At 69.3% G+C, this 55990-nt stretch carries 58 protein-coding genes, 1 tRNA gene and 2 pseudogenes (1 of these 61 cut by a window edge); 20 read left to right on the top strand and 41 right to left on the bottom strand.

What is annotated here, in order from left to right; all coding sequences use genetic code 11:
* Nucleotides 1-481, top strand: partial view of a LysR family transcriptional regulator gene (locus tag ON21_RS09730; RefSeq protein WP_039797287.1) — the 3' portion only. The gene continues 419 nt to the left of window position 1, outside the view; the window shows 481 of its 900 coding nt (coding positions 420-900); its start codon lies beyond the left edge, outside the window; it ends in the stop codon at nucleotides 479-481.
* A 15-nt stretch (nucleotides 482-496) separates the two neighbouring features.
* Here the strand turns inward: ON21_RS09730 and ON21_RS09725 are convergent, their stop codons facing one another.
* Genes ON21_RS09725 through ON21_RS09715 form a run of 3 tightly spaced genes read right to left on the bottom strand, consistent with a single transcriptional unit; the run spans nucleotide 497 to nucleotide 3168 of the window.
* On the bottom strand, nucleotides 497-1249 hold the full coding sequence (locus ON21_RS09725; RefSeq protein WP_039797382.1) for an amino acid ABC transporter ATP-binding protein: 753 nt from the start codon (nucleotides 1247-1249) through the stop codon (nucleotides 497-499).
* Between the two features lie 32 nt (nucleotides 1250-1281).
* Nucleotides 1282-2241: an amino acid ABC transporter permease gene (locus ON21_RS09720; RefSeq protein WP_039797285.1), complete on the bottom strand. Its 960-nt coding sequence runs from the start codon at nucleotides 2239-2241 to the stop codon at nucleotides 1282-1284.
* 3 nt (nucleotides 2242-2244) lie between these two features.
* Nucleotides 2245-3168 (bottom strand): ABC transporter substrate-binding protein, encoded by a 924-nt coding sequence (locus ON21_RS09715; RefSeq protein WP_051020592.1) that lies wholly within the window; start codon nucleotides 3166-3168, stop codon nucleotides 2245-2247.
* Nucleotides 3169-3842: 674 nt separating this feature from the next.
* On the opposite strand from ON21_RS09715, the pseudogene ON21_RS09710 reads away from it, so the two are divergent.
* A pseudogene (locus ON21_RS09710) lies at nucleotides 3843-4226 on the top strand (SHOCT domain-containing protein); the annotation flags it as partial.
* Between the two features lie 129 nt (nucleotides 4227-4355).
* Here ON21_RS09710 and ON21_RS09705 read toward each other — a convergent pair.
* Both ON21_RS09705 and ON21_RS09700 read right to left on the bottom strand, forming a co-directional pair.
* Nucleotides 4356-4664: an SHOCT domain-containing protein gene (locus tag ON21_RS09705; RefSeq protein WP_039797281.1), complete on the bottom strand. Its 309-nt coding sequence runs from the start codon at nucleotides 4662-4664 to the stop codon at nucleotides 4356-4358.
* Between the two features lie 9 nt (nucleotides 4665-4673).
* Nucleotides 4674-5126, bottom strand: coding sequence for a DUF6325 family protein (locus ON21_RS09700; protein WP_039797279.1), 453 nt, complete (start codon nucleotides 5124-5126; stop codon nucleotides 4674-4676).
* A 286-nt stretch (nucleotides 5127-5412) separates the two neighbouring features.
* On the opposite strand from ON21_RS09700, the gene ON21_RS09695 reads away from it, so the two are divergent.
* Genes ON21_RS09695 through ON21_RS35700 form a run of 3 tightly spaced genes read left to right on the top strand, consistent with a single transcriptional unit; the run spans nucleotide 5413 to nucleotide 7533 of the window.
* Nucleotides 5413-5886 carry a DUF7144 family membrane protein gene (locus ON21_RS09695; protein WP_086006392.1) on the top strand — a complete coding sequence of 158 codons (474 nt, stop codon included), beginning with the start codon at nucleotides 5413-5415 and terminating at the stop codon, nucleotides 5884-5886.
* Between the two features lie 55 nt (nucleotides 5887-5941).
* Nucleotides 5942-7342 (top strand): hypothetical protein, encoded by a 1401-nt coding sequence (locus ON21_RS09690; protein ID WP_051020588.1) that lies wholly within the window; start codon nucleotides 5942-5944, stop codon nucleotides 7340-7342.
* Entirely contained in the window at nucleotides 7342-7533 is a 192-nt protein-coding gene (locus ON21_RS35700) for a hypothetical protein (protein WP_051020586.1), read from the top strand. The genes ON21_RS09690 and ON21_RS35700 overlap by 1 nt, the downstream gene beginning before the upstream one ends.
* Here the strand turns inward: ON21_RS35700 and ON21_RS35695 are convergent.
* Both ON21_RS35695 and ON21_RS09680 read right to left on the bottom strand, forming a co-directional pair.
* Nucleotides 7521-7865, bottom strand: coding sequence for a hypothetical protein (locus ON21_RS35695; protein ID WP_157170771.1), 345 nt, complete (start codon nucleotides 7863-7865; stop codon nucleotides 7521-7523). The genes ON21_RS35700 and ON21_RS35695 overlap by 13 nt on opposite strands.
* Nucleotides 7866-7909: 44 nt before the next feature.
* Entirely contained in the window at nucleotides 7910-9004 is a 1095-nt protein-coding gene (locus tag ON21_RS09680; RefSeq protein ID WP_051020579.1) for an isocitrate/isopropylmalate dehydrogenase family protein, read from the bottom strand.
* A gap of 79 nt (nucleotides 9005-9083) precedes the next feature.
* On the opposite strand from ON21_RS09680, the gene ON21_RS09675 reads away from it, so the two are divergent.
* Both ON21_RS09675 and trxA read left to right on the top strand, forming a co-directional pair.
* Nucleotides 9084-9614, top strand: coding sequence for a 2'-5' RNA ligase family protein (locus ON21_RS09675; RefSeq protein ID WP_039797277.1), 531 nt, complete (start codon nucleotides 9084-9086; stop codon nucleotides 9612-9614).
* Nucleotides 9615-9661: 47 nt separating this feature from the next.
* Entirely contained in the window at nucleotides 9662-10033 is a 372-nt protein-coding gene (trxA, locus tag ON21_RS09670) for a thioredoxin (protein ID WP_039797275.1), read from the top strand.
* Between the two features lie 148 nt (nucleotides 10034-10181).
* Here trxA and ON21_RS09665 read toward each other — a convergent pair whose 3' ends face one another.
* On the bottom strand, nucleotides 10182-10619 hold the full coding sequence (locus ON21_RS09665; protein WP_039797273.1) for a 2-isopropylmalate synthase: 438 nt from the start codon (nucleotides 10617-10619) through the stop codon (nucleotides 10182-10184).
* Between the two features lie 426 nt (nucleotides 10620-11045).
* Here ON21_RS09665 and ON21_RS09660 point away from each other — a divergent pair, with 426 nt between their 5' ends.
* Nucleotides 11046-11360, top strand: coding sequence for a DUF6191 domain-containing protein (locus ON21_RS09660; RefSeq protein ID WP_039797272.1), 315 nt, complete (start codon nucleotides 11046-11048; stop codon nucleotides 11358-11360).
* Between the two features lie 70 nt (nucleotides 11361-11430).
* Here ON21_RS09660 and ON21_RS09655 read toward each other — a convergent pair whose 3' ends face one another.
* From ON21_RS09655 to ON21_RS09620, 9 genes and pseudogenes are all read right to left on the bottom strand, one after another.
* Nucleotides 11431-11925: a beta-class carbonic anhydrase gene (locus ON21_RS09655; protein WP_039797271.1), complete on the bottom strand. Its 495-nt coding sequence runs from the start codon at nucleotides 11923-11925 to the stop codon at nucleotides 11431-11433.
* A 198-nt stretch (nucleotides 11926-12123) separates the two neighbouring features.
* Nucleotides 12124-14868 (bottom strand): DNA polymerase I, encoded by a 2745-nt coding sequence (gene polA, locus ON21_RS09650; protein ID WP_083880508.1) that lies wholly within the window; start codon nucleotides 14866-14868, stop codon nucleotides 12124-12126.
* Between the two features lie 114 nt (nucleotides 14869-14982).
* On the bottom strand, nucleotides 14983-16659 hold the full coding sequence (locus ON21_RS09645; protein WP_245562524.1) for a DUF885 domain-containing protein: 1677 nt from the start codon (nucleotides 16657-16659) through the stop codon (nucleotides 14983-14985).
* Between the two features lie 159 nt (nucleotides 16660-16818).
* Complete coding sequence (locus ON21_RS41235) at nucleotides 16819-17514, bottom strand: ABC transporter ATP-binding protein (RefSeq protein WP_245562527.1); 696 nt, start codon at nucleotides 17512-17514, stop codon at nucleotides 16819-16821.
* Nucleotides 17515-17676: 162 nt separating this feature from the next.
* Nucleotides 17677-18633 (bottom strand): annotated as a pseudogene (locus ON21_RS41230) (ABC transporter ATP-binding protein); the annotation flags it as partial.
* Nucleotides 18630-20048: a branched-chain amino acid ABC transporter permease gene (locus tag ON21_RS09635; protein ID WP_039797269.1), complete on the bottom strand. Its 1419-nt coding sequence runs from the start codon at nucleotides 20046-20048 to the stop codon at nucleotides 18630-18632. The gene ON21_RS09635 and the pseudogene ON21_RS41230, both read right to left, overlap by 4 nt.
* Nucleotides 20045-21082, bottom strand: coding sequence for a branched-chain amino acid ABC transporter permease (locus ON21_RS09630; RefSeq protein WP_039797268.1), 1038 nt, complete (start codon nucleotides 21080-21082; stop codon nucleotides 20045-20047). Before ON21_RS09630 ends, ON21_RS09635 begins: the two co-directional genes overlap by 4 nt.
* Before the next feature lie 94 nt (nucleotides 21083-21176).
* The gene (locus tag ON21_RS09625) at nucleotides 21177-22418 is read right to left on the bottom strand and encodes a branched-chain amino acid ABC transporter substrate-binding protein (protein ID WP_373281120.1); all 1242 of its coding nucleotides are present in this window, start codon (nucleotides 22416-22418) and stop codon (nucleotides 21177-21179) included.
* Between the two features lie 186 nt (nucleotides 22419-22604).
* On the bottom strand, nucleotides 22605-23222 hold the full coding sequence (locus ON21_RS09620; protein WP_039797267.1) for an ANTAR domain-containing response regulator: 618 nt from the start codon (nucleotides 23220-23222) through the stop codon (nucleotides 22605-22607).
* Nucleotides 23223-23447: 225 nt separating this feature from the next.
* On the opposite strand from ON21_RS09620, the gene ON21_RS09615 reads away from it, so the two are divergent.
* The 4 genes from ON21_RS09615 to ON21_RS09600 all read left to right on the top strand — a co-directional run bounded on the left by ON21_RS09615 (nucleotide 23448) and on the right by ON21_RS09600 (nucleotide 26145).
* Nucleotides 23448-23531, top strand: a tRNA-Leu gene (locus ON21_RS09615).
* A 658-nt stretch (nucleotides 23532-24189) separates the two neighbouring features.
* Nucleotides 24190-24702 (top strand): monooxygenase family protein, encoded by a 513-nt coding sequence (locus ON21_RS09610; protein ID WP_039797366.1) that lies wholly within the window; start codon nucleotides 24190-24192, stop codon nucleotides 24700-24702.
* Between the two features lie 242 nt (nucleotides 24703-24944).
* Nucleotides 24945-25565 carry an arsenate reductase/protein-tyrosine-phosphatase family protein gene (locus ON21_RS09605; RefSeq protein ID WP_039797266.1) on the top strand — a complete coding sequence of 207 codons (621 nt, stop codon included), beginning with the start codon at nucleotides 24945-24947 and terminating at the stop codon, nucleotides 25563-25565.
* A gap of 193 nt (nucleotides 25566-25758) precedes the next feature.
* The gene (locus tag ON21_RS09600) at nucleotides 25759-26145 is read left to right on the top strand and encodes a hypothetical protein (RefSeq protein ID WP_245562523.1); all 387 of its coding nucleotides are present in this window, start codon (nucleotides 25759-25761) and stop codon (nucleotides 26143-26145) included.
* Nucleotides 26146-26148: 3 nt separating this feature from the next.
* On the opposite strand, the gene ON21_RS09595 is transcribed toward ON21_RS09600, so the two are convergent.
* From ON21_RS09595 to ON21_RS09545, 11 genes are all read right to left on the bottom strand, one after another.
* Nucleotides 26149-26961: an acyl-CoA thioesterase gene (locus ON21_RS09595; protein ID WP_228830105.1), complete on the bottom strand. Its 813-nt coding sequence runs from the start codon at nucleotides 26959-26961 to the stop codon at nucleotides 26149-26151.
* A gap of 95 nt (nucleotides 26962-27056) precedes the next feature.
* Nucleotides 27057-28475, bottom strand: coding sequence for a pyruvate kinase (pyk, locus tag ON21_RS09590; protein ID WP_174372154.1), 1419 nt, complete (start codon nucleotides 28473-28475; stop codon nucleotides 27057-27059).
* A 103-nt stretch (nucleotides 28476-28578) separates the two neighbouring features.
* On the bottom strand, nucleotides 28579-29247 hold the full coding sequence (locus tag ON21_RS09585; RefSeq protein ID WP_039797264.1) for an amino acid ABC transporter permease: 669 nt from the start codon (nucleotides 29245-29247) through the stop codon (nucleotides 28579-28581).
* A 12-nt stretch (nucleotides 29248-29259) separates the two neighbouring features.
* Complete coding sequence (locus ON21_RS09580; protein ID WP_039797363.1) at nucleotides 29260-29985, bottom strand: amino acid ABC transporter substrate-binding protein; 726 nt, start codon at nucleotides 29983-29985, stop codon at nucleotides 29260-29262.
* 212 nt (nucleotides 29986-30197) lie between these two features.
* Nucleotides 30198-30695 (bottom strand): TM2 domain-containing protein, encoded by a 498-nt coding sequence (locus tag ON21_RS09575; protein ID WP_039797263.1) that lies wholly within the window; start codon nucleotides 30693-30695, stop codon nucleotides 30198-30200.
* Nucleotides 30696-30937: 242 nt separating this feature from the next.
* A complete protein-coding gene (gene lgt / locus ON21_RS09570; protein WP_245562522.1) occupies nucleotides 30938-32041 on the bottom strand; it encodes a prolipoprotein diacylglyceryl transferase in 1104 nt (367 codons plus the stop codon).
* A gap of 266 nt (nucleotides 32042-32307) precedes the next feature.
* Nucleotides 32308-33108 carry a tryptophan synthase subunit alpha gene (trpA, locus tag ON21_RS09565; RefSeq protein ID WP_039797262.1) on the bottom strand — a complete coding sequence of 267 codons (801 nt, stop codon included), beginning with the start codon at nucleotides 33106-33108 and terminating at the stop codon, nucleotides 32308-32310.
* Nucleotides 33105-34361 carry a tryptophan synthase subunit beta gene (gene trpB / locus ON21_RS09560; protein ID WP_039797360.1) on the bottom strand — a complete coding sequence of 419 codons (1257 nt, stop codon included), beginning with the start codon at nucleotides 34359-34361 and terminating at the stop codon, nucleotides 33105-33107. Before trpB ends, trpA begins: the two co-directional genes overlap by 4 nt.
* Nucleotides 34362-34366: 5 nt before the next feature.
* Complete coding sequence (trpC, locus tag ON21_RS09555) at nucleotides 34367-35185, bottom strand: indole-3-glycerol phosphate synthase TrpC (RefSeq protein WP_039797261.1); 819 nt, start codon at nucleotides 35183-35185, stop codon at nucleotides 34367-34369.
* Between the two features lie 183 nt (nucleotides 35186-35368).
* Nucleotides 35369-36190 (bottom strand): TIGR02234 family membrane protein, encoded by an 822-nt coding sequence (locus ON21_RS09550; protein ID WP_083880504.1) that lies wholly within the window; start codon nucleotides 36188-36190, stop codon nucleotides 35369-35371.
* Nucleotides 36187-37746, bottom strand: coding sequence for an anthranilate synthase component I (locus ON21_RS09545; protein ID WP_039797260.1), 1560 nt, complete (start codon nucleotides 37744-37746; stop codon nucleotides 36187-36189). The genes ON21_RS09550 and ON21_RS09545 overlap by 4 nt, the downstream gene beginning before the upstream one ends.
* Nucleotides 37747-37934: 188 nt before the next feature.
* On the opposite strand from ON21_RS09545, the gene ON21_RS09540 reads away from it, so the two are divergent.
* From ON21_RS09540 to ON21_RS09525, 4 genes are all read left to right on the top strand, one after another.
* The gene (locus ON21_RS09540; protein ID WP_039797358.1) at nucleotides 37935-38246 is read left to right on the top strand and encodes a hypothetical protein; all 312 of its coding nucleotides are present in this window, start codon (nucleotides 37935-37937) and stop codon (nucleotides 38244-38246) included.
* A gap of 124 nt (nucleotides 38247-38370) precedes the next feature.
* Nucleotides 38371-38826, top strand: a complete 456-nt coding sequence (locus ON21_RS09535; protein ID WP_039797259.1) for a peroxiredoxin — start codon at nucleotides 38371-38373, stop codon at nucleotides 38824-38826.
* Between the two features lie 50 nt (nucleotides 38827-38876).
* Nucleotides 38877-39431, top strand: coding sequence for a hypothetical protein (locus ON21_RS09530; RefSeq protein WP_039797258.1), 555 nt, complete (start codon nucleotides 38877-38879; stop codon nucleotides 39429-39431).
* A gap of 201 nt (nucleotides 39432-39632) precedes the next feature.
* Nucleotides 39633-40085, top strand: a complete 453-nt coding sequence (locus ON21_RS09525; RefSeq protein WP_083880515.1) for a MarR family winged helix-turn-helix transcriptional regulator — start codon at nucleotides 39633-39635, stop codon at nucleotides 40083-40085.
* A gap of 187 nt (nucleotides 40086-40272) precedes the next feature.
* Here ON21_RS09525 and hisI read toward each other — a convergent pair whose 3' ends face one another.
* Genes hisI through priA form a run of 5 tightly spaced genes read right to left on the bottom strand, consistent with a single transcriptional unit; the run spans nucleotide 40273 to nucleotide 43996 of the window.
* Entirely contained in the window at nucleotides 40273-40620 is a 348-nt protein-coding gene (hisI, locus tag ON21_RS09520; RefSeq protein ID WP_039797256.1) for a phosphoribosyl-AMP cyclohydrolase, read from the bottom strand.
* A 51-nt stretch (nucleotides 40621-40671) separates the two neighbouring features.
* Nucleotides 40672-41616, bottom strand: a complete 945-nt coding sequence (locus tag ON21_RS09515) for a TIGR03564 family F420-dependent LLM class oxidoreductase (protein ID WP_039797255.1) — start codon at nucleotides 41614-41616, stop codon at nucleotides 40672-40674.
* Between the two features lie 58 nt (nucleotides 41617-41674).
* Complete coding sequence (hisF, locus tag ON21_RS09510; RefSeq protein ID WP_039797254.1) at nucleotides 41675-42448, bottom strand: imidazole glycerol phosphate synthase subunit HisF; 774 nt, start codon at nucleotides 42446-42448, stop codon at nucleotides 41675-41677.
* 4 nt (nucleotides 42449-42452) lie between these two features.
* Nucleotides 42453-43268: an inositol monophosphatase family protein gene (locus ON21_RS09505; RefSeq protein ID WP_039797253.1), complete on the bottom strand. Its 816-nt coding sequence runs from the start codon at nucleotides 43266-43268 to the stop codon at nucleotides 42453-42455.
* Nucleotides 43265-43996: a bifunctional 1-(5-phosphoribosyl)-5-((5-phosphoribosylamino)methylideneamino)imidazole-4-carboxamide isomerase/phosphoribosylanthranilate isomerase PriA gene (priA, locus tag ON21_RS09500; RefSeq protein WP_039797252.1), complete on the bottom strand. Its 732-nt coding sequence runs from the start codon at nucleotides 43994-43996 to the stop codon at nucleotides 43265-43267. Before priA ends, ON21_RS09505 begins: the two co-directional genes overlap by 4 nt.
* 131 nt (nucleotides 43997-44127) lie before the next feature.
* On the opposite strand from priA, the gene ON21_RS38300 reads away from it, so the two are divergent.
* On the top strand, nucleotides 44128-44550 hold the full coding sequence (locus tag ON21_RS38300; protein ID WP_051020573.1) for a nuclear transport factor 2 family protein: 423 nt from the start codon (nucleotides 44128-44130) through the stop codon (nucleotides 44548-44550).
* A 100-nt stretch (nucleotides 44551-44650) separates the two neighbouring features.
* On the top strand, nucleotides 44651-45112 hold the full coding sequence (locus ON21_RS09490; protein ID WP_039797251.1) for an Rv1363c family protein: 462 nt from the start codon (nucleotides 44651-44653) through the stop codon (nucleotides 45110-45112).
* A 38-nt stretch (nucleotides 45113-45150) separates the two neighbouring features.
* Here ON21_RS09490 and hisH read toward each other — a convergent pair whose 3' ends face one another.
* From hisH to ON21_RS09450, 8 genes are all read right to left on the bottom strand, one after another.
* Complete coding sequence (hisH, locus tag ON21_RS09485) at nucleotides 45151-45786, bottom strand: imidazole glycerol phosphate synthase subunit HisH (RefSeq protein ID WP_039797250.1); 636 nt, start codon at nucleotides 45784-45786, stop codon at nucleotides 45151-45153.
* Nucleotides 45783-46397 carry an imidazoleglycerol-phosphate dehydratase HisB gene (gene hisB / locus ON21_RS09480; protein ID WP_039797249.1) on the bottom strand — a complete coding sequence of 205 codons (615 nt, stop codon included), beginning with the start codon at nucleotides 46395-46397 and terminating at the stop codon, nucleotides 45783-45785. The genes hisH and hisB overlap by 4 nt, the downstream gene beginning before the upstream one ends.
* 45 nt (nucleotides 46398-46442) lie before the next feature.
* Nucleotides 46443-47576 (bottom strand): histidinol-phosphate transaminase, encoded by a 1134-nt coding sequence (locus ON21_RS09475; protein WP_039797248.1) that lies wholly within the window; start codon nucleotides 47574-47576, stop codon nucleotides 46443-46445.
* Complete coding sequence (gene hisD, locus ON21_RS09470) at nucleotides 47573-48910, bottom strand: histidinol dehydrogenase (RefSeq protein ID WP_039797246.1); 1338 nt, start codon at nucleotides 48908-48910, stop codon at nucleotides 47573-47575. The genes ON21_RS09475 and hisD overlap by 4 nt, the downstream gene beginning before the upstream one ends.
* A 252-nt stretch (nucleotides 48911-49162) precedes the next feature.
* Nucleotides 49163-50737 carry a serine/threonine-protein kinase gene (locus tag ON21_RS09465; RefSeq protein WP_039797245.1) on the bottom strand — a complete coding sequence of 525 codons (1575 nt, stop codon included), beginning with the start codon at nucleotides 50735-50737 and terminating at the stop codon, nucleotides 49163-49165.
* A 156-nt stretch (nucleotides 50738-50893) separates the two neighbouring features.
* Nucleotides 50894-52645, bottom strand: coding sequence for a penicillin-binding transpeptidase domain-containing protein (locus ON21_RS09460; protein ID WP_051020571.1), 1752 nt, complete (start codon nucleotides 52643-52645; stop codon nucleotides 50894-50896).
* 66 nt (nucleotides 52646-52711) lie between these two features.
* A complete protein-coding gene (locus ON21_RS09455) occupies nucleotides 52712-53572 on the bottom strand; it encodes an arylamine N-acetyltransferase family protein (protein WP_039797243.1) in 861 nt (286 codons plus the stop codon).
* Between the two features lie 167 nt (nucleotides 53573-53739).
* Entirely contained in the window at nucleotides 53740-54945 is a 1206-nt protein-coding gene (locus tag ON21_RS09450) for an MFS transporter (protein ID WP_245562521.1), read from the bottom strand.
* A 118-nt stretch (nucleotides 54946-55063) separates the two neighbouring features.
* Between ON21_RS09450 and ON21_RS09445 the strand changes: the two genes are divergently transcribed.
* Nucleotides 55064-55402 (top strand): ArsR/SmtB family transcription factor, encoded by a 339-nt coding sequence (locus ON21_RS09445; protein WP_039797240.1) that lies wholly within the window; start codon nucleotides 55064-55066, stop codon nucleotides 55400-55402.
* Between the two features lie 93 nt (nucleotides 55403-55495).
* A partial coding sequence (locus tag ON21_RS09440; RefSeq protein ID WP_039797354.1) for a DNA glycosylase AlkZ-like family protein occupies nucleotides 55496-55990 on the top strand: 495 nt, incomplete at its 3' end.

Genomic DNA, 55990 nt, shown 5'->3' with positions numbered 1-55990 from the left:
AGGCGAGCTGGACATGGCCCTGATCGGGATGACCGGCGCGGAAATCGATCCGGCCATCGGCATCGAAGTGGTGTTGGAGACCGCGCTGGTGGCAGCGGTCGCGGCGGCGGACCACGGCTACGGCGCGGAGCTGCCGCTCACCGCACTGCGGGATCGTCCGCTGATCTGCCTCACCCCGGGCACGGGTATCCGCGGCGTCTTCGAGCGCGCCTGTGTGGCGGCGGGGTTCGAGCCCGCGATCGCCTACGAGGCGGCGGCGCCCGCGTTGCTGCTCCGCTTGGCCGCACGCGGCCTGGGCATCGCCGTCGTGCCCGAGCTCACCGCCGCGGAGGCCGCGGCCTTCGGTGTGCGGACCGTCCGCATCATCGAGCCGGAACCGCGCGGTCGCCTCGCACTGGCCTGGCGCACCGCCCATCCCGTGAGCCCGGCGGCCAAAGTACTGCTCGGGCAGCTGCGCATCGCCTTGCGCGCCGATGCGTGAGACGGGTGGCCCCTGTCAGAGCAGCCGCGAAAGGAACGCCTTGGTGCGCTCGTGCCGCGGATCGGCCAGCAGTTGCCGCGGCGGCCCGGCCTCCACGACCACGCCGCCATCCATGAACGCCAGCTGGTCGGCGACCTCGCGGGCGAATCCCATCTCGTGGGTCACCACGACCATCGTCATACCCGACCGAGCCAGTTCCCGCATGACCGTGAGGACCTCGCCGACCAGCTCCGGATCCAGTGCGGAGGTCGGCTCGTCGAACAGCATGAGTTTGGGATCCATGGCCAGGGCGCGCGCGATCGCCACGCGCTGCTGCTGCCCGCCGGACAGCTGCGCCGGGTAGGCGTTCGCCTTGTCCGCCAGCCCGACCCGGTCCAGCAGCTCGCGCGCCCTGGTCACCGCCTCCGCCTTGCGCACGTTCTTGACCTGGGTGGGCGCCTCGATGATGTTGTCCAGCGCGGTGCGGTGCGGAAACAGATTGAAATGCTGGAACACCATGCCGATTTCGCGGCGCTGCTTGGCCGCGTCGCGCGGGTGCATCTCGTAGAGCTTGCCGTTCTTCTCCCGATAGCCCACGATCTCGCCGTCGACGTAGAGCCTGCCCGCGTTCACCTGCTCCAGATGATTGATGCAGCGCAGGAAGGTGGACTTGCCCGAGCCGGACGGCCCGATCAGGCACAGCACTTCGCCACGGCCCACCTCGAGGGAAACGCCCTTGAGCACCTGCAGGGCGCCGAAGTTCTTGCAGACCCGGTCGGCAAGGACCATCGGAGGGGCGGCGGTCTTCTCGACGTCCACGCTCATTTCGCCTTCTCCCCCTGCTGGGCGTCGGCGAGCTCCTGCAGCTGCTTGGTGGTCAGCGTGCGGGAGACGCCGCGCGAGTAGTAGCGCTCCAAGTAGTACTGCCCGACCATGAGCACACTCGTGATCGCCAGGTACCAGGTGGCGGCGACCAGCAGCAGTGGGATGGGCTGGAAGTTCACGCCGTAGATGTCGCGCGCCCGGCCGAACAGATCGGTGCTCAGCGGGATGCCGGTGACCAGCGAGGTGGTCTTCAGCATGCCGATGAGCTCGTTGCCGGTCGGCGGGATGATCACGCGCATGGCCTGCGGCAGCACCGTGCGGCGCATGGTCTGGCTCCAGGACATGCCGAGCGCGAACGACGCCTCCCGCTGCCCCTCACCGACGGAATTGATTCCGGCCCGGACGATCTCGGCCATGTAGGCCGCCTCGTTGAGCGCGAGGCCGAGCACGGCGAAGGCGAACGCGGCCTGCAACTGCTGCACGTCGAGGTGGAAGAACTGCGGCCCGAACGGAACGCCGAGTTGGATCCGGCTGTACAGCGAGGGCACCAGCCCCCAGAACACCAGCTGCACGAACACCGGGGTGCCGCGGAAGATCCACAGGTACACCCACGCCGAGCTGCGCAACACCGGGTTCGGCGACAGCCGCATCACGGCCAGCACCGTTCCAAGCACGACCGCGATCGCCATCGCGCACACGGTCAGCTCCAGCGTCACGATCGCGCCGGCGGTGATCCTCGTGTCGAACAGGTATTTCCGATAGGTGTCCCAGCGATAGGCCGGGTTCGTCGCGGCGCCGTAGACGAACAGCGCCACCAGGGCGAGGATGGCCGCCGCCGCAATCCAGCGACCCGGCCTGCGCAGCGGAACCGCTTTGATCGGTTCCGGCTCCCGCGTCGAATCCGCTCCGCCGGGCCCGGGATCGCCGGGCGCAGGCCGAGTGTCGTTGTCCGCCATCGATCAGCTCACGGCGCCGTTCACGACGGACTTGGTGATCGCGCCTTCCTGCACGCCCCAGTTCTTCGTGATCTCGGCGTATTTGCCCGTGTCGATCAGGTGCTGGACCGCCTGCTGCAGCACGGCGGCCAGCGGCGCGCCCTTCGGCACCGCCCAGCCGTAGGGCGCGGAGTCGAACACCGGGCCCGCGGTCTCGATCTTGCCGCCGCTCTGCTTGATCGCGTACGCGGTCACCGGGGAATCGGCCGACATGGCATCGACCTGGCCGAGCACCAGCGCGTTGGTCGCGGCGCTCTGCTCGTCGAACGACTTGATGTCGATGGCGGGTTTGCCCGCGGCGACGCACTTGGCGCTCTTGGCGGGCACCTCGTCGGTGTGCTCCACGGTGGTGGCCTGCACGGCGACCTTCTTGCCGCAGGCGTTCTCCGGATCGACCGGCTTACCCTTCTGCTGGGCCCACTGGATACCCGCGTTGAAGTAGGTGGTGAAGTCGACCTGCTGCTCACGTTCCTTGGAGTCGGTGATCGACGACATGCCCACGTCGTAGGTGCCCGCCTGGATCGAAGGGATGATCTTCTCGAAGGCCGACTCGAGGTACTCGGCCTTGACGCCGAGCACGGAGGCGACCGCGTCCATCAGGTCCACGTCGAAGCCGACGATCCGGCCGCTGGCGTCCTTGTACTCGTTCGGCTGGTAGGGGATGTTCACGCCGACGACGAGCTTGCCGGACTGCTTGATCTTGTCGGGCAGTTGCGCTGCGATCTGGTCGACCTTGTCCACCTGCACCTTTGCCACCGAAGGGCCGGTGTCCTCGGTGTTCGTGGTACATCCGGTCAGCACCAGTGCGCCCGCGGCGAGCGCGCCCGCGGCGGCTCGCAGGGCGCGCCCGCCGAGAAACGAACGATCAGACACAGCAGCCCTCCACATTTTGGCTCCACGCAACCCGGGCGTCATCACCCGTTTGGCAATCTAAGCGACCGGGCCGCTTCGCGCTGGACAGTAATGCAACAGCAACACGAGCCCGTCGCTCGGTCCCGTGCCGGTGCACCGGCGGGAGACCCTACTCCACCGGGTGCCGGGCCCGCGGGGCGATGGCGGACTACGCCGGCTGCCGCATCTCCGGTGGCACCCCGCGCCCCCGACCCGAGGAGCGCGTCCGCACGCGGACGGCCGCCTCCGCCGGACCCGCTCCGAACGCGCGGCGGACCGCGTCCCCGTCCGGCGCCGAATTCTGCGGCAATCTTGACGACGCCTGCGCCAGCGCCGATGATTATTTGCCGGTCTTTTCCGGCCGGACGAGTTCTCCGGAACGTCGGCTGAAGCGAGCGACGTATCCGAAAACTCGAAATTGATGTGCCCTCGAATATTCGAGCGACACCGCGCCGGTGAGCCGCTGCCCTTCCGGATGCCCCTCACCGACGCCCGCTGAACACCGATGCGGGTTGGCCTACCGAACAAATAGGCATACGACAGGCAAAGCCCGGCAAGCGCACAGAGAAAGGTTTGTTTTCCGGCCACCGGGCCGTCCGACGGCTCGATCCAGAACACGGTGAGTCGCGACTTCCGAATATGCCGCGGGCTCACCCGAGGAGGTTCACATCATGGATTCGTTCTGGGACTACGTGTGGTACACGATCCTCGTATTCGCTTTCGTGGCATACCTGATCGTGCTGTTCCAGATTCTGGTCGATCTGTTCCGCGACCACTCGGTCTCGGGCGTCGCCAAAGCGGTGTGGGTGATCGCCTTGGTGGTGTTCCCCTATCTCGCGGCTTTGGTCTACCTCGTCGTCCGGGGCCGGGGCATGGCGTTGCGCGCCCAGCAGGCCCAGACCGAGGCGAAAGAAGCCACCGACCAGTACATCCGGGAGGTCGCGGGCAGGTCACCGGCGGAGAGCATCGCCGATGCCAAAGCGCTCCTCGACTCGGGCGCGATCACCGTGGCCGAGTTCGAGCAGCTCAAGGCCCAGGCACTGGCGGGACAGCCCGGGCGCGCGGCACAACCGGGCGCCGCGCCGGCGGCACAACCGGGCGCCGCGCCGACGCCGCAACCCAGCGGGGCGCCTCCCCGATCGGTGGCACAGTGAGCTGAGCAGGCACGCCGGCTCGACGCGCGCTCAAGAAGCGAGGATGCGGGCCTTCTCGGCCTCGAATTCGGCTTCCGTGAGCACGCCCTGAGCTCTGAGTTCAGCGAGCTCCTTCAACGCCGTGATCCGGTCCATGCCCGCACCGCCGTCGCTCGGCGGTGCGGGCATGGGCTGTGGCGCGGCGGGTTGCGCGGCATACTGCTGCGCGTACGGGTCGTATTGCGCCTGCTCCTGCGCCGCCCAGCGTTGCCCCTGACGCCGGGAGACGCGGTTGGAGACGGCGGTCGCGGTTCCGGCGACCATGGCGGTGCGGGCGACGCCGCGAAGCAATCCTGGCATGACGGTCTCCTATCGACTCTCTGCCTCGAGGGCATCCAAGGACGACAAGATGCTCTGCACCGGGATACGTCCCGAGGCTACGAGCTGAGCGCCGTTGCGGCGCAGCGCGGACGCGAAGGGCGCCGCCCACCGGTTCTCGTAGACCAGGATCGCGGCCGAGCATCCCGGTTCGAGCGCGGCCCCGGCTTCCCTGCGGTCGCTCTCGTCGAGCAGGCCCGAGCCCGCCTCCTCGAACAGGGTGATGTCGAAGTCCCCTTCCAGGCCCATGTCGGCGATGTCGATTCCGGACAGGGAACCGTCGGTGTCCTTGCGGACGAACGCCAGATCCAGCACCCGGACGATGCCGCGCTCGGCGAGGTCCACCAGCATGGGCAGGGCCGAACCGTCCGGAGGTCGATCCGGCGGAAATTCGATAACGAGATAGTCAATGGGCCCTATCGCGTCGATATCGGTATCGGTCACCGGAAGCCTCTTTTCCGTTGCGAAACGACGAAATCCGTTCGAATCGGGACGCCGCGCCGGTGTACCTGCCGCCCAAGGCATGGAATACGCACCGGCATCCCGAATTCGAGAATGGCAACCACGAACCGGGTTGCCGCCCTGATGCTAATCTCAGTCATAGCGTACGCCGCCGACCGCTACCCGGTCGCGAAACCTTCAGCCCGGCCCGGACCTTCAGGTTCGAAGCCCGCTCCGACATGGCGCGCATTCCATGTCGATACGAATTCGTCGCGAAAGGGAACCGCAAATGTCGCAACACAAGCAGGGCGACCGGGAAAACCACAGCGTCCGGCAGGGAATCGCCGCGGGCACATCGATCGCGGCCGCCATCATACTGACCACCCTCGGATTCCTTCAGCTCTTCCAAGGAATCTCCGCGGTAGCCGAGGACGAGTTGTTCGTCCAGGGCCAGCAATACACCTTCAAGTTCGACTTCACCGCATGGGGGTGGATCCACATCGCGCTCGGCGTGGTGATGGTGCTCGTCGGCATCGCCCTGATGACCGGCGCGACCTGGGCGCGAGTGTCGGCGATCGTGATCGCGGCCCTGTCGATCATCGCCAACTTCCTGTGGCTGCCGTACTACCCGGTGTGGTCCATCGTGATCATCGCGCTCGACGTCGTGGTGATCTGGGCCGTGACGACGTGGAACCCGGAGACGACCTTCCCGGGATCCACCTCCGGGCCGGGAGCGCCGCCCTCCGGATCGGCGACGGTCTGAGCGCCGCCGCCGGTCCCGTCCCGCCGCCCGAATCCGCTCCTGCAGTGAGGGAACCATGGATTCCAACGCGAGTGACAGCGCCTCTCCAGGCCCGCTGAGCGCGGACGAACGAGCCGAGCTCGAGCGGCTGCGCGCCGAGGTCGCCACGCTGCGGACGGAGGGCCGCGGTGCGCCCGCGCGGGTGGCGCGTCCGCCGCGGCACGCGTGGCGCTGGACCGCGGTGGCGATCTTGACGGTGCTCGTCGCCGTCCTCGCTTTCACCACGGTGCTCGCGCGATTCGTGCGCGGCGAGATCCTCGACACCAACCGGTACCTGAGCACGGTGGCGCCGCTGGGGTCGGATCCGGTGCTGCAGACCGAAGTCGCCGACACGATCACCGACGAGATCTTCGCCCGCGTCGACATCGAAGGCCTCACCTCGGACGCGCTGGCCGCGCTGACCGACGCGGTCCCGGCGACCGCGAACCGACCGCGGGTGGACCGGGCGGTCGAGGGGCTGGCGCCGGTGATCACCCAGCAGGCGCGCGGTTTCGTCAACGACACCGCGCTGTCGTTCGTGCGCAGCGACCAGTTCGAGGATCTGTGGGTGCAGGCCAACCGCGCCGCCCACACCGCGTTGGTGGGGGTGCTCACCGGCCACGTCGGCCCGCAGTCGGTCACCGTCGACGAGAACGGCACGGTGACCCTCTCCCTGCGCACGGTGATCGAGAACGTGAAAGCCCGGCTCATCGATCGCGGCTTCACCTTCGCCGAGAAGATTCCCGCGGTCGACAAACAGTTCGTGTTGTTCCGGTCCCCGGAGCTGGTGCGGGCGCAACGGGCGGTCGACGATCTCGACAAGGCTTCGGCAGTGCTGCCGTGGGTGACGATCGCGGCCGCGGTGGCCGCGATCGCCGCGGCACCCGTCGGCCGTCGCCGCCGCGCCCTGGTCTTCGTCGGACTCGCGCTGGCGGTGGGCATGCTGATCCTGGCGATCGCGCTGATGGTCGCCCGGGCGCTGTATCTGGACGAGATTCCGCCCGACGTGCTGTCACCGGACGCGGCCACCGTCATCACCGACACGGTGATGGTGCCGTTGCGGACCGCGCTGCGCGGGGTCGCCGTGCTCGGCCTGGTCATCGCGCTGGGCGCTTACCTCACCGGCGGCTCGGCCTCGGCCATCGCGGTGCGCCGTGGACTCGGGCGCGGCATGGACGCGGTACAGGGCCTGCGGCGATCGCGTCCGCCGAACGCGGTGGAGAGCTGGGCTTTCCGGGCGCGCGCCGCACTGCGCTGGGCGATCATCGGCATCGCCGCTGTGCTGCTGGTGTTCTGGCGCTACCCCACCGGTCTGGTCGTGGTGTGGCTCGTCCTCGGCGCGCTGCTCGCGCTGCTCCTGCTGGAACTGTTGATTCGTCCCGCTCGCGCCTGGCATGCCGAGCCGGAGCACAAGACCCCGGCCGGGGCCGGTGCGTGATGCCGGAAGCCGAGGCGGGCTCGGCGCTGCCCCCGATCGCTCGGCAGTGGTGGGCCAGGGCGGCATTCGCCGCCGCGATCGCCGCGGCCGTGCTGCCGCTCGCGGTGGCGGGGGTGCTCGGTCTGCTCACTCTGCTGATCGCCGGGGCGGGCGGTGTCGCGGTGAGCGTCGCGGGGACCTACTGGTTTTGATCAACCGTGGTGTGCTGCGGGTCGTTTCGGCGGCCCTGGCGATCTCGTCGCCGATCGTGGTGGTGCTTCTGTTCGTCCGGGAGCGGCAACTGTGGGTGGTGCTGGTCTCCGGCGCGCTGGCCGCGGCGGCCGTGGCGTGCGCGCGGCGGGCATTGCGGAACGACGGTGGGCAGTCGCGCCTGCCCGAGTTCCCCGCCGCCCCGGCACAACACCCGTTCCTGGTGATGAACCCCCGCTCCGGCGGCGGCAAGGTGCTCGAGTTCGATCTGCCACGCAGGGCCAGGGAACTCGGCGCCGAAGTGGCGCTGCTGGCCGTTCCGCAGTGCGGGCACGACCGGCACCGGAGTCGCCGTCGGAGGGTCCGCGGGCGTAGCGATTACCTGCGGTGCACCCTCGCGCACACCTGCTCGGTGAATTCGCTGGTGGATGCCAGTCCCCCGAGATCGGCGGTGGCGATGCCCGCCTCGAAGGTCGCGGCGACGGCCCGTTCGATCCGCTCGCCCGCCCTGGCCAGGGTCACCTCGGCGTCCCGGGTCGCCAGCCAGCGCAACAGCATCGCCGACGACAATTGCAGCGCCGCCGGGTTCGCCCGGTTGTGCCCGGCCAGCGCGGGCGCCGCGCCGTGTACCGCCTGGGCCATGGCCGTGGTGGCCGAGCAGTTGAGCGACGCGGCCAGCCCCAGCGATCCGCTCAACTCCCCGGCCAGGTCGGAGAGGATGTCGCCGAACAGGTTCTCGGTGACCAGGACGTCGTAGTCGGACGCGGCGCGCACCAGGTGCGCGGCCGCCGCGTCGACGTGTTCGTCGTCGATCTCCACTCCCGGGTACTCCTGGCCGACCGCACGGCAGACGTCGCGGAACAGCCCCATGGTCAGCGGCAGGACATTGGCCTTGTGCACGATCGTCACCCGTTTGCGTCGCGTCGCGGCCAGCTGGAACGCCTGATGCGCGATCCGCTCGCAGGCGGCCCGGGTCACCAGCCCGACCGACATCGCGACGTCCGGCGTCGGGCGGAATTCCCCCGACCCCGCGTACATGTTGCGGTCGGCATAGAACCCTTCGCTGTTCTCCCGGACGATCACGAGGTCGATGTCCGGCGCCGCCGCGTGCACGCCCGCGAAGGCCCGCGCGGGGCGGATGTTGGCGTAGAGGCCGAAATGCTTGCGTATGGCCCCGCCCGGCGCGACGCGATGCTCGGCCGGATAGGACGCGTTGTCGTGCGGACCGAGAATCCACCCGTCCACGGCGGCCAGCTGCTCGAGCGTCCGCTCGGGCAGCGGAGTACCGAACTCGGCGATGGCCTGGTGCCCCATCACCAGCGGCACCCACTCGACCGGGGCGGCGCCCGCCGCGGACAGCGCCTCGTCGACGACCTGCCTGGCGGCTCGCACCACCTCGGGGCCGATGCCGTCGCCGTCGATCAGGCCGAGCCGCAGTGCCCGGTGCGCCCGGGGTCGATTCGCGTCGTTCACCGGAACATCCTCCCGCCGTCGTGCCCGGCCGCCGGAACCGGCCCGCGGACACGCCGGTTGCGGTTACCTTCGGGGGACCATGGTGCAGTCGGTCGAACTACTCCTCGACGAGGCCGCCGATACGGAGATCCGCCGCCAGTGGCAACTGCTGGCGGATGCGGGCGTGCCCAGCCTCGCCGCGCGCACCGACGAGTCCAACCGTCCGCACATCACCGCCGGGGTGGCCAGGCAGGTCTGGCCGCGCATCGAGCAGGCGCTGGACGAGCAAGCCTTCGCGCCGATCCCCGTCCGGCTCGGTGGACTGGTGGTCTTCGGCGCCCGCCGTCCCATCCTGGTCCGGCTGGTCGTCCCGTCCGAGGCGCTGCTCGCGCTGCACCGCCGGATCTTCCACACGATCTCCCCCTGCCCCGGCGTCCCGGCCAACCTGCATCCGGACGCGTGGACCCCGCACATCACCCTCGCCAGGCGGGTGCCCCCGCACCAGCTCGGCGAGGCCATCCTCGCCATCGCGCGGGACCGGGATTTCGCCGCCACGGTGGTGGGTATCCGTCGATGGGACGGGGATCAGCGGCGCGAGTGGCCGGTAGGCCGGGTCCGCCGTGGAAGATAACCGAGGCAGCCCGCGTTGTAGCGAGCACACCGAAACGAGAGGACGTCATGGCCACCCAGACGCTGACCCAGCACAATTTCGATGAGGTAGTCACCGGAAACGACGTGGTACTCGTCGATTTCTGGGCCGATTGGTGCGGCCCGTGCAAGAGTTTCGCACCCACTTTCGAGGCCTCCTCCGACAAGCACCCCGACGTGGTGCACGGGAAGGTCGACACCGAATCCGAGCAGGGCCTCGCAGCGGCTGCCAACATCCGCTCCATCCCGACCATCATGGCCTTCCGGGAGGGCGTGTTGGTGTTCGCGCAGCCCGGCGCGCTGCCGCCCGCGGCGCTCGAAGATCTGGTGACCCAGGTCAAGGCGCTGGACATGGACGAGGTTCGCAAGCAGCTCGCCGAGCAGCAGCAGGCCGGAAAGTAACTCGCGTGGCGCGGTGAGGCACTGCGCCACTAAGAATTCGCTCGGGCCCGGATACGGACACGCGAATGCGGCAGTCCGCGTCCGGGCCTGTCGTGCGTTCCGGGCCTGGCCTCGGGGTGGCATACCGCCGCCCCGAGGCCGGAAGCCGTCAGGACGCGCCGAGCAGGTTGACGCCCGCGATCATGGCGCGGACCGTCGACTCGGCGCCGTCGTCCGCGATGGCCGCGCCCCAGCCGCGCCTGCCGTTGCATTCGCACTGCACGAAGGTGGCGGTGCCGTCGGCGGTGCGCCGCTGATGGAATTGCAGGATCTCGACGGGGTAGCCCTCCTCGTAGAGGGCCGAGGTCATCGCCGCGACGGGGCTGCCGGTGGCGACGACGGTCCGCAGATGTCCGGCGAACTCCAGCGTGGCGGTGAACTCCGCGGTACGGCTGCCCGCGGGCGACCACTCGCCGAGGCGAATGGGGCCGCCGAGCGCGCAGTACCGGCTGTGGAACTCCGCCGAGGTCAGCCCGGCGGTTTCGGCGCGTAGGCCCTTGGGAGCCGCGGCGTGGAACATGTCTGTATCAAGCGTCAGGATGGTCATTGAAAGTAGGTCTTCCCGGAGAATGTCGTGGCTCAGTTGACAGAGGGGACCAGCACTAACAAGTGGAAATGCCCGCAGCGAGGGGGCCGGCCCGAATCAGACCCCGCTACGGCGGGCTACTACGAGGACTCGGGGAAGCGACGCCACCATCGCGGTGAGCGGAAGTAGCTCGGCGCGAACCTCGGGCGCGGAGGCGGTAGCCTGCGTAGCCACGGAGGGCCCGATGAGCGACGCCGAAAGCAGAGCGCTGTCGCGGTCTGCGACATGGAGCGCTGCGCTGCGGCGGTCGGCGGGATTCGGCACGGCATCGAGGATAGGGACATCGCGTCGCGATGGCAACCACATTCGATGCCCGATTTGTCTACTGGCGAGTACCATCCGCGCAGTTCAGGACCGTGTGGCAGCGGGAAGGGTAGCTTCGGTGACATGGGTCTCCTCGTGGCGATGACCATCCCGGGTCTGGCCGTCCTGCTCATCCTGTTCGCCTTCGCCGAAGTCGCCTGGAACAAGTTCACCGGCAGCCGCGCGCTGCCCTGGACCCGCACACGGTCGGGGCGCCCGGTGGCGGCGGCGGGGTTCGAAGAGGTCACGGCGGTTTTCCAGGGCAGCAAACAGCACGAGTTCGAGCAGCGGCTCACGACGCTGATGCACCGCGAGGACGCCTCCGACGGCGCGCCGCCGCGTGACGAGGTCGACCTCGGCGCCGGCTCGGCGCGCCTGATCGCGCGTCCGCCCTCGTGAAATACCCCGCAACGCACAGAGATCCGGGCGCTGGCACCCGGATCTCCCTGCGGCGGTGTGAAATTCGTCCCTACTGAGGGAGCACCTCGTTCAGCTTGCCGGTGGCGACATCGAAGACGAAGCCGCGGATCGAGTTCTTGTGCGGCACGAACGGGCTGGCAACGATGCGCGCGATCGATTGGCGCACATCGGTTTCGAGGTCCGAGAAGGCCTCCGCCGCCCACTCGGGCTTGATGCCGGTCTCCTCCTGGATGCTCGCCTTGAAATCGTCGTCAGTGAAGGTGAGCATGCCGCAGTCGGTGTGGTGGATCAGGATGATCTCCCTGGTCCCGAGCAGCCGCTGGCTGATGGCCAGCGAGCGGGTCTCGTCGGCCGTGACGACGCCGCCCGCGTTGCGGATGACGTGCGCTTCGCCCTCGGCGAGGCCGAGCGCGCCGTAGACATTGAGCCGCGCGTCCATGCACGCGACGACGGCCACGCCCTTGGCGGGCGGCAGCGGCAGCGGGCCTTGGAAGGTGCTCGCGTACGCCGCGTTGTTCTCCAAGTACTCATCGGTGACAGTCATGGGCCATCCCTACGCTCGGTATGCGTGAATCCCTATGTATGACCAGCCCCACGGTAGGTACCCGCGCGGCGTGGGACATGGGTCCCGTTCACCGTGATTCGTTTACTTGCGCCGGTGGCCCGATGATAGCTCGCCGGCTGCGGGATGCCGGGCCCGTGCGGTGGGGCCCGGCATGTCGGTGCAGTGTATCCGCGCCGGTCAGTGCGCGGCGGAGTCCCAGCTGCGGCCGACGCCGACCGACACCTCCAGCGGCACCGAGAGGGCGATCGCCGAGGACATCCGCTCGCGCGCCAGCGCCTCGAGCGTCTCCCGCTCCCCGTCGGCGACCTCGAACAGCAGTTCGTCATGGATCTGCAACAGCATCCTGGAGCGCAAGCCCGCCTCCCGCATCGCGCGGTGCACGTTGATCATCGCCACCTTGATGATGTCGGCCGCGGTGCCCTGGATGGGGGCGTTGAGCGCCATCCGTTCGGCGGCCTCCCGGCGCTGCCGGTTGCTGGAGTCCAGATCGGGCAGGTAGCGGCGGCGACCGAACAGCGTCTCGGTGTAGCCGACCTTGCGCGCCTGCTCCACCACCTCGTACAGGTAGTCGCGGATGCCGCCGAAGCGGGCGAAGTAGACCTCCATCTGCTCCTTCGCCTCGGTGGTGCTGATCTTCAGCTGCGCGGACAGACCGTAGGAACTCAACCCGTAGGCCAAGCCGTAGGACATCGCCTTGATCCGGCGGCGCAGTTCCGGGGAAACCTCGGAGATCGGGATGTCGAATGCTTTCGACGCCACGAAGCTGTGCAGGTCTTCCCCGGAGTTGAACGCCTCGATCAGCCCCTCGTCCCCGGACAGGTGCGCCATGATCCGCATCTCGATCTGGCTGTAGTCCGCGGTCATCAGCGACTGGTACCCGGAGCCGACCACGAAGGTGTCGCGGATCTGCCTGCCGGTGTCGGTGCGGATCGGGATGTTCTGCAGGTTCGGCTCGGTCGAGGACAGCCGCCCGGTGGCCGCGATCGTCTGGTTGAACGTGGTGTGGATGCGGCCGTCCTCGGCGACGCATTTGAGCAGGCCGTCGACGGTGACCTTCAGTCGAGTGGCGTCGCGGTGGGCGAGCAGGTGCTCCAGGAACGGGTGCTGGGTCTTCTCGTACAGCGACTCCAGCGCGTCCGCGTCGGTGGTGTAGCCGGTCTTGGTGCGCTTGGTCTTCGGCATGTCCAGCTCGTCGAACAGCACCACCTGCAATTGTTTGGGCGAGCCGAGGTTGATCTGCTTGCCGATCACGCCGTACGCCGCCTCGGCCGCTTCGGCTACCCGATCGGCGAACTGCCGCTGCAGCGTGGCCAGCTGGTCGGTGTCCACCGCGATGCCGGCCTCCTCCAGGGTGGACAGCACACCCAGCAGCGGCAGCTCCATGTCCGCCAGCAGCGGGGTGGACTCGATCTGGGCCAGTTCCCCGTCGAGCGCGTCGGCCAGGTCGGCGACGGCACGCGCGCGCAGCATCTGTGCCCGCGCCAGCTCGGCGTCGACGGCGTCCTCGTCGTCGAGCAGCGACAGCTGTGCGGTCTCGCCGGTCTCGGCGCGCAGCTCCCGGTGCAGATAACGCAACGACAGGTCGTCGAGGTTGAACGTGCGCTGGCCGGGACGCACCAGATATGCCGCCAGGGCGGTGTCGCTGGTCAGCCCGCCGAGGGTCCAGCCGCGGCCGCGCAAGGCGTGCAGGGCGGCCTTGGCCTCGTGCAGGGCCTTCGGCACGGCCGGGTCGGCCAGCCAGGCGCCCAGCGCCGCCTCGTCCTCGGGCGTGAGCACCGTGACATCGATGTAGCCGCTCTCCCCGTCACCCGCCGCGATGGCGATCGCGCGCACGTCGCCACCGGCCGGAGCACCCGTGCCGACGATCGAGACGCCATGGCGCACACCGGCTTCGGCGTGCTCGGCGAGCCAGCCCGCGACCGCGCCGATCTCCAGCGCGCCGCCGCTGATCTCGAAACCGGCCTCCGCCTCCGGCTCCGGCGGAGCCAGCGTCTCGAACAGCCGGTCGCGCAGCACGCGGAACTCCAGATCGTCGAACAGCTGATGGATCTTCTCGCGATCCCACGGCCCCTGTGCCAACTGGTCGGGGGTGTACGGCAGCGGCACCTCCCGCATCAGCTCGGTGAGCTGCCGGTTGAGCACCACGCTGCTCAGATTGGCCCGCAGCGCGTCGCCCACCTTGCCCTTCACCTGGTCGACCTTCTCGACCAGGGTGTTCAGGTCGCCGTATTCGCGGATCCATTTGGCCGCGGTCTTCTCCCCCACGCCGGGGATGCCGGGCAGGTTATCGCTCGGGTCACCGCGCAGCGCCGCGTAGTCGGGGTACTGGCCGGGCGTGAGGCCGTACTTGGCCATCACCTCTTCGGGGGTGAACCTGGTCAGGTCCGACACGCCCTTGCGCGGGTACAGCACGGTGACGTTCTCGTTCACCAACTGGATGGAGTCCCGGTCGCCGGTGACGATGAGCACGCGGAAACCCGCGGCCGTCGCCTGCGTGGTGAGCGTGGCGATGATGTCGTCGGCCTCGAAGCCCTCGATCGCCATCACCGGAATGCCCAGCGCGCCCAGCACGTCCTTGGTCAGTTCCACCTGGCCGCGGAACTCGTCCGGCGTGGTGGTGCGATTGGCCTTGTACTCCGGGTACGCCTCGGCGCGGAAGGTCTGGCGCGACACGTCGAACGCCGCGGCCACATGCGTCGGCTTCTCGTCGCGCAGCAGGTTGATCAGCATCGCGGTGAAGCCGTAGACCGCGTTGGTGGTCTGCCCGGTGACCGTCTTGAAATTCTCCGCCGGTAGCGCGAAGAACGCGCGGTAGGCGATCGAATGCCCGTCCAGCAACAGCAACGTCGGCCGGTCTCCCGAGCCGGGATCGCCGGAGCCGGACGCGGGGGCAGGACGCGGAGCGGTCGTGGGTGAACTCACGCCCCAGAGTCTAGGGACCGGCACCGACAAGGCGATACGCCGACACCCGGCAGCCGGAGCCGCCGCGACCGGATTCCGATCCGCGGGGCGCGAGTACCGATGCGCCCCGCGCGGTCAGAGCGTGCCGACCAGTTCCCGCAGCACGGGCAGGCTCACCGATCCGGAACCGAGCACCACGTCGTGGAAGGCCTTGATGTCGAAGTCCGCGCCGAGCCGCTCGGTGGCCGCCACCCGCTGGCGCATGATCTCCAGCTGTCCGATCTTGTAGCCGACCGCCTGCCCCGGCATGGCGATGTAGCGATCCACCTCCACGGTGATCTCGGCCAGCCCGACCGGCGCGTTGGCCACCATGAAGTCGATGGCCTGCTGCCTGCTCCAGCCTTTCGCGTGCAGGCCGGTGTCGACCACCAACCGGCAGGAGCGCCAGGAATCGCCGGCCAGCATGCCCAGGCGGCCGAGATCGTCCTCGTACAAACCCATTTCGTCGGCCAGCCGCTCGGTGTAGAGCGCCCAGCCCTCGACGAACGCGGTGTTGGCGAAGGATTGGCGCTGGAAACGCGGCAGGTGGTCGAGTTCGGTGGCGATGGTGAGCTGGAGATGATGGCCGGGAATCGCCTCGTGGTAGGCCACCGACGCGGTCTCGAAGCGTCCACGGCCGGTGGGATGGTGCTGGTTGACGAAATACGTGCCCGGCCGCGACCCATCGGCGGCGGGCGGGAAATAGTACGCCGCAGGCGAATCCGCGGCCAGGAACTCCGGCACCGGGACGATGTCGCAGGATTCCTTGGGCAGGCGCCCGAACCAGTTCCCCATCTCCGCGGTCGCCAGGGCCAGGGCCCTGCGGGCGTCGAACATGATCTGCTCGGCGTCGTCGTAGCGCAGCGCGGGATCCTCGCGCAGGCGGGCGAAGATCTCGCCGAGATCGCCGGTGCCGAACAGGCGCGCGCCCACCGTCGCGTACTCCTCGCGCAGCTTCGTCAGCTCGGCGAGGCCGAGTTCGTGGATCTCGTCGGCGCCGAGATCGGGCAGCGTGGTGTGGTGGCGCAGCAGCCGCCGGTAGATGTCCTCGCCGTCGCCGCCGAGCCAGCACAGGCCGGGCTGGTCGTCGGGACGGGCGGCGGGCAGCAGTTCGTCGTACAGCGCATCACGGTAGACCTGGAACGCGGGCCGGATGACATCCCGCGTCACCTCGGCCAGTTCCGAGCGCCATGCGGCCTCGCCGTCCCAGCCCCGCGGACCGGCGAAGGTGACGAACGGATCGGCGGCCACGTCGGAATCCAGGTAGCCGTCCAGTTGGTTGAGCGAGCGCTCGATGGCGATCCGCGCGGGCGTGCGGCCCGCGGCCAAGCCCGCGCGGAACCGCTCGACGGCCTGGCCGAGCATGTCCCCGAACTGCCGGTAGCGGCGCACCAGTGCCAGCGCGTGCTCCGGCTGCGGCGCGTTCGTCTGCGGGGCCACCATCAGCACCGCCGCGTGCACGCCGTTCATCTGGTCGGAGGCCAGCTCCACCGGCCGCCATTCCAGATGCTCGACGGCGCCGCGCAATTCGGTGCGCAGCAAGCTGCGGGTGATGCGGTCGGCCCGACTCAACCCTTCGGCGTCGAGCGCGTCGACCGCCCGCAGCAGATCGCGCCAGGTGGACAGCAACCGCTGTTCGGCGTCGACGGACAGATCCTCGATCCGATCGTCGAAGCGGCGGTCGCCGAGCAGAGTCGCCTCGCTCGGCGCCGCCTCGAGCACACTGTCCCAGTACCGCTCGGCCAAGCTCATCAGCTCGTCGTGACCATCCATGGTCACGATCATGCCTCGAGCCCGGCCGCGCGGCACCGGACTCGGCGGCGAGGAAGGCGAAGCCGCACGGCCGCGAAGGCGGAGGTACGCCTGATCGGTGCGGCCGGACGCAGTCCGTCCTCAGCCCGCGCATGGCCGGAGCGAAGGCGGAGGTACGCCTTAGCCCACGCCGAGATACGCCGATTTCACCGCGGGATCGGTGAGCAGTTCCGCGCCGCGGCCGGTTTTGGTGACCTCGCCGGTTTCCATGATGTAGGCGCGGTCGCTGCGGGCCAGCGCCTGCTGCGCGTTCTGCTCCACCAGCAGCACCGTGGTGCCCTGCTGGTTGATCTCGCCGATGATCCGGAAGATCTGCTGGATCACCATGGGCGCCAACCCCATCGACGGTTCGTCGAGCAGCAGCAGCCGGGGCCGCGCCATCAGCGCGCGGGCGATGGCCAGCATCTGCTGCTCACCGCCGGAGAGCGTGCCGCCCACCTGCTTGCGCCGCTCGAGCAACCGGGGAAAGAGCTCGAACACCCACTCCAGCGTCCGGTCGTACTCGGCCTTCTGCTTGAAACCTCGTCCGTAGCAACCCATGTCGAGGTTCTCCTGCACCGTCATGCCGGGGAAGACACCCCGGCCCTCCGGCGCCTGGATCAACCCGTGCAGCACCCGTTCGTGCGCCTTCATCTGGGTGATGTCGCGGCCCTCGAACAGGATCCGGCCCCGCGTCAGGGGCAGCAACCCCGACATGGCGCGCATCGTGGTGGTCTTCCCCGCGCCGTTGGCGCCGAGCAGGGTGACCAGCTCGCCCTCCGCGACGGTCAGCGAGATCCCGTGCAGCGCTTGGATCCTGCCGTAGTTGACGACCATGTCCTTGACTTCGAGCAGCGGTGCGCCGGCGGCCGGCTCGCGCGTCGCCTCCGCCACCGGCTCGGTGACCGCCGCCTTGCCGAGCGGTACCGCTTCCGGCTCCGGTCCGGACGGCGCGACTTTCTCGGTCTCGCCGTCTTCGCCCGGGGCAGTGACGGTTTCGATCGCCTCGGCATCCGGCACGCCGAGATACGCGGCGATCACGGCGGGATTGTCCCGGATGTCCGCGGGCAGCCCGTCGGCGATCTTGCGGCCGAACTCCAGCACCACGATCCGATCGGTCACGCCCATGACCAGTCGCATGTCGTGCTCGATGAGCAACACGGTGAACCCGTCGTCGCGAATCTTGCGGATCAGGTCCATGAGCGCCGACTTCTCGCTCGGATTGAATCCGGCCGCGGGCTCGTCCAGGCACAGCAGCTTCGGCTCGGTGGCCAGCGCGCGGGCGATCTCCAGGCGACGCTGGTCGCCGTAGGACAGATTGCGCGCCTTCTCCACCGCCCGCGGGGCGATCCCGACGAACTCCAGCAGCGCCATCCCGCGCTCGATGGCGTCGCGTTCCTCGCGCCGATGCCGCGGCGTCCGGAACACCGCGCCCGGCACCGAGGTCCGGTGCCGTGCGTCGGTGCCGACCACGACGTTCTCCAGCGCGGTCATCTCACCGAACAGGCGCACGTTCTGGAACGTGCGGGCGATGCCGAGGCGGGTGATCGCGTTGCGTTTGGTCTTGGTCAGCGGTTTGCCGTCGAAGTACACCAGCCCGGAGGCGGGCTGGTAGACGCCGGTGATCGCGTTGAAGCACGTGGTCTTGCCCGCGCCGTTGGGACCGATGAGACCGAGGATCTCGCCGCGGCGGATCTCGAAACTCACCTGGTCCAGGGCGGTGAGGCCGCCGAACTTCACCGTGAGGCCCTCGGTGCGCAGCAGGGGCTCGCCCACCGCGGTCTCGATATCGCGGCGCGGGGCGACCACTTCCGCGACCGTCTCGGCATCGGCGAGTTCCGGGATCACCTGGGTGACATCGACGGTGCCCGCGGACTCGGCCTGCGGTTCGGCCGCGTAGCCCGCGGCCATGTCCTCGTTGTCGAACAGCGCGTCACCCGCGCCCGGCCCGGTCATCGGCCCGCTCCGATCGGCTCGGCCGCGACCGGCCTGCGCACGGCCTGGTACACCTGTCTGCCGTAGGTGAGCAGCTTCTGCCGCACCGGGAACAGACCCTGCGGACGCAGAATCATCATCACCACCAACGCGATACCGAAGTACAGATATTTGAGGTCGCCCAGCGACTGCGCGCCGCCCTTGCGGAACAGCAGCACGCTGCCGAGCAGCAGCAGCGCCAGCACGCCGGTCACCACCATCGCGGTGATCACGCCGCGCCGCGGCCACACGCCCAGCCGACCGGACCACAGCCGCCAGGCGACGATCAGCGCGACGAACACCGCGACATCGATCGCCAGCAGGACGTACCCGGTCGACTCGTTGCTCACCAGGTTCACCGACTGGAGCCGCGCGGGCAGATAGGCGATGACGAACGCGCCGAAGATCACGCCGAGTTTGTTGCCCTGCCCGCCGATGACCACCGCGCACAGGAACAGCATCGAGTTGATGATGTTGAACCCGGTGGGATTGATGAACTGCACCTGTCCGGCGTAGATCGCGCCGGACATGCCGCCTACCGCGGCGCCGATCATGAACGCCCACAGCTTGAACTTGAACGTCGGCACGCCCATGATCTCGGCCGCGTCCTCGTCCTCGCGGATGGCCACCCAGGCGCGCCCCACGCGGCTGCGCTCCAGATTGCCGACCACCAGCAGCACGATGACCACCAGCGCCATGCCGAACCAGTACCAATAGGTGCCGTAGCTGGCGCGGTCGAGCAGGTTGGCACTGTCGGAATCGCCGCTGTTGCCGCCGGAGAACACGCCCTCCGGCCTGCTCGCGGACTCGCCGACGTGCGGGTAGGCGACACCCGACAGGCCGAGGCTGCCGTTGGTGATGTCGGTGAGGTTCTCCGCGAGCAGCCGGACGATCTCACCGAAGCCGAGCGTCACGATCGCCAGGTAGTCCCCACGCAGGCGCAGCGTCGGCGAACCGAGGATCAGGCCGGACACCGCGGTCACCGCGACGGCGATCGGCAGGCACGCCAGCCAGGCCCACTTCGGATCCAGCCAGCCGCCGTCGGTCTGGTTCCACGGGCTGTTGGGGCTGGTGAGCAGGCCGACGGTGTAGGCGCCGACGGCGTAGAAACCGACGTAGCCCAGATCGAGCAGGCCAGCCTGCCCGACCACCACGTTGAGGCCGATGGCCAGCAGCGCGTACATCGCGACCTGCGCCATCACCAGGCCGAAGTTGTAGGACGGGGTGTTCAGCAGGGGTGGCGGGAACAGTGGGAGCAAGGCGAGCAGGATGAGGATCGGGACGCCGACGCCCCACTGCGCCGGCCTGCTCAGGCCGTCCCACCAGGTGCGGATCGCGTCGCCGATGCCGCGGCGCGCGGTGTCCGGCGCGGACGCCGTCTTGGTCGTGTCGGTCATGCGCGCGCCCTTCCGAGACTCTCGCCGAGGATGCCGGTCGGGCGAACCATCAGCACCAGGACGAGCACCACGAACGCGACCACGTCGCGCCACTCGGTGCCGAACAGGATCTGGCCGTACTGCTCCACCACGCCGAGCACCAGTCCGCCGAGCAGCGCGCCGCGCAGGTTGCCGATGCCGCCGAGCACCGCGGCGCTGAACGCCTTGATACCGAGGATGAATCCGCCGGAGTAGATGATCCCGTTCGGGATCTTCAGGGTGTACAGCATCGCCGCCGCGCCCGCGAGCACACCGCCGATGAGGAAGGTCAGCATGATGACCCGCTCCCGCGAAACGCCCATCAGCGTCGCGGTGTCGGGGTCCTGCGCCACGGCGCGGATACCGCGCCCGAACTTCGTCCGGTTGATCAGGACTTCGGTGACGATCGCCAGCACCACGGCGGCGATCACGATGAGCAGCATGATGTTGGTGACGTCCGCGCCGCCGAAACTGAACTGCACGGTGGGCTCGACGAGCCGGATGGCCTGCTGCGCGTTGGTGCCGCCGAGATCGGGGCGGATCTTCGGCAGCACGAAGTGCACCAGTTCCTGGAGGACGAACGACATGCCGATCGCGGTGATCAGGAAGGCGAGCGGCTTGGCGCCGCGCTTGCGCAGCGGGCGATAGGCCACCCGCTCCAATCCGACTGCCGCACCTCCGGATACCAGCATGCCCACCACCATCGCCAACCCCAGATACACGACCGTGAGCGCGACGCCCTGGGTGTAGACGTCGGGGCTGGCCGTGAATCCGAAGATCATCAATCCGATCAACTGGCCGAACAACCCGAGCATGAAGATTTCCGAATGGGCGAAATTGATCAGCCGCAATACGCCGTACACCAAGGTGTAGCCCACGGCGACCAAGGCATAGATGGCGCCGTAGGTCACGCCGTCGACGGTCAGCCGCCAGAAATTATCGATCAGCCCCTCGTAGTTGAAGTCGATCGAGCCGGCCGCGAGTTGTATCACTGCGGCCGATGCCGTTTGTTTCATCTATTTCTGCCCTCATCCATTCGCCCACCGAACAACGGCACGTACGGGGATTCGGACGAACCCCCGTACGTGCCGTGCGCCCGGGATCCGGGGACTACTTGACCTCGTAAACCCAGATCAGCGCGTTCGAAAGCTCACCGTTCGGGTTCCACTTGTACTGACGCGCGAGGCCGGCACCGTCGTACGTCCGCACATAGTCGAGCAGGTCCGGGCGGGTGACCTTCCCGCTGTCGATGCCCTTGGCCAGGATCGTGGTGAGGTCGTAGGCCTCGACCGAGTAGACGCCGGGCGCCTGGCCGTTGAGCGCCTTGTAGTCCGTGGCGAACTTCTCCGGGGCGGGGCCACACGGGCAGGACAGCTTCGCGCCCTTGGCCGCGCTGCCCGCCTGGGCGACGAACTGCGGGTCGTTGGTGCCGTCGGCGGAGACGAAGACCGCCTTCACGCCACCGGACTTCAACTGCTGGGCCAGCGGCGCGGCCTCGGAGTAGTAGCCGGAGTAGAAGATGGCGTCCGGATTCGCCGCCGCCACCTTGGTGACCGTCGCGGAGAAGTCCTTGTCGCCCTTCTTGATGCTGGCCGCGCAGGCCGGGTCGGCGGCGGCGCCCAGGCCTTCGGTGATGGACTTCGCCAGGCCGGTGCCGTAGTCGGTGTTGTCCTGGATGACGCAGACCTTCTTGTAACCGGCGCTGTTGACCAGGTACTTCGCCACCGAGGGGCCCTGCACGTCGTCGTTGGCCAGACCGCGGAAGAAGGTGGTCCAGCCGTTCTGGGTGAGCGTCGCGTTGGTCGCCGACGAGGTGACCGAGACCAGGCCCGCGTCACTGAGGATCTTGCCGGTCGCCTTGGTCTCACCGGAGAAGGCGGGACCGACCAGGCCGATGATCGAGCGGTCGTTGACGATCTGCGGGATCACCTGGGTGGCCTTCTGCGGGTCACCCTCGGTGTCGAACTGCTTGAGTTCGATCTTGCAGCCTGGATTGGCCTTGTTGTGCTTGTCCAGGGCCAGCTTGACGCCGTTGACGATGTTGATGCCGAGCGCGGCGTCAGGGCCGGTCAGCGCGCCCGCCATCGCGATGGCCGTGCCCGGCGCGCAGGTCGCCTTGCCGTCGCCCGCGGGGTCGGCGGCCGTGGCCGCGTCGGCCTTCGGCACTTCCTTGCCCTGCTGGTCGACCTGCAGAACCGGCTGGATCGAGAGACCGCCCGCCCCGTTGGTACCCGAGGAATCCGAACCGCTGCTGGTGGATTTGTCGCTACAACCCGTCAGCACCAGCGCGGCGGCGGCGCCGACGGCCAGAACAGCTCGCGTCGAGCGACTGCGCCATGTCGAACTAAGCACGTTTCACCTCATCTAAGTTCTGTGCTCCCCCGGGATCGCCGAGGAGGCCGACTCACATCAGCCCGGACAGAACATAGCGTCGGTACGTTAGTTCCGCATCACAATCGGATCATGCACGCGACATCGTTTCGAATTCTTGTTCACGACTACGTTTCGTTCGCGTAAATTCTCCCGTGACGCGCGCTCTCACTTCGGCGTCAGGTTCTCCAGCACCACCTCGGCGACCGCCTTCATCGTCGTGCGACGGTCCATTGCGGTGCGCTGAATCCACTTGAACGCCTGCGGCTCCGAAAGGCCCTGCGTCTGCATCAGCACACCCTTGGCCCGCTCGACCAGCTTGCGCGTCTCCAGTCGCTCGGCGAGATTCGCGACCTCGCTCTCCAGCGCGGTGATCTCGTGGAAGCGGCTGGCCGCCAATTCGATGGCGGGCACCAGATCCGATTTCGTGAACGGCTTGACCAGGTAGGCCATCGCACCGGCATCGCGCGCCCGCTCCACCAGATCACGCTGGCTGAACGCGGTCAGGATAACCACAGGGGCAACGCGTTTCGACGCGATCTCCGCCGCCGCATCGATCCCGTCGCGCCGCGGCATCTTCACGTCCATGATCACCAGATCGGGCCGGTGCTCCACGGCGAGATCCACCGCCTGCTGACCGTCACCCGCCTCGCCGACCACCTGATAGCCCTCTTCGGTCAGCATCTCGACCAGATCCATGCGAATGAGCGCCTCGTCCTCGGCGACGACGACCCGCTTCGCCCCGGCGTCCTTCTTGGTGCCGGCGCCCCCAGCTGCTGTGCTCATAGGTAGACCCCTCTGGTTCCGATGCCCTGTACCCGACCCAACCAAAGGAAAGCCGCGCTCGCACGAGGCGAGCACCGGTCAGCCGTCGGGCTGTCGAGTGATGTAAAGAGTACCTTTCACTTCGGCATAGAACGCATATACCCTGCGCAAACCGTGCCCTCGCGCCGCTCGGGCCAACCCATTTCCGTCCACCCCACCCGACCGGCTATAGTTGCCATCCGGTGCGCCGGGTTGGCGGAACTGGCAGACGCGACGGTCTCAAAAACCGTTGTCCGAAAGGACGTGTGGGTTCGAGTCCCACACTCGGCACTCGCTTTTGGGTGTCCCCTGCTCGCGGAGAGCGCTCGCAGGGGGCGCTCGTCGTTTCTTCTGGGGGTGCAACCCCCAGGCCCCGCTCGGCGGGGCTTCGCCCCCGAACCCCCCGATGTGCGTGGTTACGTCGGGCTGGAATCGTGCGATTCGGGCTGGGCCTATCGGCCGTTGCTCAGCGGCTTGGCTCGGGTCCCGGATTCAAGCGCTGACGTGTGGGGTGGAGCTTCCCCATGCCGCCCGCGATCAACTGGTTGCGTGCGCAGTGGTAGCGAGCATGCCCGACACGGGTCGCGGTCGAGCCCACCGAGGCTCGCGAAGGTGGTCGCGGGTGTCACCGCTCATCTAGGTACGCAATTCTCGGTCCGCAGACGGCAGAGCCGGTGGGATCGGACGACACCGACGACGCTGCCGATGTTCTGATCGCAAGGGCCGGCCCTTCGAGCATCGAATGTTACGGGCGATGGCGAGTTGCGTTCATAGTTTTCTCTCCGGCCGCTGCTGTAGCCGGACCGTGTACCAGCAACTGCTCAACGGCTGACACTCGACGGCCGGGTGAAGTCGGATCACGGAGTTGCGCCCTGATCGAACCGATTCCGGTGTCGAATCGTTGTCATATATGGCGACTTCGAGCGTCCGGGGCAGCGAGAGGAATGCGATGCGAGTGAACAGGACCACCGTGGATCTGTCCGAGTACCCGGATCTGGTGGTCATCTATATCGGCATGCGGGTGCGGCGGCCACGGGGGATGCTGCGACTGCTCGGGCTGGGGCCGAAACTCTATCGCTCGCACAAGGATCGCCCGGACGGGTTGCTGCTGCACGAGGACCTCGTGTGGGCGCTGTTCCCGCCGCACTGGGGCGCACGGCAGTATTGGCGCGACCTCGACAGCCTCGAAGCCTGGACCCGGACGCAACCGCATCGGGAATGGTGGCGGGAGTTCCTGCGCGACTCCGGCGGCACCGGCTTCTGGCACGAGGCCTACTTCGCCCGTGGCGGTATCGATGCCATGTACGACGACATGGACCCCGCGACGGGACTCGCGCGGTTCGCGCCCGTGGTCGCCTCCCGTGGTCAGCGGTTCTCCACCCGCGGTCGCGTCCAGGGCAGGCCGGCCGAGGTCGAGCCCGTGGTGGGCGAAAACGTCTACTACGAAGGCGAATCCGGGTAGCCTGCGTGCGGTCATATCACGGAGCAATCACAGTGCAACGTTTGAATGCGTGAGCGCCGGGGTACAGCCATGAAGAGAATCGAACAGCACGACTCTTCGAAGTGACGTACGTCGCAGGCCAGAGGCCGAAGCGGCGCGCTTCGTGTACGGCGCGCTACGAACAGATGAATATGTTGTTCCCACATATGGGACTAATGTCTCAGGGCCTTCTGGTAGCCTTCCCGCCGTTTATCGTTATCGGTATGCACGTCCTGTTCGTCTGCAACGGCAACGTTTGCCGGTCGGTGATCGCCGAGCGGCTCACGCGCGCCCTCGCGGTCGAACACGATCTCCCCTACCTCACCGCCGAGAGCGCGGGAACCCGTGCGCTGGTGGGATTTCCCGTCGAGCCGCTCGCCGCGCAGACCATCACCGGGCTTGGCGCCGACGCGAGCAACTTCCGGGCGCGTCGCCTGAAACCGGAGATGATCGACAAGGCCGATTTGGTCCTCACGATGACCGAGCAGATCCGCGAACAGGTGGTCGACCTGGCCTTCGGCGCCGGAGCCCGCACCTTCACGCTGCTGGAGGCCCACCGCATCGCGCACGTCACCGGCGCGCGCACCGTCGCCGAATTGCATCGGGCGCGCAACGATCTGTCGCTGGTCGGCCGGGAGAACATCGCCGACCCGGTCGGGCTGTCCGCCCAGGCTTTCTGCGAAGTCGGCGACCGCATCGCCGAGGCGCTGGTGCCGCTGCTGCTGGCGCTCGCCCCGCACGAGCAGCCCCGCTGGCCGCACGACGAGCGCCGCGGACTGGTCATCCGCCCCGGTGGCGGACCGGCGCCCCTGGCGACATTCCTCGCCGCCCAACGCACCCGGTGACCACCGGAGAAAACCACAGCCGATAGCGCGCTCGGCGCCGTCGCGTATCGAACCTGTTATCAACGGGCTGTGTTCATTTCCGCATCGGACGCACTAAACTCCCGCCGGACAACACTCTCCGCCGTTGCTGGTTCGACACAGGACAGGAATCGACATGCCGAAACGCATTTCGGATGTTTCGCTCCATGTTTATGTGACACCGGAAACTCTCGAACGCGTCGTCGACACCGTGCGAGAGGTGGTCGATGACCATCTCACCGACCGGGACGTGTTCGCCTGGCGCTTCACCCTGCCGGTCGACGCCGACGACCCGGCCCACGCGGCGCTCGAGAGCCGCTGCCCCGCGAGTCCTTCCGGCGGCATCTCCGACCACCGCAGCACCTACGAGATCGCGCTCAGTTTGGTCGGCGCGCCCGACCAGTTGACCGACGAGCACATGGCAGCGTTGGAACAGCAACTGCTGCTCCGGATCTCGGGCCTGGCGCGAACCGAGCCGGGAGCGGATATCCCGGTCTCGATCCGCGCGTCGCAACGCACCGACGTCGATCTCGACATCGATCGCGACCTCGAATTGCTGTAGACCTCAGCGCCGCGCGGGGAAGTGGCGGATGAGTCCCTCTTGCACCGTGGTGGCCAGCAGATCGCCGCTGCGGGAGTAGAAGCGGCCGGTCGCCAGGCCACGGGAGCCCGCGGCCACCGGCGACTCGGTGCAGTACAGCGCCCACTCGTCGAAACGGAACGGGCGGTGGAACCAGATCGAGTGGTTGACCGTGGCCGCGACGATGCGGTCCAGACCCCATGACAGCCCGTGGGTGGTGATGATCGAGTCCAGCACCGTGGTGTCGGACGAATAGCCCAGCGTCGCCACATGGATCAGCGGATCGTCGGGCAGCCTGCCGTCCGCGCGCATCCACACCCGGTTGTGGTTGAGCCGCTCCCCCGTGCCCTTCAGAATCCACGCCGGATCGTTCGTGTAGCGCATGTCGATCGGGTGCGGCGCCTTGACGAACATCTCCAGCTTGTCCTCCAAGCCTTCGAAGCTCTCCTCCACCCGCGGCAGCGTCTCCGGGTCGGGCACCTCCGGCTGGGCGTGCGCGTGCTCGAGCCCCCTGCCCCAGTCCTGGAACGCGGCGAGCATGACGAACAGCTCCTGGCCGTCCTGGCTGGCGGTGACCGTGCGGTTGGCGAACGCCCGGCCGTCGCGATGCCGGTCCACTCGGTATTCGATCGGCTTCTTCACATCGCCGCCGCGCACGAAATGCGCGTTGACCGCGTGCACCGGACGGTCGCCGACCGTCCGGCCCGCCGCGATGATGGCCTGCGAGACGAGCTGGCCGCCGAAGGTACGGCTCCACACCTTCTCCGGGTGCTGGCCGACGAATACGTCCTCATCCATCTGCTCGAGATCGAGCAGGCCAAGCAGCACATCCAGATCGGAACGCTGCGCATCGGACTCCGCGACGTCGACTGGGCTGCTCAGGGAAGCACTCACTAATGGTCCTCCTCACCGATTCGGTGAACGTGGATCAGGTTGGTGGAACCGACGGTACCGGGCGGGGACCCGGCCACGATGACCACCAGGTCACCCTTCTGGTATCGGTCCATCGACAGAAGTGCTACATCCACCTGGTGGATCATCGCGTCGGTGCTGTTCACGGTCGGCACGATGAAGGTCTCGGTGCCCCAGGTCAGCGCCAGCTGGCTACGGACCTCCGGCAGCGGAGTGAACGCCAGCAGCGGCAGCGGCGTGTGCAGGCGGGCCAGGCGGCGCACCGTGTCGCCCGACTGGGTGAACGCGACCAGCGCCTTGGCGTTGAGCCGCTCGCCGATGTCGCGGGCGGCGTAGGAGATCACGCCGCGCTTGGTGCGCGGCACGTGGGTCAGCGGCGGCACCCGGGTCGACTCGGTCTCCACCGCGTGCACGATGCGCGCCATCGTGCGCACCGTCTCGATGGGGTACTTGCCCACCGAGGTCTCGCCCGACAGCATCACCGCGTCGGCGCCGTCGAGCACCGCGTTCGCCACGTCGGAGGCCTCGGCGCGGGTCGGGCGGGAGTTGTCGATCATCGACTCCAGCATCTGCGTGGCGACGATAACCGGCTTGGCGTTCTCGCGGGCCATCTGGATGGCGCGCTTCTGCACGATCGGCACCTGCTCCAGCGGCAACTCGACGCCCAGGTCGCCGCGCGCGACCATCACCGCGTCGAAGGCCAGGACGACGGCTTCCAGGTTGTCGATCGCCTCCGGCTTCTCCAGTTTGCCGATCACCGGCACCCGGCGGCCCACCCGGTCCATCACGTCGTGCACCAGCTCGACATCGGACGGGGACCGCACGAACGACAGCGCGATGAAGTCCACGCCGAGCTTCAGCGCGAACTCCAAGTCCTCGATGTCCTTCTCCGAGAGCGCGGGAACCGACACGTCCATGCCCGGCAGCGACACGCCCTTGTTGTTGGAAACCGGCCCGCCCTCGGTCACCCGGCAGACCACGTCGTTGCCGTCGACGCCGGTGACGATGAGGCCGACCTTGCCGTCGTCGACCAGCAGGCGATCGCCGGGCTTGGCGTCCTGCGCGAGTTCCTTGTAGGTGGTGGACACGCGATCGTGGGTCCCGTCGATGTCGTCGACGGTGATGCGGACCTCTTCACCCGTCGCCCAGACGGTCCTGCCCTCCAGGAACCGGCCGAGGCGGATCTTGGGACCCTGCAGGTCGGCGAGAATGCCGACCGCCCGGCCGAGGTGGTCGGAGGCCTGACGCACCTTCTTGTAGTTCTCGGCATGGTCGGCGTGCTCGCCATGGCTGAAGTTCAGCCGAGCCACGTCCATGCCGCTCTCGACGAGTTCGCGGATACGGTCCTCGGTGGCAGTGGCCGGTCCGAGCGTGCACACAATCTTCGTCCGTCGCATCACGGGTAGAGCCTAGTCCCGCTGGGTGGGCAGGTCCCGCCGTGGCCATGGTGAATCCTTGGTGAAAAAAATGAACGACAGCTCCATAGCAGGTACAAACGGATATTCATCGTGCGACATGGCGGGCCAACCTCGTTTCCAGCCGGGTCTGCCCGAATCCGAGGATCAGGCAGATCACCCAGTAATACAGCGCCGCGACTCCGTAGAGCGCGAAGAAGTCGAACGTGGGAGCGGCGGCGAGCTGGGCGACGCGCAGCAGCTCGGTCACCAGGATGGTGGAGGCCAGTGAGGTGTCCTTCACCAAGGAGATCAGCGTGTTCGACAGCGGCGGCACGGCGATGCGCGCGGCCTGCGGCAGGATGATCAGCCGCAGCATCGCCGGGTACGACATGCCGAGCGCCTGCGCCGCCTCCCATTGACCCGTGGCGACGCTCAGGATGGCGGCGCGCACCACCTCGGCCGCGTATCCGCCGACGTTGAGGCTGAACGCGATCACCGCGGCGGGAAAGGGGTCGATCACGATGCCGAACTGCGGCAGCGCGTAGAACACGATGAACAGCTGCACCAGCAGCGGTGTCCCGCGAATGATCGAGATGTAGAAGCGGGCCGCCGCCGACAGCGGCCGCACCGGAGACATCCTGGCCAGCGCGACGAACAACGCGAGCACCAGGCCGATGGCGAAGCTGACGGCGGTGAGCGGAAGGGTCTTGGTGAGGGTGGCCTGCAGCATCGGCCACAGGTTGTGCCAGATGAGGTCCCGGGTGGCGGCGTCCATGAACGATGTCGGCTACTGGCTGACGTCGGTCCCGAAATACTTCTCGGAGATCTTCGCCAAGGTGCCGTCGGCGCGCAGCTGGTTCAGCGCGTTGTCCACGTCGGTGATCAGCGCGTCGCCCTTGCGCGCGGCGAACGCCTGCTTGCTCACCGATCCGGTCCGTCCCGCGATCTTCACGCTGGTGTCGCCGGTCTTCTTGGTGTATTCGGCGACTGCCAGGTTGTCGTTGACGGTGGCGTCCACACGGCCGTTCTTCAACAACTGGATGGCCTGTACGAAGCCCTCGACGGCCTCCACTTTCGCGCCCGCGTCGGTGGCGACCTTGCTCCAGTTGCTGGTGGCCGACTGCGCGCAGGTCTTCCCGTTGAGGTCGGCGAGGCCGGTGACGGCGTTGTTGTCGGCGCGGGTGACGATCACGCCCGCCGACGTGGTGTAGGGCGCCGACAGCGCGTACTTGGTCGTGCGCTCGTCGTTCACGGTCACCTGGTTGGCCACCAGGTCGAAGCGCTTGGACTCCAGGCCCGCGAAGATGGCGTCCCACGGCGTCTGCACGAACTCGACCTTCTTGCCGAGTTTGTCGCCGACCGCCTGGATCACTTCCACGTCATAGCCGGTGAGTTTGCCGTCGGAGCCTTGGAAACTGAACGGGGCGTAGGTGCCCTCGGTGCCGACCTTCAGTACGTTCGGGTCGCTGTCACCGCACCCGCTCAGTCCGGTGGCGGCGACGATGGCGAGCATGGCGGCGGCGAACAGCTTGCGACGCACGGAAATCCTCTCTTCGGTGCGTGGAACTCCACACACGGCACGCGAGTCCGGTCATGTTACGCCCGGACCCGTGCACGCGACAGTATCGCGATCACCACGCTCGAAAAGATTGTGCTCATTGATCTCGCCTGAACGACCGGGAGGCGGGGTATCCCCACCTCCCGGCATAGTCGATACCGCGGCGGTCAGTCGCGCAGCGGACGGCCCTGCGAATCGGGAACCTTGCCGACCAGGATCATGACGCCGTCGATGAGACCCCAGATGCCGCCGAGACCACAGGTCAGGATCGTGACCACCAGCTGGGCGATGCCCAGGCCGTTGTATCCGAGATAGAAGCGACCGACGCCGAAACTGCCGAGGAAGATCTGCAGCAGGCCCGCGACCAGCTTCTGCTTGTCCGACAGCGGAACACCGAACGGGTCGCGGCCCCAGGGCGCCTCCGGGTCGTTCGGGTTGTAGCCCTGCGGGCCCATCGGGTACGGCGCCTGCGGGTAGCCGCCCGGCTGCTGGCCGTAGCCGCCGACGGGCTGACCGTACTGCGGCTGCTGGTTGTAGGGGTCCGGCGGCGGGCTGTACTGCGGCTGGCTCTGCTCCTCCAGCGGCTTGGTCAGATCAGGGCCGGTGCCCGGCGGACCGTACTGTGGGCCCCCGGCGCCCGGATTCTGCTGGTAAGGGTCGGTCACTCATGTCCTCCTCATTAGTGCGGGCACCCTCTTGTCGGCCCCCGGCCTCACTGGATCGCCGAACCGCGGCTCGTGACGATCACGAGTCATTGTCACCGGGAACGACCGGGTTGTCGCCCCAGAAATATTCGGTCCTGCCAGTAGTTATCGCGATAGGTCGCCCGATCGTTGCCGCAGAAGAGATTCGGCCACCGCCCGCGACCGAACAGGCCGGCGCGGCCGAGTGGTTTCCCGCGACGCGATCAGGCTTTGTCGGACGCGGCTTTGTCCGAATCCGTTTTCTCCGAACCACTTTCGGAGCCCCCGTGCTGCTCGCCCGGCTCGGTCCCTGATCCGTCGGCGGCGGACCCGGTCTTCTCGGATGCGTCCGAAACCTCCCCGTTCGGCGCCGCCCCGGCCGTGCGCAGCGCGCGGAGCTGCCACGGCCACGGCCGGGGGCTCGCACCCGGTTGCAACTGCTCGGGCGTCTCGCGTCCCTTGGTGGCGAACACGAAGTAGGCGATCGCGGCCAGGAACACGAGGGCGGAGGTGAACGAGTTGATCCGGATGCCCGCGATCTTCGTCGCCTCGTCGTCGCGCATCAGTTCGACGAAGAATCGTCCGAAGCAGTAGCCGGCGACGTAGAGCGCGAACAGGCGTCCGTGGCCGATCCGGAAACGCTTGTCCACGTACACCAGCAGCACGACGACGAGCAGGTTCCACAGCAGCTCGTACAGGAAGGTGGGGTGCACGATCTTCTCGACCACGCCGGTGGAGGCGCCGTTCATCATGTCGAGCTGTCCGCCGTCGCCCACCCGCCGGTAGATCTCCAGACCCCAGGGCAGGTCGGTCTCGCGACCGTAGAGCTCTTGGTTGAAATAGTTGCCGAGCCTGCCGATGGCCTGCGCCAGCAGGATCGGCGGTGCGACCGCGTCACCGAGGGCGGGCAACGGGATCCGGTATACCCGGCAGCCGATCCACGCCCCGATGCCGCCCAGCAGCACCGCGCCCCAGATGCCGAGCCCGCCTTGGTAGATCTTCAGCGCGTCGATCGGATGCCCGTCCGGACCGAAGTATTTCTGCCAGTCGGTGGCCACGTGGTAGAGCCTGCCGCCCACCAGGCCGAACGGCACGGCGAACATCGCGACGTCCAGGATCGCGCCGGGCTGGCCGCCGCGGGCCCGCCAGCGCCGTTCGCCCCACCAGATCGCCACGATGATGCCGAGGATGATGCACAGGGCGTACGCCCGCAGCGGGAACGGACCGAGCTGCCAGACGCCGCGCGCGGGGCTGGGGATGTAGGCCAGCACGGCGCCGCTGACGCCGCCGTCGGCCAGGACACTGTCTGCGAGGACTCGTAACGTCACGGGGCCACCGTAGCGGAGATGCCCGACCGGCCGGCCACCACCGCACCGCCCTCGCCGCGTCAGGGCTTGCCCGCGCCGCGCGGAGCACGCCCGCGGTGCCGACGACGGCCGCCTTCGCACCGCCCGCTTCTGCGTTTTCGCCTACCACGCGGCGTGGTGAACCCGATCGGCTGATCTCGGTCCCATGACCACCCGGTCGCGACCGCCGAGCGACCATGCAGCGGATTCGCTGGTCTACGCGGTGCCGAGCACCGCCGACCGGTCGGCTAGGACGCGACGGTCGCCGACCGCACGCCCTCGGCGAGCTCCGCGGTGAGGGCCCGCACCGCGTCCAGGCCACGGCCCGCCGCGGTCACCAGCGCCGAGCCGACGATGACGCCATCGGCGTAGGACGCGATCTCGGCGGCCTGCTCGCCGGAGCGGACGCCGAGGCCGACGCCGATCGGGATGTCGGAGTGGGTCCGGATCCGCGCGCACAGGGCGGGAGCGGCAGAGGACACCACGTCCCGCGCGCCGGTCACGCCCATGGTCGATGCCGCGTAGACGAAACCGCGGCTGGCCTCGAGCGTCTTCACCAGGCGTTCCTCGGTGGACGACGGCGCGACCAGGAAGATGCGATCCAGATTGTGCGTGGACGAGGCGACGAACCAGTCGTCCGCCTCCTCCGGGATCAGGTTCGGGGTGATGATCCCGGCGCCGCCTGCGGCGGCCAGATCCCGCGCGAAGCGATCCACGCCGTACTGGAGCACGGGGTTCCAGTAGCTCATCACCACGGCCTTGCCTCCGGCGCCGGTGATCGCCTCGACCACCGAGAACACGTCGCGCACCCGCACGCCGCCGCGCAACGCCTGTTCGGCGGCGGCCTGGATGGTCGGGCCGTCCATCACGGGATCGGAGTAGGCGACGCCGACCTCGATGATGTCGCACCCCGCTTCGACCATCGCGCGCACGACCTCGATCGAACCGGCCAGGTCGGGATAGCCCGCGGGCAGGTAGCCGATCAGTGCGGCGCGATTATCGGCGCGGCACGCGGCGAAGGTGTTCGCCAAGCGGGACTGCTGGCTCACCGGCCCTCCTTCTTCGGCTCGTCGAACAGCCCGAACCACCGTGCTGCCGTGTCCATGTCCTTGTCGCCCCGGCCGGAGAGGTTCACCAGAATGATCGCGCCGGGACCGAGCTCCTTGCCCAGTTGCAGGGCGCCTGCCACCGCGTGCGCCGACTCGATCGCGGGGATGATGCCCTCGGCGCGGCTGAGCAGCAGCAGGGCGTCCATCGCCTCGGTGTCGGTGATCGGCCGGTATTCGGCGCGGCCGATGTCCTTGAGGTAGGCGTGTTCGGGCCCGACACCCGGATAGTCCAGGCCCGCCGAGATCGAATGCGACTCGATGGTCTGGCCGTCCTCGTCCTGCAGCAGGTACGAGTAGGCGCCCTGGAACGCCCCCGGTGTTCCGCCGGTGAACGTGGCCGCGTGCCTGCCGGTGTCGACGCCGTCACCGGCCGCTTCGTAACCGATCAGCCGGACGTCGGGGTCGTCGAGGAACGCGTGGAAGATGCCGATGGCGTTGGATCCGCCGCCGACGCAGGCGACGACCGCGTCGGGCAGCCCGCCGGTGGACGCCTGCACCTGGGCGCGGGCCTCCAGGCCGATGATGCGCTGGAAATCGCGCACCAGCATCGGGAACGGGTGCGGGCCCGCGGCGGTGCCGAAGCAGTAGTAGGTGTTGTCGGCGTTGGTCACCCAGTCGCGCAGGGCCTCGTTGATGGCGTCCTTGAGCGTCTGCGAACCGGAGGTCACCGAGATCACCTCGGCGCCGAGCAGACGCATCCTGGCCACGTTCAGGGCTTGGCGCGCCGTGTCGACCGCGCCCATGTAGACGACGCAGTCCAAGCCGAGCAGCGCGCAGGCCGTCGCCGTGGCGACGCCGTGCTGGCCCGCGCCGGTCTCCGCGATCACCCTGCTCTTGCCCATCCGCTTGGCGAGCAGCGCCTGGCCGAGCACATTGTTGATCTTGTGCGAACCGGTGTGGTTCAGGTCTTCGCGCTTGAGCAGGATGCGCGCGCCGCCCGCGTGCTCGGCCAGCCGCTTGCACTCGAACACCGGCGACGGGCGGCCGGTGTAGTCGCGCTGCAGCCGGTCGAGTTCGTTGAGGAAGGAGTCGTCGAGCCGGGACTTCTCGTACTCGGCGGTGACCTCCTCGATGACGGCCATCAGCGCCTCCGGCACGTGCCTGCCGCCGTAGACGCCGAAGTGCCCGCCCACGTCGGGCTCGTGGCCGCTGCGCTGGGCGACGCCGTCGCTGGCCTGAGGTACCGCCGTCACGCCGGTCACCGGCCCCGCCGTGCCGGCTTCGGGCAGGACGGGTGGGTGCCCGCGGTCACCAGCTCGGAGACCGCCGCACGGGGGTCGCCACTGGTCACCAGTCCCTCGCCGACGAGGACGGCGTCCGCGCCCGCGCCCGCGTAGGCCAGCAGGTCGGCGGTGCCGCGGATGCCGGACTCGGCGATCCGGATGACCTCGGTGGGCAAACCGGGCGCGATCCGCGCGAACACGTCGCGATCGACCTCGAGCGTCTTGAGGTTGCGGGCGTTCACACCGATCACGGACGCACCCGCCTCCAGCGCGCGGTCGGCCTCCTCCTCGGTGTGCACCTCCACCAGCGCGGTCATGCCCAGCGACTCGGTGCGGTCGATCAGCGAGGACAGCACGTCCTGTTCCAGCGCCGCGACGATCAGCAGGATGACGTCCGCGCCGTGCGCGCGCGCCTCGTGGATCTGGTACGGGCCGACGACGAAGTCCTTGCGCAGGATCGGGATGCTCACCGTGGCGCGGACCGCGTCCAGGTCGTCGAGCGACCCGTTGAAGCGGCGGCCCTCGGTGAGCACGCTGATGATCCGCGCGCCACCGTCCTCGTAGGCCTTGGCCAGACTCGCCGGGTCCGGGATGTCCGCCAGCTCGCCCTTGGACGGACTTGCTCGCTTGACTTCGGCGATCACGCCGATGCCGTCCTCGAGCAGCGCCGCGCGGGCGTCCAGCGGCGCGGGTGCCGCCGCGGCGGCCGCCTTGACCGCCTGGAAGTCCAGCAGGGCTTCCCGAGCGGCCACATCCGCGCGGACCCCGTCGAGAATCGAGTCGAGTACCGTCATCTGGCTCGAATCCTTTCTGGGGAGACGGACTTGCTACCTGAGAATCCCCCCAGGCGCTGTCTCACCGATGCTGTCAAAGAATAAATGGACCTACCGGGCGCGTTTGCGCCGGGGCTGGAGTTGAACCACGCGGAAGGGCTCTGCGCAAGGTGGTACCCGCCACACTCGCCGCGCGGAAACAGTTCAGCGGCCATGTCGGCCTGCCTCACCGGGGCCGGAATCCGCCGGGGGCGTCTGGCCTGCCGGGGGTTCGTCGGTCGGGTCGGTGCCCGCGTCCAGCGCGTCCCACAGCACGCGCTCGGACAGCTGCGGCGCGGACCCGCCGTCCGGGGACTGCGCGCGCCGTTGCGTGACCTCGGCCGTGGCGGCGGCGCGCCGGAAGACCGGGTTGTCGTACTTACCGGACAGCCGCGCCGACTCGGCGGGCATGCGGGCCAGCAGCGCGCCCGCACCGAACGCGGCGATCGCGCCGAGCAGCGCCAGCACGGCGGGGAATGTCGACGTGGTCGCCGTCTCGACCTGTGCGCGCGCCGGGAGTTCGGCGAGCTTCGCGGCCCGCTCGGCGAGCTTGCCGGAATTGGTCAGCAGTGCGAACGCGGGCACCGCGGCCACCGCGGCGACCAACGCGATCAGCACGCCGACCACGCGGCGCAGCCAGCCCTTGGTGGCCAGCACGGCCGCGATCGAGGCGAGCAGGACAAGCGCCAAGGGAGTCAGTGCGCCGAACCACACGCCGCCGTTCAGATGATCGGTGCGGGGCTGGGTGAGACCGTCCGAGGAGGTGACCGTCACCCAGGTCATCCGGGACGACGCCCACAGCGCGGCGGCGGCGGCAGCGAGCAACGCCACCGGGGCAACGGGGTAGTTGCGGCGCGAATCGCCTTCCGTGCCCGCGGATCCGGCCGCGGCGGAACCGTCCTCCGGCGCAATGGCTTCCGGCCGTGCGCTGTCCGGGGCCGGTTCCCGTGCCCGGCCCGGTTCCGCTCCGGGATCGGCAGCCGTCATCGCGCTCCGCCGCCCGCCGCACCGGGTTCCGTGCCGTAGGCCCGCATCGTTTCGGCCGCCGCGATCGCCTTGAGCACCGCCATGGCCTTGTTGCGCGATTCCACGTCCTCGTACTCCGGATCCGAGTCCGCGACGACGCCCGCACCCGCCTGCACGTAGGCCGTGCCGTCCTTCAGCAACGCGGTGCGGATGGCGATCGCGGTATCGGCGTCACCGGCGAAGTCCAGATACCCGACGACGCCGCCGTAGACGCCGCGCCGGGTCGGTTCGAGCTCCTCGATCAGCTCCATCGCGCGCACCTTGGGGGCGCCGGACAACGTGCCGGCGGGGAAGCACGCCCGCACCGCGTCCAGCGCGATCCGGCCGGGCGCCAACCGGCCCGACACCGTCGACACCAGGTGCATGACATGGCTGTAGCGCTCGATGTGCCGGTAGTCGGTGACGCGCACGGTGCCCGGCTCGCACACCCGGCCCAAGTCGTTGCGACCGAGATCGACGAGCATGAGGTGCTCGGCGTTCTCCTTCTCGTCGGCGAGCAGACCCTTCTCCAGCAGCACGTCCTCCTCCTCGGTGACGCCGCGCCAGCGGGTGCCCGCGATCGGATGCGTCGTCGCCACACCGTCTTTCACGGTGACCAGCGATTCCGGGCTGGAACCGACGATGGAGAACGCGGTGCCGCCCGCGCCGTCCGGGATGTGCAGCAGGTACATGTACGGGCTCGGATTCGACGCGCGCAGCATCCGGTACAGGTCGATCGGCGCTCCGCCGTAATCCATCTCGAAACGCTGGGACAGCACCACCTGGAACGCCTCGCCCGCCTCGATCTCCTTGACCAGGCGGCGCACGCCCGCGCCGAACTCCTCGGTGGTGCGCTGGCGCCGGTACCGGGGCTCGGGCCGGTCGAATACCGACACGGTGGAGTCGGCGGGCGCGCCGAGCGCCGCGGTCATCCGGTCCAGCCTGGCCACCGCGTCGTCGTAGGCCTCGTCGACCCGCTCGGCGGTGCCGTTCCAGTTCACCGCGTTGGCGATCAGCGTGATCGCGCCCTCGTGGTGGTCGAACGCGGCCAGATCGGTGGCCAGCAGCAGCACCATCTCCGGCAATCGCAGATCGTCCAGCGCCAGGTTGGGCAGCCGCTCGATCCGGCGCACCGCGTCGTAGCCGAGGTATCCGACCATGCCGCCGGTCAGCGGCGGCAGTCCGGGCAGACGCTCGGTGCGCAGCAACTCCAGCGTCTCGCGCAGCGCGACCAGCGGATCACCGCCGGAGGGCGCGTCGGCCGGGACGCTGCCCAGCCACGCCGCCTCGCCGTCCACGACGGTCAGCGCCGAGGGGCTGCCCGCGCCGATGAACGACCAGCGCGACCACGACCGGCCGTTTTCCGCGGACTCGAACAGGAAGGTGCCCGCTCGGTCGGCCGCGAGCTTGCGGTAGGCCGACAGCGGAGTCTCCGAATCCGCCAGTACCTTCCGGGTGACCGGGACCACACGGTGCTCCGCGGCCAGCTGATGGAACTGTTCGCGGGTCGTCGTGGTGGGAGTGGACGCGCCTGGCATGCACTCATCATCCCAGGCCGGACCGACCGGGAAGTGAGCGGTGCCGGTGACGCGAGGAGGGAGGCGACAAACCCGACAAATCAGGTCGACCGTCCGGTCTCCACGCGGTCGCCGGAGGTGTGGCGGCGATCACTACACTCGCGGCGTTCCACGTTGCATGCGGTATCCATCTCGAGAGGAAACAACTGATGTACCCCTCGCAATCGGTAGCGCCCGAGGGCCCTCGGCACGTCGCGGGTCACAGCGTCCCGCGCCTGCACGCCCCGCGGACAGCGGGCCCGGGTCATCCCGCCTACCAGCAGAGCGCCCCGGCCAACGCGCTCGCGTCCTTCGTCACCTACGTCAAAGCACTGGAGTCCCTCGACAAGAACCGCTTCCCCGACGAGTACGCCGTGCACAGTGACCGCATCAAAGAGCTGCGGCCGTTCCTGCGGGCCCACGGCATCCTCGATGTGATGACGATCAAGAACCCCGAGGTGGCGGCACTCATCGGCGCGTAGCCGCCCTGCTCGAGGCTCGTGCCCGATTCATTGCCGCCGCAAGGCGCCGCACGGCGGGCACGAGCGACAGGTCCCCGCGGACGAAATACCCGATTCGACCGGCCGCGCGGTAGTGTTCCCGGGTATGCAGCAAGGACAGCTCGCCCCTGATTTCGAGCTTCCCGATCAATCCGGCACTCCCCGCTCGCTCGACGCCCTGCTGGCGGACGGCCCTCTGGTCCTCTTCTTCTATCCCGCGGCGAATACCCCCGTCTGCACGGCCGAGGCCTGCCATTTCCGGGACCTCGCCGCCGAATTCGCCGCGCTCGGCGCCACCTGCGTGGGCATCAGCACCGACAAGGTGGACACTCAAGCCGGGTTCGCCGAGAAGCAGCGCCTCGGCTACCCGTTGCTCTCCGACGCAGACGGCGCCGTCGCCGCGAAGTTCGGGGTCAAGCGCGGACTGCTCGGCAAACTCGCACCGGTGAAGCGGCAAACGTTCGTCATCGACACCGACCGCACCATTCGCAAGATCATCACCGGCGAGCTGCGCGCCGCCGTGCACGCCGACGAGGCACTGAACTACCTGCGCAGTCGGTAGTCCGCGCGCCGTGGCCGCTGCTCGACAAGGGAGCGGCCTAGGCTGGACGCATGACTTCGACCGAGCTGCAGCCGGGCGAGCGCAAATCCACGGCAGCCGTCTGGCGCACACGACTCATCCTCGGCGCCGCGGTCCTCGCGGTCCTGGTCGTCGCCTACTTCGTCCTGTCCGCGTTCATCCCGCGCTGGTGGGCGCAGCGGGTCGGGTCGATGGTGCACGGAAGCTTCGCCAAGGGCATCGGCTGGGGCCTGTTCTTCGGCGGATTCTGTACCGTCGTCACACTTTTCCTGTTGTTGTTCGCCGTGCTGGTGTGGCGGCGCAAGGCGGGCCGGTTCCTGGCCGGAGCGGCCGCGGTCGTGGCGGTCCTGTGCGCGATCCCCAACTTGATGACGCTGACCATCGTCCTGGGCAACAGCAGCGCCGCCCACGCGGGTGAGCGGACCCTGGATGTCGACGCGCCCGCGTTCCGCGGGGCCGCGCTCACCGGCGCCGTCATCGCGACCTTGCTGTTCCTCGTCGCCGTGGCGCTGTTGCTGCTGCGCAGGTGGCGGCGCACGCACCCGGCCACGCCGAAGGCCGAGGACACCCCGCCGCGACAGGTGTGAGTGAACTCACCGCATGCAGCATCTTTATGACGGTCGAGCGAAGTCGTGGCAAACTCGATGTCGCGGGTGACTGTGCACAAGTTTTTCGACAATCACTAGGACAACGAACAAAACCACGTCACTTGGCTTGAAAGAAGGCACACAGTGACGAAGTGGCTCGACCCGATCGAACAACGCGCTTGGCGTGCGATCGTGGCGCTGATGACGCGGCTGCCGAGCGCTCTGGACACCCAGCTGCAGCGCGAGTCCGGCGTGACGCATTTCGAGTACTGGGTACTGACGTTGTTGTCGGAGGAACCGGGCCACCGCCTGCAGATGAGTGAGCTTGCCCACAAGGCAAATGCATCGCTATCGCGGCTGTCGCACGTGGTATCCAAGCTGGAGCGCATGGGCTGGGCGCAGCGTTCGGCGACGGCGGGGCGGCGCGGCGTGCACGCCGTACTCACCGACGACGGATACCTGAAGGTTGTCGAGGCCGCACCCGGATATCTGGAGGCCGTGCGGCACTTGGTCTTCGACGGCTTGGACGACGCACAGAAGGCGCAGGTCGCCGACCTCGGCGAACTGCTGGCCGAGCGGCTGGCCGACGCACTCGACCGCCTCGGCGAGCTAACGCCCGCTAGCCGGGACGATCAGCGGCCCAGCGGTTCCTGAGCGTACCTCCGCCTTCGCTCCGGCCATGCGCGGAGCTGAGGACGGACTGCGTCCGACAGCGCCCGCTATGCGTACCTCCGCCTTCGCTCCGGCCGTGCGCGGAGCCGAGGACGGACTACGCCCGACAGCGCCCGTTTATGCGTACCTCCGCCTTCGCTCCGGCCAACCGCCCCGTCCCTCCGCCGGTTCAGGATTGCGCGCCCAGGAGCACATCCGAGTCGAAGCAGGTGTGTGTGCCGGTGTGGCAGGCCGCGCCTTCCTGGTCGACGATCAGCAGGATCGTGTCGCCGTCACAGTCGAGCCGCACTTCGTGCACGTACTGGGTGTGGCCGGATGTCTCCCCTTTGACCCAGTACTGCCTGCGGGAGCGCGAATAGTACGTGGCCTTGCGGGTTTCCAGGGTGCGCGCCAGCGCCTCGTCGTCCATCCACGCGACCATCAGCACGTCGCCGGTGGCGCGTTCCTGCGCGACGGCCGAGACCAATCCGGCGTCGTTGCGCTTGAGACGGGCGGCGATGGCGGGGTCGAGACTCATAGCACCGTTATAACAGGGGCGCCCGCGAGCGGGCGCGACCGGAGTGCGCGATCAGCCCACGCGGGAGCGCTGGAGTTCGCCGAGCACCTCCAAGGTGCGCCGCTGGTCCTCCGGGGTGGTCAGGTCGGTCTGCGCGAACACCACCTCCGTCGCGCCCGCCGCGAAGTACTCCGCGACGCGGGCCGCGATCAGTTCCTCGTCGCCGATCACCACGAGTTCCGCCGCCCGCGACGCGCCGGACAACTCGATCACCCGCGCATAGGACGGGATGTCGTCGTAGAACGCCGTCTGGGCCGCGGCGGCCGCACGGGCGGCGTCGAGGTCCGCGGTGACCACGCCGGGGACCAGGACGGTGATCCGCGGCGCGGGGCGACCGGCCCGCTCGGCCGCCGCGGTGACGGGTGCGACGATGTGCTCCTCCAGCGCCTTCGGGCCGACCAGGTAGGGCAGGGTGCCGTCGGCCAGCTCACCGGTGACGCGCAGGGCCTGCGGGCCCATGGCAGCCACCAGGATCGGCGCGGGCGGACGCGCCCCGGCCACCGCGGCGGGCAGCGGCGCCGCGGCGGTGAGCGTCTCGCCGTGGAAATCCACCGTGCCGGTGTGCAGCACGGTGCGCAACGCGGTGAGGAATTCGCGCAGCCGGGTGATCGGCCGGTCGAAGGATCCGCCGAACACCGGTTCGGCGAGGAATCTCGCGCCGAGGCCGAGCCCGAGGGTGAACCGGCCTCCGGTGGCCGCCTGCGCGGTCTGCGCCTGACTGGCGATCAGCAGCGGATGGCGGGCGGTGATCGGCACCGCGGAGGTGCCGACCGTCAGTCCGGGCACGGCACGGCCGACGATCCCCGCCAGCGCGATGGCGTCGTAGCTGAGCCGCTGGCCCAACCACACGGACGAGATTCCGGCGGCGGCCGCCGCCGCACCCAGCGCCACCGCCGTGTCCACGGCGTTGCCGGTGGCGTCGATGGCGGACGGCGACAGCACGATTCCGATGGTCATGGCCGATGCAACCGCACCGAGACCACCCGCCTTCCTGCGCGGCGGATTTCCGCCATCGCTACCGGATGACGATCTTTTCCGCCCGCATCGATTCCTTGACCTGGCCGATGGTGAGATCGCCGAAGTGGAACACACTGGCCGCGAGCACCGCGTCGGCGCCCGCGTGCACCGCAGGGGCGAAGTGCTCGACCGAGCCCGCGCCGCCACTGGCGATCACCGGGACGGTGACCGCCGCCCGCACGGCGCGGATCATCGGCAGGTCGAAACCGGCTTTGGTGCCGTCGGCGTCCATCGAGTTCAGCAGGATCTCGCCGACACCGAGTTCGGCGCCGCGCACGGCCCATTCGACGGCGTCGATGCCGGTGCCGCGTTTGCCGCCGTGCGTGGTCACCTCCCACCCGGACGGGGTCGGCGGCTGCCCGTCCGGCACGGTGCGCGCGTCCACCGACAGCACGATGCACTGGGAGCCGAAGCGCTCGGACATCTCGCGCAGCACTTCCGGCCGCGCGATCGCGGCGGTGTTCACCGAGACCTTGTCCGCGCCCGCGCGCAGCAGGCGGTCCACGTCCTCGACCGTGCGCACCCCGCCGCCGACGGTGAGCGGGATGAAGATCTGCTCGGCGGTGCGGGTCACCACGTCGATCATGGTGCCGCGGTCGCCGGTGGAGGCGGTCACGTCGAGAAAGGTCAGCTCGTCGGCGCCCTGCGCGTCGTAGAGGGCGGCCAGTTCGACGGGATCGCCCGCGTCGCGCAGGTTTTCGAAGTTGACGCCCTTGACCACGCGGCCGGCGTCGACGTCCAGACACGGGATCACCCGTACGGCCAACGTCATTGCCTCACCCTTTCTCCGCGGCCGCCGGGTCGGCGACCGTGCAGATCATGTCGAGCAGTTCCTCGTGCACCCCCGGCGCGGCCGCGAGCACGGAGCCGGAGCCGATGGTCCACGGCCTGCCCACCAGATCGGTGACCACTCCGCCCGCCGCGCGCACCAGGGCGACGCCCGCCGCGTTGTCCCAGGGGTGGTGCCCGAACACGATCGCGCCGCCGAGCACGCCCGAGGCGGTGAACGCAAGATCGATGCCGGTCGAGCCGTGCATGCGCACCCGGGAGGACAGCCTGCTCAGCGGACCGAGCAGGTCGAAGCGGAATTGGCCGGGGATGCGGCCGTGCGAGTCGACGTTGAACGCCCCGAAACCGATCATCGCCTCGGCCAATTTGCCGCGCGGCAGGGGCGGCAGCGGTCGCCCGTCCAGCAACACGGGGCCTCCGGTCATGGCGGCGTAGCGGCGGCCGAGCAGCGGCAGCCAGGTCAGCCCGAGCACCGGCTCACCGTCGCGCACCAGCGCGAGCAACATGCCGGACAGTGGATGCCCGGACGAGTAGTTGAAGGTGCCGTCGATCGGGTCGAGCACCCATGCGGTGCCCGAGGTGAGCTGCGGCCCGCCGAATTCCTCACCGTGCACCTCGATGCCGGTGCGCCTGCGCAGCTCGGCGGAGACGGTGCGCTCCAGTTCCAGGTCCAGCTCGGTGGCAAAATCGTTGCGGCCCTTGGCGACCGCGCTCGGCGCGCCGATGCCCTCGATGAACCGTGGGCGCACCGAGTCCAGTACCTCGCTCGCCTCCGCGAGCAGTGTCGACAGCGACTGGCTCATCTCACCGCGGCCAGCGCCTCGGGCAGGGTGAACCGGCCCGCGTAGAGCGCCTTGCCGACGATCGATCCCTCGACGCCTTCCGGCACCAGTTCGGCGATCGCGACCAGGTCCGCGATGGTGGAGACGCCGCCGGAGGCGATGACCGGGGCGTCGGTGGCCGCGCAGACCTCGCGCAGCAGGTCCAGGTTCGGGCCGGTGAGGGTGCCGTCCTTGGTCACGTCGGTCACCACGTAGCGCGAGCAGCCGTCGCGCTCCAGGCGCTCGAGCACCTCCCACAGGTCGCCGCCGTCGCTGACCCAGCCGCGTCCGCGCAGCCGGTGCTCGCCGTCGACGATGCGCACGTCGAGGCCGATGGCGATGCGCTCGCCGTGCCGGGCGATGGCCTTCGCGCACCAGACCGGGTCCTCCAGCGCGGCGGTGCCGAGGTTGACCCGCGCGCAGCCGGTGGCCAGGGCGGCCTCCAGGCTTTCGTCGTCGCGGATGCCACCCGAGAGCTCCACCTTGACGTCGAGTTCGCCGACGACGCCCGCGAGCAGTTCCCGGTTCGAGCCGCGCCCGAAGGCGGCGTCCAGGTCGACCAGGTGCACCCATTCCGCGCCGGCTTCCTGCCAGGCCAGCGCTGCCTCACGAGGCGAGCCGTAGCTGGTTTCGCTTCCGGCTTCTCCTTGCACGAGGCGCACGGCCTCTCCGTTGGCGACATCGACGGCGGGTAGCAGCACAAGACTCACGAGAGCAGCCTAGTGGTTACCCGGCCGCGTCCGAGTGCAGGGCCTGGGCGGATGGGACCTCGATCACCCTGCCCCTGCTGGCCCTCCCGCTGGCCGCACTCACCGCCGCCACCGCGACGCCGACGGCGGAAGTGCGCGAACTGCTGGACCGCCAGCAGATCACCGCTCTGGTCGACCGCCTCGGCCGCGCCTTGGACGAGGGACGCTTCGAGGACCTGCGGGCGATCTATACCCCCGACGCGACGGCGAAGACGCCCGGCGGCACGGCGGAGGGCCGCGACGCGCTGATCGCCCAGGCGAGCCGCAACCACGCCGAGCACCTGCGGATCCAGCACGTCATCGGCAATGTGCTGATCGACCTGCGCGGCGATACGGCGGAGGTCAGGGCCAACCTGATCGCCACCTTCGCGCTCGCCGCCTCCGGCGGGACGGTCCCGCAGCCGGTCCCCACCCTCGGCGAGGTATACCGCTTCGACGCGGTGCGCACCGGCGAGGGCTGGCGCCTGTCCCGGGTGGCGACCACCCCGATCTGGTCCACCGGCACGCGCCCGTGATCAGCGCCCGAGATCGCCGCGGTCCGGGCGGCTCGGGCGGTATCGTCTCCGCTCGGCGATCACCTCCGGTCGCCGCTTCCATTTCGCACCGAGGAAGTGCATGTCACGATCCAAATTCGCTGCCGCTCTTTCCCTTTCGGCAGCCGCCTGCTCCGCGGCCTTCGTCGCCGCACCAGCCGCCACCGCCGCGCCGCCCGAGGAGGCGCGCCTGGCAGGATGCGAATTCGGTTTCGCGGCCGGGACCTACGACTACGCGCGGTTCGGCGACCACGCCCGGCGGATGCTCGACCTCAGCACCGGGGAATTCCGATCCGAGTTCGAGAACTTCCGCGCCAACATCCAGTCGAGCGCGGAGGCGGCGCACATCCGCGCCGAGGCCAACTCGGCCGATTGCCGCATCGTCTCCGGTGACGACAACCGAGCCGAAGTGGACGTCGATGTGGTGCGGACGGTGACCAGCGACGAGACCGACGGTCTCCCGCAGACCAACCGCATGTCGATGACCGTGACGGTGGACCGCGTCGACGGGCGCTGGCTGGTCAGCAAGGTCCGCAAGCACTGACCGGGCGGCCGGTCCCGCGCTCGGTGCGCGGGACCGGTCTACAGCGCGTTCACCCAGTTGCGCAGCAGGTGGGCGCCCGCGTCGCCGGACTTCTCCGGGTGGAACTGGGTTGCCGACAGCGGGCCGTTCTCCACCGCCGCCAGGAACGGCACCCCGTGCTCGGACCAGGTCAGCTTGGGCGCGGCGAAGTGCTCGCTGGGCGGCAGATCCCAGGTCTGCGCGGCGTAGGAGTGCACGAAGTAGAACCGGGTGTCGGCGTCGAGTCCCGCGAACAGCACGCTGTCGGACGGGGCGGAGACGGTGTTCCACCCCATGTGCGGCAACACCGGCGCGGACAGCCGTTCGACCGTGCCGGGCCATTCGGCGCATCCGTCGGTCTCCTCGCCGAACTCGACGCCACGCTCGAACAGGATCTGCATGCCGACGCAGATCCCGAGCACCGGACGCCCGCCGGCCAGCCGCTGACCGATCAGGCGCTCGCCCCGCACCCCGCGCAGTCCCGCCATGCAGGCGGCGAACGCTCCGACGCCGGGCACGACCAGACCGTCGGCGGCCAGCACCGCCTCCGGGTCCGCGGTCACCTCGACCCGCGCGCCCGCCCTGGCCAGCGCCCGTTCGGCGGAGTGCAGATTGCCGGACCCGTAGTCGAGCAGGGCCACGGATTTGGCGGTCACAGCGTTCCCTTCGTCGACGGGATCCCGCTCACCCGGGGATCGAGCTCCACCGCGGTGCGCAGCGCGCGCGCCACCGCCTTGAATTCGGCCTCGGTGACGTGGTGCTGGTCGCGGCCGTAGAGCACCCGCACGTGCAGCGCGATGCGCGCGTTCAGCGCGATCGACTCGAAGACGTGGCGGTTGAGCACCGTGGAGTACGGCGCTCCGGGCCCGGAACCGGGAATCACCGTGTGCAGCAGGTGATCCGGCTCCCCGGTGTGCACGCAGTAGGGGCGGCCGGACACGTCGACCGCGGCGTGCGCCAGCGTCTCGTCCATCGGGATGTAGGCGTCGCCGAACCGGCGGATGCCCGCCTTGTCGCCCAGCGCCTTGCCGAGTGCTTGCCCGAACACGATCGCGGTGTCCTCGACCGTGTGATGCGCCTCGATCTCGATGTCGCCCTCCGCGCGCACGGTCAGGTCGAAGCTCGCGTGCGCGCCGAGCGCGGTCAGCATGTGGTCGTAGAAGGGGACGCCGGTGGCGATCTCGGTCTTGCCGGTGCCGTCCAGGTCCAGCTCCACGACGATGCTGGATTCCTTGGTGACCCGCTCCACCCGGGCGGTCCTACTCATGCTCACGTCCAATCGAGTTGTCGCCGACGGTTGTCCGGCGCCGGTTCATCGCGGTGCCAGATCGGTGCCCGCCAGCAGCGCGCTGACCCGCAGTAGTTCGTCGTTCTCGGCGGCGAGGCCGATCGTGGTGCGCAGGTAGCCGGGCAGGCCGACATCGCGGATCAGCACGCCGTGCTCGAGATAGCGCTGCCAGCTGGCCGCCGCGTCGGTGAAGCGGCCGAACAGCAGGAAGTTGGCATCACTGGGGATCACGTCGTACCCGAGCTCCCGCAGTGCCGCCGCCACCCGGTCGCGCTGCGCGGCCAGTTCGGCGACGCTGTCGAGGGTCTCGTCGGCGTGCCGCAGGGCCGCGCGCGCGGCGGCCTGGGTGACCACCGACAGGTGGTAGGGCAACCGCACCAGCAGCATCGCGTCGATCACCGCGGGGGCGGCGACCAGATAGCCGAGCCGCCCGCCCGCGAAGGCGAAGGCCTTGCTCATCGTCCTGGTCACCACGAGTTTCGCGGGGAACCGGTCGATCAGCCCGATGGCGCTGGGCCGCGCGGAGAACTCGCCGTAGGCCTCGTCGACCACCACGATGCCGGGGGCGGCCGCGAGAATGCGCGCCAGCTCCTCCTCCGGGATGCTGTGCCCGGTGGGATTGTTCGGGCTGGTCACGAACACCACGTCCGGCCTGCGCTCGGCGATGGCGGCCAGTGCGTGCTCGATGTCGAGGGAGAAGTCGGCGTTGCGCTTGGCCTCGATCCACTCGGTGTCGATGCCCTCGGAGATGATCGGGTGCATCGAGTAGGAGGGCACGAAACCGAGGGCGCTGCGGCCCGGCCCGCCGAAGGCCTGCAACAGCTGCTGCAGGATCTCGTTGGAGCCGTTGGCCGCCCAGACGTTGCCGGTCTGCACCGCGACGCCGGTCTGCGCGGTCAGATACCGCGCCAGGTCGGTGCGCAGCGCGACGGCGTCGCGGTCCGGGTAGCGGTGCAGGTCCGCGGCGGCCGCCCGGATCGACTCGGCGACATCGTCGATCAGCGCCCGGCTCGGCGGATGCGGGTTCTCGTTCGTGTTCAGCTGCACGGGGACCGTCAATTGCGGTGCGCCGTACGGCTTCTTGCCGCGCAGGTTCTCCCGCAACGGCAGCTCGTCCAGGGTCAGGTCCGCGCCGGGCGCGCTCGCCGCGCGCGTCACGACAGGGCCTCGAAACGCGCCTGCACGGCCTGCCCGTGCGCGGGCAGGTCCTCGGCATTCGCCAGCGCCACCACGTGGCCCGCGACATCCTTCAGCGCCGCCTCGGTGTACTCCACGACGTGGATTCCCCGCAGGAAGGTCTGCACGCTCAGGCCGGAGGAGTGCCGCGCGCAGCCCGCGGTGGGCAGCACGTGGTTGGAGCCCGCGCAGTAGTCGCCGAGGCTGACCGGCGCGTACGCGCCGACGAACACCGCACCCGCGCTGCGCACCCTGGCCGCGACCGCGGGCGCGTCGGCGGTCTGGATCTCCAGGTGCTCGGCGGCATAGGCGTTCACCACGCGCAGACCCTGCTCGATGTCGTCGACCAGGACGGTGCCGGATTGCTTGCCGCGCAGCGCCTCGCTCACCCGGTGGGCGTGTTTGACCACGGCCAGCTGCGTGGTCAGCGCCACGTCCACCGCGTCGGCCAGGTGCTCGCTGTCGGTGACCAGCACGCTGGCGGCCAGGACGTCGTGCTCGGCCTGGCTGATCAGGTCGGCGGCGACGTGCACCGGATCGGCGGTCGCGTCGGCGAGGATGGCGATCTCGGTGGGCCCCGCCTCGGCGTCGATGCCGACCAGGCCGCGGCACAGGCGCTTGGCCGCGGTGACGTAGATGTTGCCCGGCCCGGTGATCAGATCGACCGGTTCCAACTGCGCGCCGTCGGTGTCGACGCCGCCGTAGGACAGCAGCGCGACGCCCTGTGCCCCGCCGACCGCCCAGACCTCGTCGACGCCGAGCAATTGCGCCGCGGCCAGGATGGTGGGGTGCGGCAGCCCGCCGAACTGCGCCTGCGGCGGTGAGGCCACCACGAGTGAGCCGACGCCCGCGGTCTGCGCGGGCACCACGTTCATCACGACGCTGGACGGGTAGACGGCGTTCCCGCCCGGCACGTACAGGCCCACCCGCTCGACGGGCACCCAGCGCTCGGTGACGGTGCCGCCGGGGACCACCTCGGTGGTCTTGTCGGTGCGCCGCTGGTCGGCGTGCACCTTGCGCGCCCTGGCGATGGATTCCTCCAGCGCGGCGCGGACCGCCGGATCCAGCCGCTCCAGCGCTGCCTCCAGCTCCGCCGCGGGCACCCGCACCGTCGCCGGGATCACCCCGTCGAAGCGCTCGCTGAACTCCAGCGCCGCCGACACACCGTGATCACGGATCGCCTCGACCACCGGACGCACCTGATGCAGCACCGAGTCCACGTCGACTCCCCCGCGCGGCAGCGCGGCGCGCAGCTCGGCGACGGAGGGAGTACGACCGCGCAGATCGACGCGGGCGAGCTCGATGCGGGTTGTCATGTGGTGTCGATCCTTGTCTCCAGCGGATTCCGCAACAGGAAAGTTGCCGCTACCAGCCTAATGGGCCGACGCCAGCCGTTATCCGCGTGGTCCGGGCGGCGGGGGCGCGTCCGATCCGTGTGCGCAGGTCCGGGCACCAGGGGGGTTCTCGCGGTCCACCGAGATGTGGCGTCGCTCTCGTCGATCGAAAAACGCTTCGCGGATGTCGCCTGTCACGGGTGGCGAGATCCAGCGCAGCGTTGTGCCCGAACGTCAGCGGGTGTCGCTGTCGATGAGGGAAGACCCGTTGCCGGGGTTGATCAACCGGAGCGTCACCGACTTGTTCCGGCCGCCATAGGTCACGCTGGCGACATTGACGTCCACCGAACCGTCCGCGTTGGTGCCCGAACCGCCACCGGCCGCGTCGACCGTGTTGAACCCCGTGACCCGGTTCTGCGTCCAGTAGTCCTCGAAGGCCTGCTGGCTGCCGTATACCTGCTGGGCAGCTGGGGTCAGCTGTTTCCAGGCAGCGGAGAAACTCAGGTACGTGAGGTTGTTGTAGAAGTTCACCACCAGATCGATGGATTGCCGCGGATCGGCCTTGCCGACGCTCTTCGTCTCGCCCACCGCGGCGGCGGCCGACGTGGTGTTGCCACCTGGGCGGGTCGACGCCACCACCGACGAGGTGCTGCCCTGCGCGGCGCTGGTGCCCGAGCCCGACGAACTCATCATGTTCACCGTGATGGCCACCACCACGGCGACCGCGCCGATCAACGCGCCGATCAGGATCGCACGCCGTTTGCCGCCCGATCCCTGCCGCTGCACCGGGCGCGGCTGCGCCATGGTGCGCGGATGCGCCGCGGTGTCCGGCTGCACCGGCGGCGCGGGGGCGGGACGGGGACGCGGCTGGCGTTCGGTCGGCGTGTAGGGCGCCGAGGCCATCGCCGAAGGCCGCAGCTCGCGGGTCGCCGATTCGGACTGGCCCGCCCTCGGCCGGGCGAACGCCTCGCTGGCGGGCACGAACCCGGCGGCCACCGGGGCAGGCCCCGCGTCGGCGAACGCCGCGAGGTGCTCGCGCGCCGCCCGCATGCTCGGACGCTCGCGCGGCTCGGGGCTGAGCAGGTCGAGCAGGAAATCCGTCGCGGGACCGGCGTTGCGCGGTTCGCTCAACTGACCGTTCGCGGCGGCGTAGAGCACCGCGAGCGGATTGGAGCCCGCGCCGTAGGGCGGTTCGCCCTCGAGCGCGTGGAACAGCGTTGCGCCCAGCGCGAACACATCGGAGGCGGGGCTGGGATCGGAGCCGCGGGCGACCTCGGGGGCGAGGTAGGCGGCGGTACCGCAGATCAGGCCGGTCTCGGTGAGCGTGACGTCGCCGGTGGCGCGCGAGATGCCGAAGTCGGTGATCTTCACCGTGCCGTGATCGTCGAGCAGGATGTTGCCCGGTTTCACGTCGCGGTGCACGATGCCCGCCTGGTGCGCGGCGATCAGCGCCGAGGCGACCTGCTCACCGATCCGCGCCACCTGGGTCAGCGGCAAGGTGCCCTGAGCGGCGATCACCGCGGCGAGGCTCTTGGACTTGAGGTACTCCATCACCAGGCAGGGATCGCCCTCGTGCTCGGTGATGTCGAACACGACGATCGCGTTCGGATGCTGGAAACGGGCGGCGTTGCGCGCTTCTCGAATCGCGCGCTGGCGCACCACGTCGCGTTCGGCCTCGGGCAGGCTCGGCTGGATGTGGATCTGCTTGACGGCCACGGAGCGCTGGAGGCGTTCGTCGACGGCACGCCAGACCACGCCCGTGCCGCCGCTACCAATCCGCTCGACCAGGCGGTAATGCTCCGCGATCAACTGACCGGTATCGATGGCGCCTACTCCGAACCTTCTCGAAATCGTGACATCCCGCATATTGATTACTCAAGCGGTCCGGGGATGAGTGTAGCGGGCGCTGGAATGCTCGCACGCGTCAGCCGTGCCTTCTCGCCGCCCGGAATCGCCCGAAACGGACTATCCGCGGGCCCGCAGCATCCGGCCGGCGGCGTCCACCGCGGGCGCCGAACTGCCCGCATCGCTGATGAACACGGAAAAGGCCAGGTCGCCGTCGATGCCGACGAACCAGCCGTGCGCGTGCGCGTCGTCGATGTACTCGGCGGTGCCGGTCTTGCCGAGCAAGCCGGGAATATCGCGCAATTGGGTCGCCGTGCCGCCGGTGATGGTCTCGCGCATCATGGCTTTCAGCTGGTCGTCGACCTGCGGCGGCAACGCTTCCGAGGTGCGGTCCGGAGTGCCCGGCTTGCCCGCGACGACGGCGGGAGCGGGCACCGCGCCGCGGGCGATGGACGCGGCGACCAGAGCCATGCCGAACGGCGACGCTGTCACCTGCCCTTGACCGATCGCCGACTCCACACGTAACGCGGAGGTATCGGCCGCTGGCACCTTCCCCGTGACCGTGGTCAGGCCCGGTGTGACGTAATCGATGCCGAGCCCGAGTTGTGCGGCTGCTTTCGTCAGCGCGTCGGCGGGCAATTGCACGGCGAGGGCGCCCATAGTGGTGTTGCACGACCGGGCGAACGCGGTGTGCAGCGGGACCGAGCCGAGATCGAAATTGTTGTCGTTGGGGATGCGGCGACCTTCGATGTTCGCGGTGCCGGGGCAGGGCAGCACGGTGTCGGGCGTGACGGCGCCCGCCTGCAACGCGGCGGAGACGGTGACCGTCTTGAACGTCGAACCCGGCGGGTAGAGGCCGGTCAGCGCGATCGGGCCCTGCCCGTCGGCGGCGGCGTTCTGCGCGATCGCGACGACCTCGCCGGTCGACGGCCGCAGGGCGACGATGGCGGCGGGCTGGGCGATCGGGGCGAGCGCCGCCTCGGCCGCGCGCTGCAAGCCGAGATCGAGAGTGGTCGCGATGTCGGCGGTGGGCGTGGGATCCGTGCCCGCGACGCGCTCGGTGCCCTGGGGCGTCTGCGCGCGCACGGCCCACCCGGCGTGCGCGTCGGCGGACTGCTGCCACAACTCGGCCAGTCCGGACAGGGTCGGGGCGGCCAGAGCCTTGTCGGTCGTCAGCAGGCGGGTCTGCGGCGAGAGGGTGACTCCGGGCAGCGCGCTCAGACGGTCTCGGATCGGGGCGAGGTCGGTCTCGCGCAGGGTGATCGCGGTGATCGGCTTGCCTTGCGCCGCGGCCAGTTCGGCTTGCACCGACTGGGGGGTGAGACCGGGCGCGAGGGGACCGAGCAGATCCGCGACCGCGGGGAGGTCGGCACCGGGGCCGACGTTCACCAGCGTGACGATCTGCTCGGTCATCAGCTCGCCGCCCGCGGCATCGAGGATGCGGGCCGGTTGCGGGTAGACCCTGCTGTAGCTCAAGGGCCCCGCGGCGAGTCCGGGGGCGACCGTGGCGGGATCCCACTTGACCCGCCATCCGTTCCCGTCGTCGCGCGCGGTGCCGTTGGTGGTGTAGGTCCACTCCGATTTGCCGTCCGCGCCCAGCTTCCAGCTGGCGGCCAAGGCGAAGCCGTTCTCGTCGACCGAGCGGACTTCGAAGCGCACGTCCTTGCCGAGCCCTTCGTACAGCGCGCCGAGCGTGTCGGCGGCCACGGCCGGATTGTCGGTGAGCGCGGCCGCCGCGGCGATATCGTCGTTGTTCAACGCCTCGGCGAACTGCCCGGCCACGGTGTCGGGCTGATCCGGGCCGGACGAGCAGGCGGCGAGCACGAGCAGCGGTGCGGCGAACAGGACGAGGGCTTTCCGGTTGGTACGCACCCCGACGACCCTAATGGGCGTCGTCGGACATCGTCCGTCCACAGCCCGCGCGCGGCCCTCGCGAGGTCAGTCGCGGGACCACGCACCCTGTGCGAGCGCGGCGGCATCGGCGTCGGTGAGGTCGATGTCGAACACTTCGGCCAGGATCTTCGGCAATTCGGTTGGCTCCAGTTCCCTGGTGTCGCTCGTGCCGTCCGGGTACTCGGTGACGAGCGTGGTGCCGTCCAGCACATGGTGCACGTCCGGGTGGAACCGCTGTGTATACGGCCGGGTGGTGAACGGGGAACGCGGCGAGGTCGACACGAAGTGGTTGCCGACGGCGTAATCGATTCCGTACTGCGGATTCAGGGTGAAGCTGTACCGGTCGATCCACCCGTCACGGCCGAATTGGTGCAGCACCCACAGGTCGGAATCCAGCTCGCCGCGCTTGCTCTCCAGCCGGAACTGCCATTCGCCGCCGGTGAACGCGCCCGCGGACAATTCGAACGGCACGAGCGGTCCGGCGCCGAAACCGACGTCGCACAACCAGGCCCGGTCGTCGTCGGCGGTCGTCACGCGCAGCAAGGCGTGGGTGGCGGGCCGCAGCGCCGTCCCCGCGCCCATGCTCACGCGCCCGCTGAGGCCGGTGACGCCGAAACCGAGCCGTTCCAGCGCCGCCGCGAACAGTCCGACGTTCTCGTAGCAGTAGCCGCCCCGGCGGCGGCGCACGAGTTTGTCCTGCAAGGTCGCCAGGTCGAGCGGGATCGACCGGCCCAGGATGATCTCCAGGTTCTCGAACGGGATGGAGGTGGTGTGCGCCCGCACCAGTTCGTGCAGCGTCCGGACGGTCGGGGCGCGCTCGCCGTCGAAGCCGATGCGCGCCAGATAGGCGTCCAGATCGAGATCCGCTCCGTTCCAGTGGTAAGCCGGGTCGGCGGGCTTGCTCATCGCGTCCTCACTTCGTCGTCGGTTCTCTCGGACAACAGCGCCGAGAGGCGATCGTGTTCCCGCACGCCGCGCACTTCGCGCCCGGCGGGGCAGGCGGTGCGGGTGACGACGCCGTGCACAGACGAGTACCGGAGATGCTTGTCGCATGGCCGGATGATGTCACGTCCTCAGCGCGTCACAGCCGCGCGGCGCAAGCGCGCCACGACGAGCCCTCCACCCGCGGCCGCGGCGAGGCCGACCACCACGCCGAACGCGATCACCCCAGTGCTCAATCCGTAAGCGTCGCCGAGGAATCCGGCGGCCAACGGCAGCACCGCGGCCGGGAGATAGCCCCCGACGTTCTGCGCGGCGTTGGCCTCGGCCAGCCGCTCGCCCGGAACGCTCGCACTGATCGCCGTCAGCCCGCCGAACTGGCCGAGCCCCTGCCCGGCACCGGCGAGCACGGTGGCCGTCACGAACAGCGGAAGCGAGGTCGCGACCAGCGACAGCACCAGCGCGGCCATGCTGCTCACGGTCGCGACCGCGCCGCCGAGCAGGATGGCGCGCACGCCGAACCGTCGCGCCGCGAACTGCACTCCGGTGGCGGCCAGGAACATCGCGAACGCCACCGCACCGGCGAGCACCCGGTCGGCGACGCCGAGCAGGTGTGCCAGCACCGACGGCCCCAGCGACAGGACGAACGACGTCGCGGTGATGCCGGGTCCGAACACCGCGACGCCGAGCAGCACCGCGGTGCGGCCTTCCCGGGCGACGGACGGGATCCTGATCCACGGGCCGCGCCCTCCGGAACCGGCGGGCAGCGGCAGCCGGGCCACCACCACGAAGCCCGTGACCAGCACCGCGATCTCGACCAGAAAAACGGTCACCGTCGGGCCTGGCGCCGCTTCGGACAGGACGCCCGCCAGCAAGGGCCCACTGCCTGCCCCGAGCACCATCGCCGTGGAGGCGGCCAGCGCGGCGACTCGTTTGCGGTCGGGCCCGCCCACATCGGTGACCGCCGCCATCCCCGCCGACACCGCCGCGCCGACCGCGAGGCCGGTCAGCAGGCGCGCCGAGGCCAGCAGCACGACCGACTGCGCGACCGCGAACAGCACACAGGCCGCCATCGCGGCAGCCACCGCGGGCAGCAGCACCGGCTTGCGACCCACCCGGTCCGACACCACGCCCGCGACCAGCAGCGCACCGAGCAATCCGGCGATGTAGCAGGCGAACACCGCGGTGAGCGTCCCGGCGGAGAAGCCGATCTCCCGCTGCCACACCACATACAGCGGGGTCGGCGCGTTCGACAACACGAACACCGCGAACACCGGCCACGCCGCCGACCACACCGAACGGCCGCCGGTTCGCGCGGCTTCCGCGCGTGGCCCCGTCACCGTCGATACCATCACCACTCCCTTGGTTCGAATTTTCTCGTACTAGTACGACAATAATCGAACTTAGCCCCTAGTACGATAGAACTCGTACAAGCTGTCCGAATTCCGAGGAGACGCGATGCCAGCGGCCACCGACGCCACCGCCGTGCTGCCCGAGCCGGACCGCGCCGACCTGCGGCTCGACCACGTGCTCGCCGCGCTGAGCGATCCGCTGCGCCTGGCCATGGTCCGCAAGCTGCTGCTGGACTCCCCCGACACCGACCGGCCGTGCTCCTGGTTCGGCATCGATCGCCCCAAATCCACGCTGACGCATCACTTCCGGGTCCTGCGCGAGGCAGGCGTCACCCGGCAGCGGCGCTACGGACTGGAGCGCCGCAGCCAGGTCCGCCTCGAGGATCTCGAAGCGCGCTTTCCCGGCCTGCTCGACCTGGTGCGCGCCTGGGAGCCCGAGGACTGATCCCGAACTTCGGGGGGGAGGACCCGGCGTGCGTGCCCTGGCTCCGGAGCGCTTCGGCCTCTGATCCGACGGAGTGAACGTTAGGATTCGCCTATGCGTTCGATTGATGCCGCCGAGCGGCGCGCTCGGCTGGCGGTGCGACACCGGCTGGCCACCCGGGAGCGGACCGGGCAGGTCGCGGAGATCGCTCGCTCGCTGGTCGCCCTGCACGCGACCGATCCGGCGACCGTGTTCCTCTCCGTCGCGGCCCGCGCCGAGGGGCTGACGCCCGCGGACGTCGAACAGGCCCTCTACGACGACCGTTCGCTGCTACGGATGCTCGCCATGCGTCGCACCATGTTCGTCGTGCCGGTGGAGCTGGTTCCCGTTCTCCAGGCTTCCTGCGCGGACGCGCTGGCGCACAAGCAGCGGCGCACCTACGGCAAGTACCTGGAGCAGGCGGGGATCGGGGACGGCGATGTGCGGCGCTGGTGGGCGGAGGTCGAGACCGAGACGCACAAGGCATTGCTCGATCGCGGCGCGGCCACCGGCGCGCAACTCGGCAAGGACGTCCCGCGTCTGCGCACCCAAGTGAACACCGCACCGGAC

The sequence above is a fragment of the Nocardia araoensis NBRC 100135 genome, assembly GCF_000308435.1.
GTDB classification, from domain to species: Bacteria; Actinomycetota; Actinomycetes; order Mycobacteriales; family Mycobacteriaceae; genus Nocardia; species Nocardia araoensis.
This window is presented reverse-complemented; position numbering and strand designations above follow the sequence as displayed.

Coding starts and splice junctions, on each gene's coding strand:
- ON21_RS09725 (WP_039797382.1), bottom strand. CDS start 1,249: ATGGTCCTTGCCGACCGGGTCTGCAAGAACTTCGGCGCCCTGCAGGTG.
- ON21_RS09720 (WP_039797285.1), bottom strand. CDS start 2,241: ATGGCGGACAACGACACTCGGCCTGCGCCCGGCGATCCCGGGCCCGGC.
- ON21_RS09715 (WP_051020592.1), bottom strand. CDS start 3,168: ATGTGGAGGGCTGCTGTGTCTGATCGTTCGTTTCTCGGCGGGCGCGCC.
- ON21_RS09705 (WP_039797281.1), bottom strand. CDS start 4,664: ATGCCAGGATTGCTTCGCGGCGTCGCCCGCACCGCCATGGTCGCCGGA.
- ON21_RS09695 (WP_086006392.1), top strand. CDS start 5,413: ATGTCGCAACACAAGCAGGGCGACCGGGAAAACCACAGCGTCCGGCAG.
- ON21_RS09690 (WP_051020588.1), top strand. CDS start 5,942: ATGGATTCCAACGCGAGTGACAGCGCCTCTCCAGGCCCGCTGAGCGCG.
- ON21_RS35700 (WP_051020586.1), top strand. CDS start 7,342: ATGCCGGAAGCCGAGGCGGGCTCGGCGCTGCCCCCGATCGCTCGGCAG.
- ON21_RS09675 (WP_039797277.1), top strand. CDS start 9,084: ATGGTGCAGTCGGTCGAACTACTCCTCGACGAGGCCGCCGATACGGAG.
- trxA (WP_039797275.1), top strand. CDS start 9,662: ATGGCCACCCAGACGCTGACCCAGCACAATTTCGATGAGGTAGTCACC.
- ON21_RS09665 (WP_039797273.1), bottom strand. CDS start 10,619: ATGACCATCCTGACGCTTGATACAGACATGTTCCACGCCGCGGCTCCC.
- ON21_RS09660 (WP_039797272.1), top strand. CDS start 11,046: ATGGGTCTCCTCGTGGCGATGACCATCCCGGGTCTGGCCGTCCTGCTC.
- ON21_RS09655 (WP_039797271.1), bottom strand. CDS start 11,925: ATGACTGTCACCGATGAGTACTTGGAGAACAACGCGGCGTACGCGAGC.
- ON21_RS09645 (WP_245562524.1), bottom strand. CDS start 16,659: ATGGATGGTCACGACGAGCTGATGAGCTTGGCCGAGCGGTACTGGGAC.
- ON21_RS41235 (WP_245562527.1), bottom strand. CDS start 17,514: ATGGTCGTCAACTACGGCAGGATCCAAGCGCTGCACGGGATCTCGCTG.
- ON21_RS09635 (WP_039797269.1), bottom strand. CDS start 20,048: ATGACCGACACGACCAAGACGGCGTCCGCGCCGGACACCGCGCGCCGC.
- ON21_RS09630 (WP_039797268.1), bottom strand. CDS start 21,082: ATGAAACAAACGGCATCGGCCGCAGTGATACAACTCGCGGCCGGCTCG.
- ON21_RS09620 (WP_039797267.1), bottom strand. CDS start 23,222: ATGAGCACAGCAGCTGGGGGCGCCGGCACCAAGAAGGACGCCGGGGCG.
- ON21_RS09610 (WP_039797366.1), top strand. CDS start 24,190: ATGCGAGTGAACAGGACCACCGTGGATCTGTCCGAGTACCCGGATCTG.
- ON21_RS09605 (WP_039797266.1), top strand. CDS start 24,945: ATGCACGTCCTGTTCGTCTGCAACGGCAACGTTTGCCGGTCGGTGATC.
- ON21_RS09595 (WP_228830105.1), bottom strand. CDS start 26,961: ATGGATGAGGACGTATTCGTCGGCCAGCACCCGGAGAAGGTGTGGAGC.
- ON21_RS09585 (WP_039797264.1), bottom strand. CDS start 29,247: ATGGACGCCGCCACCCGGGACCTCATCTGGCACAACCTGTGGCCGATG.
- ON21_RS09580 (WP_039797363.1), bottom strand. CDS start 29,985: ATGCTCGCCATCGTCGCCGCCACCGGACTGAGCGGGTGCGGTGACAGC.
- trpC (WP_039797261.1), bottom strand. CDS start 35,185: ATGACGGTACTCGACTCGATTCTCGACGGGGTCCGCGCGGATGTGGCC.
- ON21_RS09550 (WP_083880504.1), bottom strand. CDS start 36,190: ATGACGGCTGCCGATCCCGGAGCGGAACCGGGCCGGGCACGGGAACCG.
- ON21_RS09545 (WP_039797260.1), bottom strand. CDS start 37,746: ATGCCAGGCGCGTCCACTCCCACCACGACGACCCGCGAACAGTTCCAT.
- ON21_RS09540 (WP_039797358.1), top strand. CDS start 37,935: ATGTACCCCTCGCAATCGGTAGCGCCCGAGGGCCCTCGGCACGTCGCG.
- ON21_RS09535 (WP_039797259.1), top strand. CDS start 38,371: ATGCAGCAAGGACAGCTCGCCCCTGATTTCGAGCTTCCCGATCAATCC.
- ON21_RS09530 (WP_039797258.1), top strand. CDS start 38,877: ATGACTTCGACCGAGCTGCAGCCGGGCGAGCGCAAATCCACGGCAGCC.
- ON21_RS09525 (WP_083880515.1), top strand. CDS start 39,633: ATGACGCGGCTGCCGAGCGCTCTGGACACCCAGCTGCAGCGCGAGTCC.
- hisI (WP_039797256.1), bottom strand. CDS start 40,620: ATGAGTCTCGACCCCGCCATCGCCGCCCGTCTCAAGCGCAACGACGCC.
- ON21_RS09515 (WP_039797255.1), bottom strand. CDS start 41,616: ATGACCATCGGAATCGTGCTGTCGCCGTCCGCCATCGACGCCACCGGC.
- hisF (WP_039797254.1), bottom strand. CDS start 42,448: ATGACGTTGGCCGTACGGGTGATCCCGTGTCTGGACGTCGACGCCGGC.
- ON21_RS09505 (WP_039797253.1), bottom strand. CDS start 43,268: ATGAGCCAGTCGCTGTCGACACTGCTCGCGGAGGCGAGCGAGGTACTG.
- ON21_RS09490 (WP_039797251.1), top strand. CDS start 44,651: ATGTCACGATCCAAATTCGCTGCCGCTCTTTCCCTTTCGGCAGCCGCC.
- hisB (WP_039797249.1), bottom strand. CDS start 46,397: ATGAGTAGGACCGCCCGGGTGGAGCGGGTCACCAAGGAATCCAGCATC.
- hisD (WP_039797246.1), bottom strand. CDS start 48,910: ATGACAACCCGCATCGAGCTCGCCCGCGTCGATCTGCGCGGTCGTACT.
- ON21_RS09455 (WP_039797243.1), bottom strand. CDS start 53,572: ATGAGCAAGCCCGCCGACCCGGCTTACCACTGGAACGGAGCGGATCTC.
- ON21_RS09445 (WP_039797240.1), top strand. CDS start 55,064: ATGCCAGCGGCCACCGACGCCACCGCCGTGCTGCCCGAGCCGGACCGC.